This is a genomic window from Lentzea sp. NPDC059081 (genome assembly GCF_042738015.1).
GTDB lineage: Bacteria > Actinomycetota > Actinomycetes > Mycobacteriales > Pseudonocardiaceae > Lentzea.
In genome coordinates, this window is sequence record NZ_JBHYGW010000001.1 from 834,453 (window position 1) to 875,614 (window position 41,162).

7 protein-coding genes and 1 pseudogene are annotated in these 41,162 nt (G+C 70.1%); 4 read left to right on the forward strand and 4 right to left on the reverse strand.

What is annotated here, in order from left to right; translation table 11 throughout:
* Window positions 1-27,732, reverse strand: a 27,732-nt coding sequence (locus ACFWV3_RS03575; RefSeq protein WP_382407792.1) for a protein-glutamine glutaminase family protein, incomplete at its 3' end; no start/stop codon positions are given.
* Between the two features lie 1,288 nt (window positions 27,733-29,020).
* Between ACFWV3_RS03575 and ACFWV3_RS03580 the strand changes: the two genes are divergently transcribed.
* Window positions 29,021-29,422 carry a hypothetical protein gene (locus tag ACFWV3_RS03580; RefSeq protein ID WP_382407794.1) on the forward strand — a complete coding sequence of 134 codons (402 nt, stop codon included), beginning with the start codon at window positions 29,021-29,023 and terminating at the stop codon, window positions 29,420-29,422.
* Window positions 29,423-29,632: 210 nt separating this feature from the next.
* Here ACFWV3_RS03580 and ACFWV3_RS03585 read toward each other — a convergent pair whose 3' ends face one another.
* Together ACFWV3_RS03585 and ACFWV3_RS03590 are read right to left on the reverse strand one after the other, a co-directional pair.
* Window positions 29,633-30,082: a hypothetical protein gene (locus ACFWV3_RS03585; protein WP_382407797.1), complete on the reverse strand. Its 450-nt coding sequence runs from the start codon at window positions 30,080-30,082 to the stop codon at window positions 29,633-29,635.
* Window positions 30,083-30,087: 5 nt separating this feature from the next.
* Complete coding sequence (locus ACFWV3_RS03590; RefSeq protein ID WP_382407799.1) at window positions 30,088-30,501, reverse strand: YbaB/EbfC family nucleoid-associated protein; 414 nt, start codon at window positions 30,499-30,501, stop codon at window positions 30,088-30,090.
* Window positions 30,502-30,801: 300 nt separating this feature from the next.
* Between ACFWV3_RS03590 and ACFWV3_RS03595 the strand changes: the two genes are divergently transcribed.
* From ACFWV3_RS03595 to ACFWV3_RS03605, 3 genes and pseudogenes are all read left to right on the forward strand, one after another.
* A complete protein-coding gene (locus tag ACFWV3_RS03595; protein WP_382407801.1) occupies window positions 30,802-31,470 on the forward strand; it encodes a LuxR C-terminal-related transcriptional regulator in 669 nt (222 codons plus the stop codon).
* Window positions 31,471-31,807: 337 nt separating this feature from the next.
* A complete protein-coding gene (locus ACFWV3_RS03600) occupies window positions 31,808-33,409 on the forward strand; it encodes an Hsp70 family protein (RefSeq protein WP_382407803.1) in 1,602 nt (533 codons plus the stop codon).
* Window positions 33,410-33,430: 21 nt separating this feature from the next.
* Window positions 33,431-33,781: pseudogene (locus ACFWV3_RS03605) on the forward strand (putative glycoside hydrolase); the annotation flags it as partial.
* A 297-nt stretch (window positions 33,782-34,078) separates the two neighbouring features.
* On the opposite strand, the gene ACFWV3_RS03610 reads toward ACFWV3_RS03605, so the two are convergent.
* On the reverse strand, window positions 34,079-40,129 hold the full coding sequence (locus tag ACFWV3_RS03610; protein WP_382407805.1) for a hypothetical protein: 6,051 nt from the start codon (window positions 40,127-40,129) through the stop codon (window positions 34,079-34,081).
* Window positions 40,130-41,162: the final 1,033 nt, after the last annotated feature.

Sequence of the window (41,162 nt, forward strand, 5' to 3'; positions counted from 1 at the left end):
ACCCACCGCCCGCGGCACCACATCACCGAACCGGCCATCTCCCCCGCCCGGGTCCGGGGTCGTGTCGGCGGACCGGAGCCAGGTCGCCTCCTGTCCGTCGACCGGCTCGGAGCGCCTGGAACTCCCGCCCGCCGCGGTCACGTCCTCGGGTTCCACCGCGGCACTCTCGGGGAGCACCCGCGCCCACTCGACCACCCGCACGTCGCCGGCGAACGTCATCGCGGGCTTGCCCGGCACGCGCACCTCGAGGTCGAACCGCCGCCGCGTCCGGCGCGCTGGGCCGGTCCAGGTCGTCGTGGTCTCGACCTCGCCGGACCGGCCGATCGCCTGTTCGCGGCCGCGTTCCGCGCCGGCGCCGACGATGGGGCCCACGACCAGGCCGATGGCGCCCACGTCCGCGCCGGGGCCGATCATCGCCTTGCCGACCAGCCCGCGGCCGGCGACGCCGCTGTCCGCGAGGCTCGTGCCGAGGGTGCTGGTCTCGATGAACGTCGCGTTCGGCACGGTCTGCAGCACCTCGGGCTCGGTCCGTTCGACGAGCCGCATCTCGACGGCGCTCGGGGTGCTGAACCACGACAGGACCGGGTGTTCGCCGGTGAACAACGACTCCGAGCGCACCCAGCCGTGGCCGCGGGCAGCCTGCTCGGCCGTCACGGCGAGCTGGTGGTAGTGCTTGGTCACGGTCTCGCCGGTGAGAAACTCGCGCAGGGTCGCACGTCCTGTCCGGCCCGGCTTGACCAGCGACCGCGGCAGTGCGCCTGCGACCTTGTCGAACAACCGGTGGCTGCCGTCCGGTCCGGGGGGCAGCATCTTGCCGCGGTACCTGCCGGGAGAGCCGTCGCCGAACTCGACCGCCTCGACGTACGACGCCCCGGTCCGGACGGGGCTGGTGTCGCCGGTCTCGGTCAGCCCGGACGGCAGCAGCAGATCGGTGTCGCCGACGACGACCACGGGTTCGCCGACCGGACGCTGCCGGACGTCGCGCAGGCTCAGGTAGATCCGCACCGGAACCACGAGCTGCCGCGCGGGAACCACGACGTCCATCTGGCCGCTCTCGGCGGCCGTCGCGCCCGCAGACGAGTTGACGATGTTGCTCGCGTCCGTCGAGAACTGCACGTACCCGGTCGAGAATATGCCGGGAATGGCCGTCACCACGTACACCACCAACGCGGAGTTGGTGTCCTTGACGCCGACTGTCGCCGAGATGACGCCGCTGCCGCCAGGACCCGCCATCGTGGTGCCCAGGTCCGCCGTCTCGCCCGCGACCACGGTCTCCAGGCCGAAGCGCGCGACGCCGTGCAGCTCGTAGGGCCTCCCGCCGATCTTCACATCGGCGGTGTGCCCCTGGCCGAGGAACTTGTCGACGTGGTTCAGCAGGTCCTCGACGAAGCCGTCGACGCCGTCACGCGCACCCGGCGGCAGCAACAGGTCCAGCGGACCGCCGACATCCGCGCGCAGCGGCGCCGTCTGCCGGGCGACGCCCAGGCTCGTGCTCTCGCGCAGGTAGCGCGGGAGGTCGGCGACCGTGAACTCGGCCCCGGGCCCGTCGTCCGGCGCGACCGCCATGTCCACCGGCTCGCCGTCCGGCACGACCGGAACCGGCTCGACGTCCTCCACCACCTCCGCGGGCTCGGCGTCCGTCACCTCCGGCTCCGCCACCAGCTCATCGTCCAGTGTGGACATGCCGGAAACGGATCCGGACTCCCGCGGAGCGACCACCGGCTCGCCGGCAGGCCCCGCAACGATGTCACCGCCGCCGAACCAGTCGTCCTCGTCACCCCGCACCTGCGCCGGGACCGGCCCGCGGATCAGCCCCGCGACGTCGTCGCCGCCGAACCAGTCGTCCTCGTCGCCCTGCGGCGACACCGGCCTGCCGACCTGACCCGCCACCGTCTCACCGTCCAGTGTGGACTGTCCGGCGGCCGGCCTGTGCTCCAGGCCCAGCCTGGTCGACCGCGGGACCTCTGCCTTCCCCGCGTCCAGGCCCGCCGACGCGACGGGCGTCGGCTGCTCGCCCGGCAGCAGGACTTCCTCGATCCCCTCGGCGGCGTCGAGAGAGATGAAACCCTCGGGCATGGGAGTGGCGATACCGGTCGGGGCGAACATCGTGACCGGCCCGCGGGTGCGCACCCAGGCCTGCTTGATCAGCACGGCCTGTGTCATCCCGACGCTGTCCGGGATCGGCCTGCCCGCGAAGCACTGCACCAACAGGATCCGCTCGACACCGCTGGCTTGCAGGAAGGCGTCGGTGCTCTGAATGGCGTTCGAGGCGTCCTCGCCGACCAGCCACGCGACGTCTCCCCACACCAGGGGACGGCCGGTCGCCACCAGTGCCTCGGCGCCGTAGAGCTCGCCGTGCATGAGGTTGGTCCACAGCGGCCCGGACGCGTACGGCGCGATTCGCGCGACGTGCGAGACCTTGCCGTCCGGGCCCGTGGTCGACGCGGTGTAGAAGTTCCGCCGGTCGCCGACGTACCACCGGGCGAAGATGGACCAGGACGCCATGTCCAGCAGGCTCGAGGGGAAGATGCTGCCGGTCGGCACGCCGGCGGCGGTCGTGATCGGGAAACTGACGTAGTCCCGGGGCCCCGGTTTCGCGACAGCGCTCCGGAAACCGCCGGACACCATCATCTTCCCCCGGCGCAGCACGGCCGGGCCCGAGTTCGTGTACATCTGCCGCGCGTAACCACCGGAGACCATCGAATCGGCGAACGTCTGCACGTCCGCACCCGAGCGGTCCATGGTCAGCAGCAACAACGAGGGGCCGAACGGGCCGCTGCGGTGCCCCATGAGCGTGCGCAGATCGGTGTCGTCGCGCAGCACTCGGCCCAGGTCGGCCGCCGACACCCGCTCGGGGTTCCCATCGGGTCGCACCGAGCTGAACCCATCGGGGGTGAGCCTGGCGAAGACGATCACGGGCGCCTGCCCGGGATGCCACGGCGACCACTGGGGCTTCCGATCCGCGTCGAGGTAGGCGCTGATCCTGCTCTGACCGCTCTGCGCCAGCCAGACGCGCAGGGCGTCGACGTAGCGGTCGTCACCTTCCGACCGCACCACCAGCATCCGCACCTCGTCCTGAGGCTGCGACAGCACGGTGGTCCGCAGGTCGCCCGCCCGCCAGACCGACACCTCCACGAGCTCCGACCCGTCGGAGAGCACGAGCTCGCCGTCCACGAACTTCGCGCCGCCCGTCAGGCTGTGGACCGGGTTGAACAAACCGGCCGCCCGCAGCGCACCCGAGACGTCGAAGCCCAGCCCGCCGAAGTTGACCCGCGACCCGCCGCCGGACGACAACACCACCACCGGACGTCGCGGATCCGCCTTCAGCTGCCCGACGAACCCGGGGCGACCGAGCAGCTGGCTGCCGACCCCGGCTCCCTCGGTCGGCGAGAGCCGGCCGTTCGCCAACGCGATCCTGGCGTGCCGCCCAGTCCCCTCGACCACCACCACGACGGGCGCGATCGAGCCCAGCTGCTCGGGGAACAGCGTGCCCGGGTTCGGATGCTTGGCCGCGAACAACGCGATCTGGGCAGCGTGCACGTCGTCGACCGGGAACCCCACCACCGGACCGAACTCGACGTACCTGACGTCCGAGGGCTCGAGCGGCACATCGGTGCGCCGCCCGTCCGGCGAGATCCTCAGCAGGCCGTCCGGCCGGAGTTCGGCCCGCCCGTAGTACGTGAAGCCGTGCCACGGCACGGACTGCCGGTAGAGCTCGAGAAGCAGTTCGTGGGCCAGATCGGGACCATCGGTCGCACCGGTCGCGGTGATGTCGTCCACGATCACGGAGAGCTTCGGCAGCACCGAACCGCTCACCGCACGTCTGAAGGCGGTGGTCGCCAGCAGCATCCTGACGATCTCGGAACGACTGGCCGCCACGGACCGCCGCTGGGTGCTCAGCAGCACCACGAAGTGCCCGTTCGCCGCCCGCAGCACCGCGCGCCGCTCGCCTGCGCCGCCCGGTTCGAGGGCAGCCGCCAGCGGTGCCGCCTCCACCACGCCGCGCCGCGCGGGATCGCGGTCGTCGAAGTCCTTCTTCGTCTCGATCAGCCGGCGTCCTTCGACCGTCCCCAGCCGCGCGATGCGGGCGACATCGGCGAGAGAGCGAACGTCCGAGGGGAAGTAGGCGCCGTACTCCGAGTCCGAGTCGAACAGCGGCACCACAATCTCGTCACGCGGGTGCAGCGGCGACATCCGGCTGAACCCGCCCTCGAACGGCCGCCGGCCAGCGGGACGGTTCGCCACCGTCACATGCCGGTACTCACCGCTGCCCCGCAGCTCCGCCGCGAACGCCGCCAGCTCCGCCGCGACCTGTGCGACACCGGCCGGGCCGTCGAGCACCACCGACACCTCGGCCCCCGGCGACGCCGACAGCACGGACTTGACCGCGCCGTGCGCCAGCACCTGCCGGGCGAGCTCCGGACCGGTCACGGACGCGCCGCCGGCGAGGAACCTGTTCCCGTCCGCGACCACGAACACGTACAGCGGCTCGGGACCGTCGACCAGCTTGCGCGACGGCATCGCGCCGAGCACCGCGGCCCACCGCCGCAGCACCTCGTCGTCCGTGGTGAAGGCGACACCACCCGACGAGGTCGCGGTGGGTGCCATGACCGAACCCGCCTGCTGCGGCCGCTGCCTCTTCCGCGGCCGCCCGCCGGCGCCCTTGCTGGACGAGGGCGCCAACGGATCCGGCTGGACGGGTTGCGGCCTTCTGGCACCCGGCACCGCGGTCCGTCGAGCGCGTGGCAGCTGGATCTCCGCGAACTCACCGCCGTCCACCACGTAGATGCGGCCGTCGGAGAGGACGACGGCGTCCTCCGACGCGCCGAACATCCGCGCCGCGCCGTGGTCCTGCTCCCAGGCCTCCTTGAACCGCTCCGCGTGTGTGTCCCCGCCCAGGTCCGGAACAGGTTTGTTCACCACACACCGCAACAACAGGACCCGGCCGGAACCACCTGCCTCCTGGAAGGCCGCGGAGCCGTGCACGACGTTGGAGGCCGCCCTGCCGACAAGCCCCCTGATGTCGCCCCTGGCGTGCAGATGCCCCGTCTTCAAAGCGAAGATGAAACCACGCTCCACCTCGGCGTGGCCCAGGTCGAGCCACCCCGGTACGTCGCCCCAGGGAGCCTGCCGCACGACCGCGTAGACGTCGCCGGCCGCGTCCTCGAGCTCCTGGCGGTAGACCGCCTGCCGGTCGCCCGTGAAGTTCCGGCCGAACTGGACCTGAGCGCTCAGGTCCCAGCGCCTTGACGGGTAGATCGCGCCGCGCGGCACACCGTCGGCGGACACGATCGGGTAGCTGAGGTAGTCCTGGGGCCCCGGTTCGGTGAAAGCGCTCTGGAAACCACCCTCCGCCCTGATCGCACCTCCGGGGACGAACTCGAACTCACCCGCGTTCGTGTAGATCGTCCGCGCATAACCGCCGAGGACCATCGACTCGCTGAAGCCCTTCAGGTCTACGCGGGGCACGTCCCGCGCCACCAGGAGCAACGACACGTCCACATCACTGTTGTTGTCGCCCATGAGGTCGCGCAGGTTGGTGTCGTCACGCAACACCTGCCCCAGTTCGACCGCCGACACCTCCGCGGCCTGCCCGTCCGAACGCACTCCGCGGAAACCGTCTCCTGTGGACTGCGCCACGACGAGCGCCGCCGCGCCCTCCGCACCCAGCCCGAGGGCGGTTCTGATCGTCTGCTGATCTGCTCCTGACATCCAGTCGCGCAGCTGCGCGACGACAGCGTCGTCACCAGGTGCCCGCACGACCAGGATCCGCATCCCGTCCTCGGACCACCACACCGGCTCCACGCGCAGGTCACCCGTCCGCCAGGCCGACACCTCCGCGAACGAGGAACCCTCACCGAACGCGACCTCACCGTCCACGAACTCCACGTGGCCCGTCGGCCCCTGGACCGGGTTGAACAACCCGGCCGCCCGCAACGCACCCGAGACGTCGAAGCCCAGCCCGTCGAAGTTGATCCGTCGCGCGCTGTCCGACGACAGCACCACCAGCAGCCGCCGGGGATCCGCTCGCAACCGATCAGCGAACCCCGGAATCTGCAACAGGAGCGCGCCGATCCCGGCTCCCCCGGTCGGCGACTGCTGACCGTTCGCCAACCCGACCGTGCCGTGTCCCGTGGTGCCGTCGACCACCACGACGACGGGAAGCAGCGGACCCCACCGCCCGGGCGACGGCATGGGACCGGAGGTCAGGTACTTGGCGGCGAACAACCGGATCTGGGCGGCATGCATGTCGTTCAGCGGGAAGCCCACCACAGCACCGAAATCGAGGTACCTCACGTCTGAAAGCGACAGCGGCACCTCGGTGAACCGGGAGCCCGGCAGCACTCTCAGCGGACCGGTGTTGATCTCGATCCGTCCTTCGTAGGAGTAGACATGCCACGGGACGGACTGCGCGCGGAGCTCCTCCACCAGGCCGGGGTTCAGCTCCGGTGTGGCGGTGCCGTCCAGATCGTTGGTGCCGAGGATGAGCTTCGGCCGCACCTTCGCGCTCAGCGCCAGCTGGAACACCCGCTGCGCCAGCAACAGCCTGGCGGCCTCGATCCGACCGACCGGCACGGTTCGAATGAAGTCCGTCAGCAGTACCGCGTGTCGCCCGTTCACCTTCTCCGTCATACCCAGCATCGCCCCGGCGCCGTCCGGCTCGAGGTCGGACGCCCACTTCGCCAGCAACGCCATGCCGTGGTCGTCGGACTCGAGATCGTCGAAGTCCTCCTTCTCCTCGATCAGCCGGCGCATCTCGACGCTCGTCTCACCGGCCAGCTTCTCGACCATCGCCTCGACCAGCTCGGCAGAGCCACCGGGAAGAGACGAGGGGAGCATGACGCCGTACTCCCGCGTTCCGTCGAACAGCGGTATGGCCACCACGTCCTGGGGCCGCAACGGCGACACCCGCTCGAACCCGCCCTCGAAGGGTCGCTGGTGCAGCCGACGGACCGCCACCATCACATGCCGGTACTCACCACCGACGCGCAGCCCCACGGCGAACGCGACCAGCTCACGGCGGACGTCCGCGGTGCCGGACCTGTCGTCGAGCACCACCGACACCTCGACGCCCGGCGAGGTCGACACCACGTGCTTGAACGCGGCGTGTGCCAGCACCTGCTGGGCGAGCTCGGCGCCGCTCACCCTCGCGTTGTCGAAGGCGAGCCGCCCGCCCCGCACACTTACGACGACGTAGAAGGGCTCTGGCTCGCCCTCGTCTTCCTTGCGCGACGGCATCGCGCGCACGACACCGGTCCACTGCCTCAGCAGAGCGGTGTCGCTGGTGAAAGCGAGGCCGCCGGACGAGGTCGCGGTGAGGGGAAGAATGCGGGCCCTCCGCTGCTGACGCCGTCTCGGCGTCGGCAGCTCGGCATCCGCGTCCTCGTCCGCCTTCGGCTTTCCCCCGTCCTTGCGCGACGACAGGGCCGCCCTGTCCGGCTGAGCCGCGACCGCTGCCCGCTGTTCCGAGGCCGGGCGCGCGGATGGCCGCTCACCCCGCGACAGCACTTCCTCGAACTCGCCGCTGCCTTCCACGAGGAGGGCGCCGTCGACGGCCGTTTTGACGTCCCTCGTCGCGCCGAACATCCGGATCGGGCCGTGCTGCTGCTCCCAGGCCTCCCTGAGCAGCTGTGCCGCTGTGTCCCCGTTCGCTCCCGGCACGGGTTGGTTGTACGAACACGACAGCAGCAGAACGCGCTCGACATCGCCTGCCTGCTGGAAGGCGTCGCTGGCGTGGATGACACTGGAGGCGTCCACGCCCCCGAGCCGCACGATGTCGCCCGGAACGTGCGGACGTCCGGTCTTCCCGGCGAACTCCAGTCCTCTGTGCACCCGGAAGTGGCCGAACGCGAGCCATCCGGCCTCGCCCGCCCAGGGTGCGTGCCGCGGGACGTAGGTGATCTCGCCCGTCGACTCGTCGATCCGGTACTGGTGGTAGAAGTGCTGCCGGTCACCGGTGTAGTTGCGACCGAACCGGGCGTCGACCAGCAGATCGAAGGCCCTCGTGGGGAAGGATCCGCCGCGCACCACGCCGTCGGGCGTCGTGACCACGTAGCTGAGGAGGTCACCGGGCCCCAGCGTCGTGACAACGCTGCGGAATCCGCTCTCCACCTTGAGCACACCACCGGGGGCGAACTCGAGCGGACCTGCGTTCGTGTGCATCGTCCGCGCGTAGCCACCGGGGACCATCGCCTGGGCGAAGCCGCCGAGATCGGCACCGGGCCGTTCGCCGGGAACCGCCAGGAACAGCGGCACCTCGACGTCCGGATCGCTGTTGTCGCCCATGAGGTCGCGCAAGTCGGTGTCGTCGCGCAGCACCTGCCCCAGTTCGGCCGCCGACAGCACGTCCCTGCTGGTGCTGCCGGGCCGCATGCCGAGCAGACCGTCCTCTGTGGACCGGGCGACGACGATGACCGGTGCGGCCTTCGCGCGCCACGGCGTGTCGTGATCCTCGTCGCCGGAGCCGAGGAAGGTGCCGACGGTTTCCCGGCTGGCCTGCGCCACCCACTGACGCAGGTCGTTGACGAAGCCTTCGTCATCCGGTGACCGCAGCACCAGCAGCCGGACCTCGCCGTCGGGCGACGACAGGACCTCGGTGCGCAGATCGCCCGCCCGCCAGACCGACACCTCCACGAAGGAGGAGTCCGCACCGCGCACGACCTGACCGTCCACCGGTTCGGCACGGCCCGTCGGCCCGAAGACGGGGTTGAGGTGCCCGGCCGCCCGCAACACACCCGCGATGTCGAAGTCGAGCCCGCCGAAGTTGACCCGGGACGCGCCGTCCGACGACACCAGCACCACCGGACGCTTCGGATTGGCCCTCAACCGGTCGGCGAACCCGGGAATCTCCAGCAGCAGTGAGCCGACCCCGGCACCCTCGGTCGGCGACAGCTGGCCGTTCGCCAACCCGATCCTGGCGTGCCCCGCCGTGCTGTCCACGACCACCACGATCGGCTTCAACCTGCCCCACGGCCCGGACAGCGCACGGCGGGAGCCGGAATGCCTGTCCGCCAGCAACTCGATCTGGGCGGCGTGCCCGGCGCTGGACGGGAACCCCACCACCGAACCGAAGTCGACGTACCGCACGTCCGGGAGCGCGAGCGGCACCTCGGTGAACCGCGCGCCGGGCGGCACCCTCAGCGGACCGAGCTCGGTGGTCCTGGCCGGCCCGTCGTAGTGGAAGCCGTGCCAGCGACCGGACCGCTCGGACAGCTCGTTCCACACGCGGCGAGTCAGCGCCGCGCTGCCGGATCCGGTGTGGTTCTTGGTGACCAGGAGGAGCTTCGGCCGCACATCCGCGTTCTGCGCCTGCTGGAACTCCTCGGTGGCGACCATCAGCCCGGTGAGTTCCGCGGGGTCGACCGGCGTGGTTCGCCGGTGGTCCGCCAGCAGCATCTCGTGCTGCTCGTTCCTGCTCTCCAGCAGCGCCAGCAGGTCGCCGGCCCCGCCCTCCTCGAGGGTGGACACCCACTTCGCCGGCACCTCCGCACCGCGCTCGTCGGACTCCAGGTCCTCCTTCTCCTCGATCACCCTGCGCGCCTCGGGAGTCGCCATCGCTGCCGCCAGCTCCGCGAAGGACTTCTCGGTGCCGGGACTGCCGGGGAACCAGAACCCGAACTTCCGCCCGCCGTGGGACAGCGGCACCCGCACGACGTCCTCGAGCTTCAACGGCGACACCCGCGTGAACCCGCCCTCGAACGCCTGCTGGTCGGCACGACGGCCCGCCACCGTCACGTGCCGGTACCCACCGCCGTTCCGCAGGCCCACCGCGAACGCCGACAGCTCGGCGGCGACGTCCGCGGCACCGGACGGGTCGTCGAGCACCACCGTGACCTCGACGTCCGGCGACGCGGCCTGGAACGAGGGATGCTCCCGCACCCGCCTGGCGAGCTCCAGACCGCTCACCGGAGTGCCGTCGAAGGCGAAACCGCTCCCCCGCGCGCCCACGAACACGTACAACGGCTCGGGCCCGCGTTCCAGCTTGCGCGACGGCATCGCGTCGAGCACCGCGGACCACCGGTCCAGCAGCTCCTCGTCGGCGGTGAAAGCGATGCCGCCCGACGAGGTCGGGGCAGGTCCGAGCAGCAGGCCCTCCAACGGATCGGGCCGCGGGGCCTTCGTGGCCACGGCGGGACCGCTGTCGAGCCTGGCCGACTCGCGGTTCGCCGTGCCGGGCTCGACGACCTGCGACGACTCCGGGTGCGTGGAGGAGTCGGCCGTGCGTTCACCCGGCAGCAGGACCTCCGTGATGCTGACGCCGGTGTCCTCGGTGAGGATGCGACCTGTGTCGGTCGTGGTGACGACACCCGTCGGGCCGTACATCCCGATCGGCCCGTACTTGCGCTCCCAGGCCTGCTTGACCGGTTGTGCCTGCGTGTACCCGTTCCCAGGGGGAACGGGCGTGTTCGCCTCGCAGAACAACAGCACGAGCTGGGCGAAACCACCGGCGCGCAGGAAGAAGTCGCCGCCGTGCAGGACGTCGGCGGCGTCCTCGCCGAACAGTCGCACGACGTCGCCCCGGACGTGCGGGCGCCCGGTCACCGCCGCGAAGTTGAACCCTCCGAGCGCGGAGGCGTGTCCGAGGGCGAGCCAGAAGGACTCCTCCAGCCAGGGCACCTGACGCGTGATGTAGGAGACGAGGCGTTTCGCGTCCTTGACCTTCTGGCGGTAGGACCTCTGCCGGTCGCCCGTGTGGTTCAGGCCGAACAGCACGTCGTCGGGCAGCTCGAAGGCGCGCGACGGGTAGGACCGGGCGCGCACCTCTCCGTCGGCAAGCGAGATCGGGTAGCTGGCGTATCCCTGGGCCCCCGGCCTGATGACGACGCTCGAGAAGCCGCCCCCGACGGTGATGGAACCCCAGGAGCCGAACGTGAACGAGCCCAGGTGCGTGTAGATCGTCCGCGCGTAGCCGCCGGCGACCATCGACTGGCCGAAGCCGTCGAGGTCGATGACGAGCCCGTCTCCCAAACTGACGAGGAGCAGGGGCACGTCGACGTCCGGATCACTGTTGTCGCCCATGAGCCGGCGCAAGCCGAGGTCGTCTCGCAGCACCTGCCCCAGCTCGGCCGCCGACACCACCTCACCGCTGCCGGGGCGACCGCCGGCGCGCACCGAACCGAACCCGTCCCCGGTGGACCGGGCGACGACGATCACCGGCGGGACGTCCTCGGGCCACGGTGCGGGCCGGCGCTTCCAGCGCACGTCGACGAAGGTGCTGATGCTCTCCGCGTCGGCCTGCGACAGCCAGTCGCGCAGCTGTGCGACGAGGAGGTCGTCACCCGGCGACCGCACCACCAGCAGCTCGATCTCGGCGTCGGGCGCCGACAGGACCTCGGTGCGCAGATCGCCCGCCCGCCAGACCGACACCGGCACGAAGGAGGAGGCCTCGCCGAGGACGATCTCACCGTCCACCGGTTCCGCGCTGCCGGTCGGCCCGTGCACCGGGTTGAAGAACCCGGCCGCCCGCAACGCGCCCGAGATGTCGAAGTCCAGCCCGCCGAAGTTGATCCGGGACGCGCCGTCCGATGTCACCAGCACCAGCGGACGCCGCGAATCCGTCCCCAGCCGCTCGGTGAAACCGGGCATCTCCAGCAGGAGCGAGCCGATTCCGGCTCCCTCGGTCGGCGACAGCTGGCCGTTCGCCAGCCTGATCCTGCCGTGCCCGGCCGTGCTGTCGACCACCACCACGAGGGGCTCGACCGGACCCCATTGCCCAGGCAGGACCGCCTGGCCGAAAGTGGAGTACCTGGCTGCGAACGACTCGATCTGGGCAGCGTGCTCGGCACTGGACGGGAACCCCACCACCGAACCGAAGTCGACGTACCCCACGTCCCGGAGCGCGAGGGGCACCTCGGTGAACCGAGAACTCCGCAGCACCCGCAGGTAACCGCTTCGCTTGAGCTCGACCCTGCCGTGGAATCGGAAACCCTGCCACTGGACGGACTGGGCGACGACCTCGTTCCACAGGTCACCCGCGAGGTCCGGGCCACCGGTAGTGGTGGTGGCGTCGTCGACGAAGAGGGAGAGCTTCGGCCGCACCGGACCGTTCAACGCGCGCTGGAACACGCTGGTCACCAACAGCTGCCTGGCGACCTCGGCCCGGCCGGCCCGCACGGGCCGCCGATGACCGCCCACCAGCAGGACGTAGTGCCCGTTCTTCGCCCGCGCCATCCCGAGCAGCTGACCGGCTCCGCCCGGTTCGAGGGCGCCCGCCCACGGGGCCACCACCTCCGTGCCGTCCTGCTTGGACTCGCGGTCGTCGAAGCTCTCTTTCTCTTCGACGAGCCGGCGTCCTTCGACGACCGCGTTCGCCGCAATGCTCTTGGCGGAGCTGTGCGAAGCGACGTCCGACGGGAGGAAGACGCCGTACTCCCGCCCCCTGTCGAGCAGCGGCACCGCCGCCGCGTCGCCCGGTTCCAACGGCGACACCCGCTCGAAGTCATCGTCGACCGGCTGCCGGTCGACAGTCCGCTCCGCCACTGTCACGTGCACGTACTCGCCGTTGTCCCGCAAGCCCTCGACGAATGCCGAGAGCTCGGCGGCGACGTCTGCCGCACCGGGCGGGCGGTCGAGCACCACCGACACCTCGACGCCCGTCGGCGTCGACCAGAACGTGGTGTCCCCCTGGACGTGCGAGGCGAGCTCCGCACCGGTCACCGGTGCCCCGCCGACGACGAACCCGTGGTCGCGCCAGCCCACGAAGACGTAATACGGCTCCGGACCGTCGCCTTCCCGGCGCGACGGCATCGCGTCGAGCACCGCGGCCCACCGCCGCAGCACCTCGTCGTCGGTGGTGAAGGCGACGCCACCGGACGAGGTCGCGGTGGGGGCCAACGAGCGGCCCTGTCGCGGCAGCCGCCGCTTCTTCACCGGCCGCTCGGGGCGCGAGGTGTCGCCGCCCTTGCGCGAGGACGGAACCGACGGGTCCGGCCGCGTCGGCGACATCCGCTCGGGCCCGCCCTCGGACGGCTGCCGACCGGCAGGACGGTCCGCCACCGTCACCTGCGGATTCCCGCCGTCCCGCAGGCCAGCCGTGAACGCCGACAGCTCGACGGCGACCTCCGCGGCCCCGGCCGGGCCGTCGAGCACCACGGACACCTCGACGCCCGGCGGCGCCGACCGGAACAACGGGTGCGCCAGAACCTGCTGGGCGAGCTCCGCGCCGCTCACCGGCATACCGTCGAAGACCAACCCGGTCCCCTGCGCACCGACGAACACGTACAGCGGCTCGGGCCCGCCGCGTTGCTTCCGCGACGGCATCGCCCCGAGTACCTCGGCCCACCGGGCCAGCAGCTCCTCGTCGCGGGTGAAAGCGATACCACCCGACGAGGTCGCGGTGGGCGCCAGCGACCGGCCCTCCCGCGGAACAGGCCGTCCGACGTCCGAACCGCTCTCGTAACCCGAGTCCGAGGTGAGGGCTCGCTTCAGTGCGGGCGGGGCGGGCTCAGCCTCCTCCAGGCCGGCCTGCCAGCCGGAACCACTGGCAGGCTCGGCGATCTGCGCGACGGTGACCTTCAGCGGCTGGAGTGAGACCGGCGGCGCGGACGGCTGCTCTCCCGCCAGCAGCACCTCTTCGAACGTGCCGCCCCCCGCCAGCAGGAGGTTGCCATCGTTGAAGAAGTGGACGGCGTCCGCCGTGGCGAACATCCCGATCGGCCCGTGGTCCCGGATCCGTGCCTCTTTGACGCGCTTCGCCTGTGTGTCACCGCTCCAACCCGGCACAGGCGCGTTCGCGTAGCACTGCAGCAACAGAACCTGGTCGACACCGAACGCCTGCAGGAAGGCTTCTGTGCCGAACAGGGCGTTCGAGGCGTCCGCGCCGGTGAGCGTCACGATGTCACCTGGAACATGCGGATGACCGGTCGCCACAGCGAATGCGAAGCCGTCCTGCGCGCTGGCGTGACCGAGCTTGAGCCACACCGGCTTGCGCGGCCACGGTGCGTTCAGCCTGAAATAGGTCTCCGAGTCCTTGGCCTTCTGATCGTAGTAGTTCTGTCGTTCGCCGGTGAAGTTCCGGGCGAACGGGATGTTCTTCGCCACGTCGAAGGCCTTGACGGGGAAGACGTCGCCGTGCGGCACCCCGATCGGGGTCTTGACGGGGTAGCTGAGGTAGTCCCCCGGTCGCGGCTTCGTGACGGTGCTCCGGAACCCGCCGTCCACCTTGATCAAGCCGCCGGTCGCGGCGAACGTGAACGTGCCGACGTTCGTGTGCATCGTCCGCACGTACCCACCGAGGACCATCGACCTGCCGAACGCCTTCAGGTCGATGTCGTTCTGCGGCCCCAGGGTGATCAGGAGCAGCTGGGCCTGTGCCGGGACGACCCCCATGAGCCGGCGCAGTCCGGGATCGTCGCGCAGCGCCTGCCCCAGTTCGACCTCGGACAGCATCTCGACCGCACCGTCGGCACGCTCGCCGCGGAAACGGCCGCCCGCGGCCTGTGCCACGACCAGCACGGGCGGGACGTCCCACGGTGACCTCTGGCGTTTCTTGTTCGCGTCGACGTAGGTGCTGATCGCCGCCGGGCTGCTCTGCGACAGCCACTTGCGCAGTCCGCTGGCGAACTTGTCGTCCCCCGGCGACCGCAGCGCCAGCATCCGCAGCCCCTGCCCCGGCTCGGACAGGACCTCGGTGCGCAGGTCTCCTGCCCGCCAGACCGACACCTTCACGAACCTCGACCCGTCGCCGAGCAGCACGGGCTCGCCGTTCAAGACCTCCGCGCGGCCGGTCACCCCGTAGACGGGGTTGAAGAACTTGGCAGTTCGCAGCACACCACTGGCGTCGAAGCCCACGCCGCCGAAGTTGATCCGCGTCCCGCTGTCCGACGACAAGAACACCAACGGGCGTCGCGGATCGGTCTTCAACCGCTCGGCGACCGCGGGGATCTGCAGCAGCATGGAGCCGATCCCGGCGCCCTCGGTCGGCGACAGCTGACCGTTCGCCAGCTCGACCAACGCGTGACGCTGGGTGCCGTCGAGCACGACCACAACAGGCTTGTGCGGACCCCACGGCCCTGGCAGGAACTGACCGGGACCCGCATACCTGGCGGCGAACGCCCGGATCTCGGCAGCGTGCCCCGGGGTGGTCGGAAACCCCACCACCGACCCGAGATCGATGTACCTCACGTTCGAGAGTGCGAGCGGCGCTTCGGTGAACCGTGAACCCGGCAGCACCCTCAGCGGGCCGAGCCCGGTGAGCTTGACCTGTCCCTGGAACGAGAAGCTGTGCCACGGGCCCGACCGCGCGGCGAGCTCGTCCACCAGTCCGGGAGCCGAAGGCGGTTCGCTGTGCGGGGTGAGGTCCTGGACGGCGACGATGAGTCTCGGCCGTACGCGCCCGTTCTGCGCCTGCGCGAACGCATCGGTCGCCAGCAGCACTTTCGACGTCTCCGAACGGGTGGGCGCCACCGATCGGCCGTGGTCCCGGATCAGAGCTGTGAGACGCCCGTTCCTCGTCTGCGCGTGCGCTTGCAGATCCCCCGCCCCGGTCGGTTCGAGAACGGAGGCCCACTGCGCCACCGCCTCCGTGCCGAGCACCTCGTGCCTGGGATCGTCGAAATCCTCCTTCTCCTCGATGGACCGACGCGCGTCGACGGACATCATCCAAGCCGGGATTTCTTCGACCGCGCGGCGGGAAGTGTCGTCGGCGGGGAGGAAAACGCCGAAGGTCCGCCGTTCGTCGGACAGCGGCACCACCACCAGGTCACCCGGCTCCAGCGGTGACACCCGGTCGAAATCACCCTGGGACGGTTGCTGGTGAGCGCGGCGAACCGCCACCGTCACGTGCAGGTACTCACCGGCGCCGCGCAACCCCACCGCGAACGCGAGCAACTCCTCGGAGACGTCCGCGATCCCGGTCGGGTCGTCGAGCACCACCGCCACCTCGGTGCTCCGGGGCAGCGACTGGAACGGGCCATGCGCGAGAACCTGCTGTGCGAGCTCCGCACCCCTCATGGGCACGTTGTCGAAGTACAGGACGTTGTTGCGCGCTGCCACGAACGCGTAGAACGGCTCGGGCCCGACCCCCTCCCTGCGCGACGGCATCGCTCCCATGACGTCCGCCCACCGCTTCGCCACCTCGGTGCCGGCGGTGAAGGCGATGCCTCCCGAGCTCGTCGCGGTGCTCGGAAGGGAGTGGGCCGACGGCACGAAAGCCGGTGTCGCCGGCCCGATCGCGTAGCTCCCCGGCCGCACGACAAGGGGGTCACCCGAGGCCCAGAGGGGCGCCAGCTCGGGGAAGGCCTTCTCCATCTCCTGGAGGGTTTCGCGGCTGGGGATCTCGTTGCCCTGGAACAGGCTCTGGCCGAGCTCGTGCGGTGGCAACCAGACGTCGACCGTCACCGCCGCGGAGAGCTGGGGAGCCGCCTCCACGCCGGCGGAGCGGACCACGACGTCGTCGGGCCGGATGTCGAGGCCGAACCTGCCGAGACGCACCGACTCCTCGGTGAGCTCGCGCGCGAAGATCGCCGCCACCTCGTCCGCGGACTGCAGGCCCTGCTGCGAACCGGTGTCCCCGAGGACTCCGTAGCCGGTGATCAGCACCTCGGGTCCGCCGGCCTGCTTGACCCTCCGCCACGCCGCCGCACGGGCGACCTGCTGCGCTACCTCCGCGATCCGCTCGAGCTGCGATGCGTCCACCGCCTGGGCGCGGGGGTCCAGCTGGAGCAGCAGCGGGTCGATCCGCTGCGCCATGAGCTGGGACAGGGGTACGTCCCGCAACCGCCGGCCGCTGTCGAGACCGGCCAGGGTGAGCGAACCCGAGCTGTCGTAGAACGACAAGGCCCCGGAGTCGTCCTCGACATACAGGGTGTCGGTGGCTCCGAACGCCTCGACCCGCCTGACCACACGCCCCCAATGCACCCCGAAGTGCTCCGCGCTCGTCGGCTCGCCCTGCGGCTGCGGCCTGTTCACCAGGCACTGGAGCAGCACGACCGGCGCGGCCGGATCAAAGCCCGCCTGCCGGAAGATCGTGGTGCCCGCGACGATCTCTGCAGCCAGCTCACCCGGCGAGTTCGTGGTGTCACCCCAGACTCCCGGCAGATCGGTCATGAGCTTCGTCTCGAAGCCTTCGGGCTCGCCGTGCCCGCCGACGAACACCGGCCGCACCGGGCTGCGTGACCACGGCGCCAGATAGACCTCAAGCCGGCCGTCCTTCTGGCGGAGGAAGTACTGCAGGCGCATCGGTGTGCGTTGGGCCGCGCTCCGTTCGTTGACCCGGTCCGAGATCTGGCTCGGAAAGTAGATCCCGTAGGTGCCCATGCTGTCGCTGGTCATGGCCCTGGCGATGACGTTCTCCGGGCCCGGCAGAGGAGCCCGATAGGTCGTGACCGACGAGTGCTCCAGCGTGATCCGCCCGTCGGCGGACAACGTCATCCGGGTCGCCACCGCGTGCAGCCTGCGGGAGTAGCCGCCATCGAGCAGGGCCTGGTTGAACTCCTCCGGGTCACCCGCCAGATCACCGGTCAGGGAGCCGAGCACGATGTCCGGGAGGGCGGCCGAGTTCTCCCCTTCGCCGAGCACGTCGCGCAGGGCGGGATCCGCCCGCAGCACGACGGCGAGCTCGTCGAGCGGGACGTCGAGCGGCGCACCGTCGGCGCGTACCCCCAGCGCTCCCACCACGCCGCTGCTCACCAGGACGAAGCCCGCTCGCAGCGACCACGGCGACTTCACCCGGCGCCCACCGTCGACGGTGTACTCGCGCACCCCGTATCGGGTCGCGTTGCGCGCCCATTTCCGCGCCTGTGCGTACAGGTCGGCGTCGTCGGGGCTGCGCACCATCAGCGCCACGGGCCGGCCGCTGACGCTGTACAGCGTCGTGACGCGCAGATCGCCGGCGCGCAGCGTCGACATCTGCGTGACCGCGCCCAGCCGCAGTGCCCCGTCCGGGCCTGCCGCCAGCCCGCCGTTCGACGCCCAGACCTCGTTGTACAACCGTTCCGATCGCAGGGCGCCGGCGAAGTCGAACCCGAGCCCACCGAAGTTGGCCCGCACACCGACGCCCCTGCCGACCAGGATCACGTCGCGCCCCGCGTCGAGCAACCTGCGGAACTCCGGGTCCGCGAGCAGCTCCCCGGCCACCTGCCGGCCGTCGATCTCCTCCACCCGCCAGGAGCCCGGCGAGGCTTTCGCGTACCTGCCGTCCGTCGAGTCGACCACGACGAAGACCCAGTTCCCCAGTGCCGGGTTCTGCGCGACCACGTCGGCCAGGTCCTGCAACGTGAAAGCCTCGAGGCCGCCCCGCACGGGGAACCCGAACACGGGGCCCGCGTTCACGTGCGTGAAACCGCCGTGCTCCGGCACTCTCCTGGAGCCGGTGTCGTCTTGCTGGCCCGTCCGCGGTTCGGTTTCAGTGGGCCGCACTCCACCGGGCCGCACTCCATTGGGCCGCACTCCATTGGGCCGGTAGCCGGGGTTCGGGTGGAAGTCACCGATGCTGCCGTCGGCGTTGATCTCGTGGGCGCCGGCGTGGAACTCGGACCGGATGCCTCCCGCGAACCCGACGATCTCCTCGTAGTCGCGGACCCCCGAGTGCGTCAGGTAGCTGTCGTTGGTGATGACACCGCCAGGCACGTCGAACAGGTGCCGGTACCGGGGTTTGACAGCGCCGAACACTCTCGGGTCGAGGTGCAGATCGGCCTCGCGGGTCGTCGCCACGTAGACGCTCGACTCGGTCCCCCTGATGTCGGTGATCGGGGTGTGGTCGGTGGCGTCCGGCTCGGACCGGAAGTCCTTGCCGAAGATCTCCTTCAACGGCTTGCTGTCGAACAGGTACAGCGGTTCGCGGGTCCTCCGCCAGGCGACCGTGAGGCTCTCGATCTTGTTCGCGTTGACCGAGACGGGCGACACCCGGTACAGCTCGTCCCTGTTGACCCAGTGCACGCCCGGACGTACCGGCCCCCGGGCGATGAACGGTGGCGGTACGTCGTCGCCGGGCGCGGGAACACCGGGTACGGGGACAGCGGGTTCCTCGGCACCGACGGGCCCCATCATGATGTCGAACGTCGCCCACTTCTGGAGCTGTTCGCCGGTCAGCAGCGCGGGCCGCGGCTTCTTCTGGTCGTGCAGCAGGAAGACCCGCTGACCGTCCACGGTGGCCGCTTCGAGCAGGAACGCCTGGCGGCTGGTGCTGAGACCGCGCGCGCCCCGGTCGGTGAGCCACTGCCAGAGCTCCGCGCGGTCCGCGGCGGTGCCCAGGTGGTGGGCGAGCCAGACGGGTCCGCTGATCAGGTCGAACACGTCGTCGGTGCCGAACGGCCGGCCGTCCGGCTCCGGTGCCAGCACGGTCTGAAGGTTCTTCAGGTAGGACCCGCCGTCGACGCCGGTCAGGCGTCGCTCGATGCGGTCCAACGCGAGCGGGGACATCAGCGCGGCGCTCGCCGTCCAGTGGTTGCTGATCACCTTGCGGCTCAGCACCGGCACGGCGCTGTTGCCGACGATGGTGGCCGAGAGCTTCTGCATGACCCGGCCCCAGCGTCCGGTCAGCTCGCCCCACCTCGCCGCGGCGCGCTCGCCGGTCACACCCGACTCGGCGAGCTCGACGCCGCGCTCTGCGAGGACCTCGAACTCGTTGCGGGCCTCCGCGATCCGCTTGCGGGTCAGATCCTCCAGCGTGCGCCCGAACGGCCGGTCACGCCGTCCCTTGAGCTCCGCGGGCATGGTCCTGAGCCCCCGTTCGATCGCGCCCGCCGTCCCCGTGCCGAGGTGGAGCAACGCTGCGAGGGAGGGCAGGCGGCCGCGCAACTGCGTGTCGATGGCCGCAGTGGCCCAAGTGTTGAGGAAGAACTGCTCCTCCATCCCGGCCGAGGCGAACATCGAATCGGTGAGCGCCGCCGGGTGCCGGCGCAGGGCGACGGCCAACCGCGAGCCCGACACCTCATCGCGGTGCACCGGCGACAGGTTCGCCAGGCTGAGCGTCGCGAGTCGCACCGGCAGTGCGGCATCGGGGTCGACCGCCAGGCCCTGCAACGGAGAGCCCGCGACGAACGGGTCCCGGCCTGCGGTGACCGCGTCCTGGGCATCCTGGAGCAGTTGCAGCAGGCGGGCGGGCGAGATCGGCTGGATCGCCCGGCGACCTGTCTCGACGCCCGTCGCGGAGGCCCGCGCCGGGCGGGCCTCCCCTCTGGTGGGCACCAGGCTCGCGGCCAGCGCCGCCTCGGTGACGAACGCCCGGACGCGATCCCGCACCGCCTGGTCGGGAGTCGCGGCGAGCGCCTGGTCCAACGCGGCGAACTGGACTCGCGTCTGCTGAGGGAGCGCGCGGTGTTCGAGCGTGCCGCCCGCGGCGAGCGTCAGGTAGTCGGCGATCTTCGCCTGCACCGCGGGGCCGGGCATTTCCAGCTGCGGCAGTCCGTGTGCGACCGCGGTGTAGCCGGCCAGGGCCTGCCGGGCCTCGTCCCCTCCTCGTTCGTCGATCTCGACTTCGATCGTCGTGAAGTCGCCGTTCAGGCCTTCGGCGTTCCGGGTGCGGACCTCGATGCCGCCTTTCACGAACCTTCCGGACGGCCCCTGCGCGGCGACCAGCGCGGCGACCAACTCCGCCTCGAACACCTGCCGCACGCGGTCCGCACGCCTCTGCGCGGTCCTCGTTGCGCTGAAGGGCTTGCGCCAGGTGCTGGTGGCGCTGCCGGCGATCGAGACCTGGACGCCGCCCAGCCCCAGCCCGGCCCGCGTCACAGCGGTCAGCGCGACCTTCCGCGCCACCGACCGGACGTCGCGCAGCGCCACGTCGGTCAGGTCGTTCCCGTCGGGGAAGTGGACGTTGACGGGAGAGGGCGCGCTCGCGATCCGGCCTGCCACCACCGCGACCAATGGGGCGGTGCGCGAGGCGTGCCGGTCGAAGAACGTCCTGCCCTGCTCACGCCCGTACATCTGCAGGTGCCACCACTGAGGGCCGAGCACGGCCTGCATGGCACGCCCCGCGGCGACCGATGCCGGATCGGCCTCGAGCTCACGCGCGAGATCCTGGAGCTGCGCGAGCCTGGCCAGCTTCTGCGCGTCGTTCGCCGCACGTGCCTCGCCGACGCGCACGGCCAGGTCCGCCAGGACGCGGTCTAGGCTGGGGCCGTGCCGCGTGACGGTGCTGTCGATCATCTCCCGCACGACGGCGTCGAGCTCGGTGGCGGGCGCGAAGGTCTCCAGCGTCAGCTGTGCGCTGCCGTCCTCGCTCTGTGCGATCACCGTGGCGAAGTGGTAGCCCCGCGCACCCTCCGCGCCGGGCACGGAAGCCTGCACGTACACCTGGCCGGGCTCCGCCCACGCGAACTGGTTGAGCCCGGCCACGGAGGCGATCCCGTCCAGGTGAGCCCTCGTCGCGGGGTCGTCCAGCGCGGCCTGGTAGTCGGCGCCGGGCAGTGGCCGGTCGCCGGTGCCGCCCTTCTCCCGCCGGTCCCGCCGCACCAGCTCCACGACCTGGTCCACGTCGGCCTGCTCGCCGGCGCGCACGATCTCGCCCAGGCCCTCCGCGAGGTGGGCCACCCCGGTCAGCTCGGACCTGCTGCCCGTCCCGATGCCCGCGACCTTGCCGCCGGGGAACACCAGCGCGTCGGGCACCTGGCCGTGCACGAGAGCGACGAACTCGCGTTCGTCCGCCGGCAACGACTCGGGCAGGCGCGGCGCCACGCGGAACACCTGGACGCCTGCCGCCGTGACCTGGGTGCCCAGCCTCTCCAGCACGAGGGGGCTGCCGACGCGCCGCAACGCCGCGTCCGCCTGCGTGAGCACCTCCGGCGTGGCCAGGAACTCGTGGGCGTTCCCGCTCACGACGAGAGTGCCGTCCGCCGACGCCAGCGGCTCCCTCACCCCGAACGACGCGACCGCGCCAGGCACCGGTCCCGGGGTCGTGCTCGGTGCGGCGACGCCCGCGAGGTCCACTCCGGGCGGCTGGGTGTCCTCGTCCGGCAGCGGAATGTCACCGATGAGGCGCCCCAGCACGTCGGCGTACCGGTCGTTCGGGGGCAGCGGCCGGCCGCTCGCACCGACGGTCAGGTGACGTCCCGTGACGGAGCCGCTGGAGTCGAGCCCGCCCGGCTCGTCGGAGGACTCCGGGACCAGACCGATCAGCTGACCGAACCGCCGGGCGAACTCCACCGCGTCCTGGTCGGGCCGCCAGTGGGCCTGGTCGATCGCCCGCGAGGGATCGGACGACAGCTCGACGCTGTGGTGCACCGGGGAGTCCGGCGTCTTCGGCATGATCCGGAAGCGCAGCAGGTCCTGGTCGACCGAGCCGAGAAACGCCCGGTTGAAGTAGAAGTCGACGGCGAGCTGGGCCTTGGTCATCGTCTCCACCGCGACGTCGCCCATGTCGCCGTTCGGGTCGAGGTCGACGTGCACGGTGACCTCGGTGACGGCGATCCGTTCACCGAGGTAGGCCTGCCAGGCCCGGCGCACCTCGAACGCCGGCCGCACCGGCGGTTTGCCCGGCACCGCGTGAGTCACACCGCGCTGATGCGGCACGGCACGAGCCAGTTCCTCGCGCTCGTAACCGTGTGGCTCCGGGTAGGTGGCGGGAACCGTCCTCTCGTCGTCCTCGTCGGAGTCCGAATCCTCCTGGGCGAACTGGGAGTCGCCGGACGAGCCGACGGACCCCAGCTCGTCGGGGTCGCCGGCCCTGGCGGACTGCAGGGTGAGATCGCCGAACAACGCGTCCCAGTCGACGTCCGGGGCCTGCTCGGTGGAGACCGACCCGGCCGGGAAAGCCCGTTCCAGCTCGTTCTCGATCTGTTGGTACTGCCCGGGAACCAGCTGCCTCAGCAGCGCGGCGGTCGTGGGGTTGCGGCCGAGCACCCCGCGCGCGCCCCGCGGTTCCCGCTCCGCCAGGGCAGCCGCGGCGGCGACCACCTCGTCGACGTCCACCTCGCCGGACGCGGAGCTGTGGATCTTCGCGTGCGCGACGACGTCCGCGAGACCCCGGTTCGCGCGGTGGCGGTCGTCCGTCTGGCCGGACGTCTCGCTCCTGTTGCCGAAGAGCCAGGGAACGTCGTAGGCCCACGCGTCGGTGATGGCCACGACCGGGAACTCGGTCGGCAGGCCCTCGGCGTCCCAGCTCGACGGGGTGGCCGCGCGCGCCCTGGCCAGCCCCCGGTGCACGTGCTGCGTCGTCCCCTCGAACCGGACCGACTCGTCCAGGGCGACGCCGAGTTCGGCGAGCCACTCCTGCGCGCTCAGCGGGCGGTCGGAGGACATCGTCGGGTCCAGCACCCCCCACCAGGGACCGTCGGCACCCTCGACCTGGACGGCGACGGCGACGCGGGCGTTCTCGCCGACCAGCTCGATGCCGGCGTTCGCCCGCACCACGAAGATCTTGTGGGGTTCCGCCCCGAGCTGCCGCAGTGCGACCGCCATCAGGTGCGCCCGGTTCTCAGAGCCCTCGTCCGGGTGGCCGAACGTCAGCGCGTTCATCTGGCCCGCCAACGCCCGCGCCTGGTCCAGCGTCACCGGCTGCTGGGCCGACTCCTCCAGCAGATGCGTGACATAGGGCGCCTCCTCCGGACGCAGCCCGGTCAGGTCGGCCGGCATGCTGCCGCCGAACATCTCCCGGTAGGCGGTCGTGACCGCGCTCACCGCGCGCGGATCCCGGTTCATCCCACCGACCAGCGTCAGTGCCCCGTCGAAGTCGGCGGCGTCCACCCGGTCGCCGACCGCTTGCGCCAGAGCCCGCACGGACACCAGATCGGCGGTCCTGTCGGGCAGCCGGCCCACACTGCGGACCACGCTGCGTTCATCAGCCGGGTCCGCCACGAAGGTGTCGCCCCGCCCCAGCACCTCGAATGCGCGATCGAGGTGCTGGGGCGCCAACCGGCCCTCGTCCACCGCGGCGACCAGAGCTCCGGCCACCTCGTCCGACAGCAGCTCGGAACCCGGCATGCCCATCGCCAGGTGCAGCTGCCCGAACAGCCGGCCCGCGTCCACTTCGGACACCGCCAGCGTGTCCGTGATGGCGTCCACCGCACGGTTCTGGCCGGTCCCGCCGGAAGTCCAGCTGACAGCACCGGGAAACGCCGGCGCGACGGGCGTCGGCCCACCGGGCGGGTCCTCGCGCGTGGCCCGTGACGGGACGCCGATGAGGTCGGCTCTGGGCAGCTGGGCGCCCTCCGCGAGCCCCTGGGTGACCACGACGTCGGACGGCGAGGCCGCCGTCATCGGGACGTCGCCGATGAACTGCGCCAGCAACTGGGCGTACCGGGAAGGCGTGCGGATGTCCGCCATCGGCTGCCGCGTGCCGTCCGGAAGCGTCTCCAGATGACGGCCCATCACCGTGCCGATGATGTCGAGCTGGCCCTCCTCGGTGGAGTACTCCTCGACCAGGCCGATCATGTGGCCGAACTCGTGCGCGGACTGCACCGGGAACTGGTTGGTCCTCCAGTGGTTCTGGTCGATCGTGCCCGACGTGGCCGACGCCAGCTCCACGCTGTGGTGCACCACGGAGCCGGCCGTCTTCGGCATGATCCGGAAGCGCAACAGGTCCCCGTCGGGCGTCTGCAGGTTCGGTGCGTTGAAGTAGTGGTCGACGCCCAGCTGAGCCCTCGTCAGCATCGGCCCCGCGGCCGCGGCCATGTCGCCGTTCGGATCGAGATCGACGTACGTGGTGACCTCGGTGACCGGCCGCAGCCGGCCGTCGACGTACTCCTCCGCCCGCCGCACCTCGAACGCCGACCGCACCACCTCGTCCCGGCCCGGCACTGCGCGGATCCGGCCGCGCTGATGCACCTCGGCGCGAGCCAGGTTCGCCCGCTCGTATCCGTGCGGCGTCGGGAAGGTCGCGGGAACCTCGCTGTTGTCGGAGGCGAGCCCGCCCACCGACGTTGCCGGCGTACCGACACGCGTGTCACCGTCCCACGAAAGCGTGGAGATGTCGTTCGACACGACCCCGCTCGAACTGTCACCGGCATCGGGTCCGGCGGTGCCGCCGGGCCCCTCGGCGAGCGGCAAGCCGAGCTCGCCCAGCAGCGCGTCCCAGTCGATCTGCGGATCGGTACCGAGGATCTGCGGATCCGTGCCGAGGGAGAGCACAGCGGGGTCGATGGTGTCGAGGGTCGCCAGGCTGTCGCCGATGTCGACGGCGAACCTGTTCAGCTCGCTCTCAATACGCCCGTAGTGGTCGGGCACCACCTCCCGCAGCATCGTGGCGGTCACGGGATTGCGCTCCAACACCCCGGGGGTGCTGAACGGCAGTTCGTTCACCAGAGCGACGGCTTCGGCCACCACCTCGTCGCCATCGACCGAACCGAGCTGCAGCAACTGGGCCATCGACCGCGCGAGAATGTCCGCGAGGCCCCGGTCCGCTCGCCGCTCGCCGACGATCGCGTTCTGGGTCTGGAGTTTGCCGACATCCCCCTGGCGGTAGTGCTGATCCGACTGGCTGAAGGTGTCGACCGTATCGGTGTAGAGGGTCGGCTTGGCGTAGACCCAGGGGTCCGTGATGGCCACGACCGGGAACGCGTTCGGCATGCCCTTGGCATCCCAGCCGGCGGGATCGGCGGCTCGCCGTCTGTCGATCTCCCGCCGGATGTGCGGCGCCGTGCCCTCCAGTCGCACCGCCTTGCTCATGTCGAGGTTGAGCTCACCGAGCCACTCCCTGACGCTCAGCAGACGATCGGGAGCGACGGAGGGATCCAGCACCGCCCACCAGGGGCCGTGTGCGCCTTCGACCGGAATGACGACAGTGATGTGGTAGTCCCACCGCACCGGCATCTTGCCGACCTCAGCCGCACCCTTCGCATTCGCGCTGTACAGCTCGATGCCAGGATTTGTCCGCGCCACGAGGATCTTCTGCGGCCGCACACCGAGCTGCTGCAACGCCATCGCCATCAGGTGGGCGCGGATGTAGCAGCCGTCATCGGGGTGTTCGAACGGCACCGGCAGCTCGAAGCCGTCGGGGTCGGCGAAGTACAGCTGTGACATCCGCCGGAACAGCATCTGCGCCTGGTCGTACGTCACCGGCTGCTGGATCGAGTCACCCAGCAGATGCGTGACGTAGGGCGCTTCCCGCGGACGCAGACCGGTCAGATCGGCGATCATGCTGCCGCCGGACATCTCCGAGTAGGCGGTCGTCACCGCGGCCACCGTCCGCGGCTCCCGGTTCATTCCCCCGGCCAGCGCCACCGCACCATCGAAGTCGCCTGCCGCCACCCGGTCCCTGACCGCCTGCGCCAGAGCACGCACCGACGGCAGGTCGGCCGGCCTGCCGTCGCGGACCATGGTCTGCCCCGCATCACGCTCCGCGGCGGGATCCGCCATGAACGTGCTGACCCGTCCCACCACCTGAAGTGCACGCTCGAAGTGCTGCGGCGCCAACCTGCCCGCGTCCACCGCAGCCACCAGCGCCGCGGCCACCTCCTCCGCCAGGGACTCGGACTCCGGCATGCCCATCGCCCGGTGCAACTGCCCGAACAACACGTCGGCGTCCACCTCGGACGCTGCCAGCGTCGCGCCGATCGCACCCATCACGTCGCTCGACCCAGGACCACCGAAGGTCCAGTCGGTGGTGCCGGGAACCGCGGCTTCGGTGGCGACTTCGGCAGCAGCCCGGTCGATCTCGGCCAGGCCGAGATCGGGCACGTCGACGTCGGCGAGGCCGAAGTCGGCGAGGTCGAGGTCTGCCGCTTCGAAGTCCACCAGGTCGCTGGTCAGGCCGAAGTCATCCAGGCCGAAGCCCGTCATCTCCACGTCGGCCATGCCGATGTCCGCCATGTCGACGTCGGCCGGGTCGAAATCGGACAGGCTGATGTCGGCCATGTCGACATCAGCCATGTCGACGTCGGCCCACCCGAAGCCGGCCAGGTCGGGGTTCGCCGTGTCGAAGTCGGCGAGATCGAGGTCCGGCAGGTCGAAGCCGGGCGCTTCGAATCCGGTCTGCTCCACTCCGGCTGTCCCGAAGTCGGCCATCTCGAACACGTCGACTTCGGACACGTCGTCGTCGAACTCTTCAACCTCGCCCGTGTCGTGGGCATCCAGGTCCACCACGGCGTCGAGAACGGGATCGGCCATGAACGTGCCGGTCCGTCCCAGCACGGCGAGAGCACGCTCGAAATGCGGCCGCGCCAACCGGCGCTCGTCCACCGCGGCCACCAGCGCCCCGGCCACCTGATCCGCCAGCGACTGCGCACCCGGCATGCTCATCGCCTGGTGCAGTTGACCCAGCAACAGGTCGGCGTCCACATTGGACATCGCCAAGGTCGCCACGATCGCACCCACCGCGTTGCTCTGCCCAAGCGCTTCGGGAGGCGCTCCAGCAGTGAAACCGGCGGTGGGGTCGAGCTGCCCGAAGTCCAAGTCAGGCGCGCCGATGACGGCCGCCAGGGCGAAGCCGGCCGGATCGAGGTCGGAAACGGAGAAGTCGGACCCGCTGCCGGGAACCTGTGCACCGAACCACGAGCCGTCCGGCCCCGCAGCCGGTTCGGGGCCCGCTCGTCGATCACGTCCGGCGTCAGGCGCGGTGCCCGGCGAGGTGCCAGGCGCGGTACCAGGTGCCGTGCCCGGCGCGACGTCCTGCGACAGGTCGCTCTGGCCCGCCTGCTGGAAGGAGGCCGAGTCGCCCGCCAGGTCCGGCGAGTCCACGTCCATCAGCTCGAAGCCGGACCACCCCGGCACGGGCGAGTCCAGCCGGAAGTACGGGGAGAAGCCCGCGTCGTCCCCGATCGCCTGGCCGTCCCTGGCAGGGCTGCCCGGCACCTGGCCGGGCTGCGGTTGCACCTGTCCCTGTTGCGCCGCAACGGACTGGCCCGGTCCCACCGCCACGTGCCCCTGCTGGCCGCCGGGCTGGGCCCCCGCGACCGGGGCAGCACCCGGCACGGACGTCCCGCCGAGATCCTGCGACCCACCATCGGACGGACCGGCCTGCGAAGAGTCCGCAGCCGACGAAGCGGCTCCCCCACTCGACTCGGAACCCACGACCCCGTTGGCGGCCGTCGGCCCGGCAGAGGCGAGCGGTGCCTGGCCAGACTGCGGTTGTGCCTGACCCTGTTGCGCCGCAACGGACTGGCCCGGTCCCGCCACCACCTGCCCCGGCTCGCCGCCGGGCTGGGCCCCCGCGACCGGGGCAGCACCCGGCACGGACGTCCCGCGGACATCCTGCGACCCACCGTCAGACGGGCCGACCTGCGAAGAGTCCGCAGCCGACGAAGCGGCTCCCCCACTCGACTCGGAACCCACGACCCCGCTGGTGTCCGCCGGCCCGGCAGAGGCGAGCGGCGCCTGGGGCAGGGTGGAACCGGGCAGCAACGGCGGCGTGACAACGGTGTCGGGCTTGGGATAGCCCGCTCTCGAGGCGTCCGTGGTACCGACGACGTCAGGCCTGTTCGCCCCAGGCGCGCCTTCGAGCGAACGGATACCCGACACCCCGGGGTCGCCGCCTGCACCCCTTCCCCCACCCGAACCACCATTGCCCGGACCAGGCCCGACACCCGGACCCCTGACCGGTGCAGCGCCCCCACCAGGCCCACCACCTCCCCCTGGGAAACCAGGCCCACCGCCCCCAGGGAAACCAGGCCCACCCTTCTCCCCCGATCCACCGCCCTGACCACCCGGAAGCTCTGGGCCATCCGGGCCGCCGATACCGAGGCCCTTCCCGGCCGCCAACGCCGCGATACCAGCCGCCACCGCCGCGATCTTCGGACCCGCATCATGCGCACCCCGCTCAGCAGCACTGCTGAACGCACCATTCACCGCACCCGCCCACAAATCATCAAAACTCCCACCCAGAATCCCCGCAGCCCCCGCACCCACCACCGTCTCCGCCGCAGCCTCGTTCAACGCCCCGAACACCACCGACTTCGCAAACCCCGGCGCCACCCTCGACATCCCCAACGCCGCACCCGCAATCAACCCACCCGCCGCCGCACCCGCCGTGAACTCGATCAACGAACTCACCTTGTCCCAATAAACCCGCGTCCCCTCCGCAATCTGCGCCAACTGCGCCAACGCCCCCTGCACAACCTCATCCACCCCCTCCCGCACCGCCGCCACCAACAACCGCACAGCCCAGTTCAACCGATCCACCACCTGCGCCACCGCCACCCGCGCCGCCGTGATGAACGCCGGCACCAACGGCGCCGTAAAAGGATTCGACAACGCCCACACAACCGAATTCGCGAAATACACGATCTCGATCAACATCGAATACACCGACTGCTCGACATTCAACGCCAAACTCAACAACGCATCCGACTGCTGCCCCGCCAACCCCGCCAACCCCGGAACAACCGCCCCCAACTCCCTCACATGCAACCGGAACACCAAACCCAAACGACCCCCCAACGCATCCTCCACCTGCCCCGCCAACACATCCATCGTCGCCGCCATCTGCTCCAACGACACACCACTGTCCCGCCACTGCCGCGCCAACTCCCGCGCCGCCGCCACATCCACCCGCGGCGCCAACTGCCCCGCAAGCAACACCCACAACCAATCCAAATCCGGATCAAAATGAATCTCCACGACTCAACCCCGAACCGCACCGCACCACACCGGTGGCGACGAGTCGCCGACCGGGTAGGTGACGGTGCTGCTCATGGACGGTCCCCAAGTTGGTGTCGGGTCGAATGCTCCGAGTCAGACCGCGCGGCAGTCCTGGTGAAAGCCGTGAACCCGCGGGACATGTCCCTGCGGGTTCATCCGGTGACGCTGGTTTCCGCGCGGACTATTGGTCGGGCTCGAACGCTTCCTTCGCGTAGGCGGTCGCCTTCACCTCGGTCCCGTCGGCGTAGTCCGCGAGTCCGAAGAGTTCGTCGGTCGCTCCGCGGAGGCGTTGACCGATGCTGCGCACCCCCCAGCTGATGGTGTCGCTGGCGTTGACGTAGTCGCCCTGCATCGCGTTCCAGCTCTCATCGCTCTCGCCGTGATTGCCGCCGACCAGCGGTCGGGCCACCCGCAACGACTCGAGCCCCGAAGCGAAGTTCTCGAACATGTCGGCCACCGAGGAGAACGAGTAGGCGGCGCGGCGGATCAAGCCGGTGTCGATGTCGACCTGCCCGCTGAGCGCGCCGTAGTCGAGGTGCCCGCTGCCGGGTACCGACTGGCCCTGCGTCTCGTGGCCGGAGCCGGCTCCCGAGTCGGATCCGGGGGTGATGTTGGACGAGGTCGTGACCATGGTCGCTACTCCCTGATGTCCATCACGTCGCGCGTGACGTCCTGCAGTTCCGGTTCAGGCTTGAGCAAGCTGTGGATGTCGACTTCGCCGGAGAAGAGCTTCTGGGCGTCCATGCCCGGCGGCAGGGTCGGCGCGACGACCTCCGCGGCCGCCTGACGGGCGAGCTGCTGGGCCTCGGTGATCGTCTTGAGCAGGACGCTCGCCAGCTCGGCCGGCGCCATGCGCTTGTAGGCCCCGGACGGGAACTTGATGTCCGAGACCGCACCGCCGTGCGTCACCGTCACGGTGAGGGCCCGCCTGGGCGCGGTCGCCGTGCAGGAGATCTCCCGCAGCTTGCGCTGCGTCTCCTTCACCTCGGCCATCTGCCGCTGGTACTGGCTCATCAACTGTTCGAGTTGCTCCGAATGGGGCGTCGACATGCGTCCCAGTAGAACGACACCGGTTTCACCGATCAACAAGACTGGGCACGGGTGAGGTGTCCGTGTACGCAACGTTGCCCGAACGCACCAAGTCGGGGCATCTGCCGAGTACCGGCTGCAAGTCTGTGGCCACGGAGCGCACCGCCACCGCGTCGTGGCCGGTAGACGCCCGTGATCTACGCGAACCGGACATTCGGCAAGGCGGCAGGCGATGCGGCTGGACCGGCAGGTTTGACGATTCGTAAAGCTGCCGCCCCGGCAGTCTGGTGACCCAGGGCACAAGGCTGTTCCCTTGTGTTCATGACAGCGAATGTGGCCCGGCAGGACAGCCAGCGAAGGGCCCTTTTCAATGGGCAGGCACGCCGGACGAGCATCCGGGTCGCCATCAACACCTCGGACTCCCTCGTGGCGTCCGGACTGCACGCGATGCTCCGCGCCACGCCGGGCATCGAGGTGGTGTCCATCGAAGAGCAACCCGAGGTCACGATCGCCGTGGCCGACGACTCCAGTTTGCCCGAGTTGCTCAGCGCCCCCGTGACCTCGCGGCTGGTGCTGATCGCGGACGAACTGCGCCAGGCCGAACTGTGGACCGCTATCGAACACGGTCTCGTCGTGCTGGTGCCACGGGAGGAAGCGGCGACGCGCTCGCGGCTGCTCCAGGCCATCTCCGACGCGCGCGAAGGCCGCGGAGACCTTCCGCCCGAACAGCTCGGCACCGTGTTGCGCGGTCTCAAGCAGCTGCAGGAGACCACGCTTCGGCCCCGCGAACTCACGCTGAGCGGGTTGTCCCTGCGCGAGACCGAGGTCATCCGCCTGCTGGCCGACGGCCTCGACACCGCGGAGATCGCCGAACGGCTGATCTACTCGGAGCGCACCGTGAAGAACGTGCTGCACAGCCTCCTGAACCGGCTCAACCTGCGCAACCGCGCGCACGCGGTCGCCTACGCACTGCGGCACGGCCTGATCTGAGCGGCACCGGCGGCCGCCGGCCCTCTCTTCCCCGGCAGGCCGCCGAGGCCGGGTGGTGCATCGGCGCCACCCGGTGCACCACCACGGTGCACCCGTGGATCCAGTCGCGCCGAACCCTTGTCGGAGCGGGCCCGTGACGCCGATGTCCGAAGTGGACACTGAACCGGCCACGTCGTCGCTTTCGTTCGCACTGCAGGTTACGTCGACGGACCACCTGCGGGGCAAGGTCCCAACACGCACGCTTCCTTGCCTCTTCAAACTCGGGCGCCGTTCGCCTCAGCCGAACAACGCTTAAATCAAGTGCTTCGCGGTACCGGCGGCAACTCGGAGATGCGATATGACTTACGGCCTTGGGATCGATCTGGGCACCACCTACACCGCGGCCGCGGTGTCGGACGGTTCCGGCACCAGAGTCGTCCGGCTCGGCCGCGAGGCGACCGTGTCGTCCGTCGTGTTCGTCGCCGAGGACGGCAAGCTGATCACCGGTGACGCCGCCGAACGAGCGGCGTACATCCAGCCCCTGCGGTCGTCCCGGGCCCACAAGCGCAGGCTCGCCGATCCGACCCCGTTGGAGATCGCGGGATCCGTGCGCTCCCCGTCCACGTTGATGGCCGCCCAGCTGAGAGACGTCGTCGAGACGGTGTCGGAAGCACAGGGCCGCCCGCCCGGTGTCGTCGTGCTGACCTGCCCCGCCGTCTGGGGACCGTACCGCCGCGAGCACTTCGTCGAGGTACCGCGACTCGCAGGCCTGCGGAACGTGCGGGTGGTGACCGAACCCGAAGCCGCCGCGATGCACTACTCGGTCGAACGCAGGCTCGGCGACGGCGAGATCGTGGGCGTCTACGACCTCGGCGGTGGCACGTTCGACGCCACAGTCCTGCGCGCGCGCCCCAACGGCATGGAGATCCTCGGCACGCCCGAAGGCGTGGAACGCCTGGGTGGCATGGACTTCGACGACGCACTGTTCACCTACGTCGACGAGCAGCTCGGCGGCGCGCTCAGCGCGATGGACCCGACGGTGCCTGAGCACGCGCGACTGCGCCTCTTGGCGCGCGAAGCTTGCCGACAGGCCAAAGAGGACCTCTCCGCCGCCGCGAAGACCGTCGTTCACCTCGTGCTGCCCGACCAGACCAAGCACGAGGTGGAGATCAGCCGCACGACGTTCAACAACCTCATCAAGTCCCACCTCGAGCTGACCACCGACTCGCTGCGGCGCACCATCGGATCGGCGGGACTGGTCCCGGACGACCTCGCGGGCGTTCTGCTGGCGGGCGGCTCCTCCCGCATCCCGTTCGTCGAGCAGACCGTCTCCGACACGTTCGGCAAGCCGGTGCGGGTCGGCCTGCATCCCAAGCTCACCGTGGCGATGGGAGCGGCCGCGATCGCCCGCCTCGAAGCGGGCCGCCCCGCCACTCCCAAGCCGGTGGCCGCTCCCGCTCCCCCACCGCCGCCGCTCGTGTCGATGGCGGCCACGCGTCCCGTCACGTCGTCCCAGGCCCGGACGGCGGTCGCCAGCGTGCCGGCGCCACCGTCGTTCCCCTCGCCAGCCATGCCCGAACGCGGCCGTGGTCCGGCCAAACGCACCATCCCCAGCCCGGCGTACGCCCCGTCGGTCCGGTACGCGCGCAAGAGGAAGAACATGGTGCTGGCGGCGGCGGTGGCGGCCGGCGTGCTGCTGATCGTCAGCGTGATCATCGCGGTGATGGCGCTGAACGGAGGCGCGGCCGAAAGCCAGCCGGCGGGGAACACGCTGGTGAGCAGGACATCCGCGGAAATCCATACCGCGGACTTCCTGCACGGCAATGCCGACGTCGCACCGTTCCACAGCAAGATCGGGTCGGACGCCGGCTGGACGGGGACCTCGCTCTCCGCGGCCGGCACCGCGGGTCATCCCGCAGTCAAGGTGGACACCGGTCCCGCTGGACGACACGTCGTCTGAAACGGTGTCGGCCAGTACTACCTCCAGCAGGACGGCACGAGCGACGCACGCGAGTTCGTGCAGGCGGGCGTCATCGCGTTCGACGTCACGGTGGCCAAACCGCCTGCCGACAGGGTGATGCTCGCGATGCACTGCCGGTACCCGTGCGCCGGCCAGGTCAACGTCGGTCCCCTGCTGGGAAAGCTCCCCGCCGGGAAGGAGTCCGCCGTGCGGATCCCGATGTTCTGCTTCACGTCCGCGGGGCTGGACCCGGCCGGCGTCGACGTGCCGTTCCTGATCCACGCCGCCGGAGCCTTCGAGGCGACGTTCGCGAACGTGCTCTGGGAGCGTTCGGGCGCGGCGGAGGCCACCCCGTGCAGGGACGTGGCGTGACCGGACGGCACGTGCGGCTCGGAGGAGCGCCTCTCGGGGTCCAGCGCGGCGTCAGCCCACACCAAGGCGGACCCGCGCGGTCCCACACGTCTTTCGGGCAGATCCTCAGGTAACGGGAGAACAGTCGCCGGAAGCCTGTCGCGCGTTCCTGACCCACTTCCAGGATCACTTTTCGGGCCCCCAAAACCCGCCGAAGCCAGCACGCGACAACAGCCGCAAGACTGCGGGAACGCGGCGCTCTTGCGAGAGTTGCACTTTCCGAATGGATTGACACGTAAGCCGATGTGTCTGCCGGACTCAGTTCCCCGTGTGCGTGGCCAGCAACGACCTGGGTACGGTCACCCCCCTGCTCCGCACCCAGTCGACGAACTCGGCCATCGAGACCGTGTACTGGACCGGCCGGCCGGGATCGCCCACTACGACCAGGTTGACGCCGCCCACCCTCATGGCGCGGACGAACACGCCGCCGTCCGGGCTGCCCAGGAGATGTCCCGACTGGGCAGCGAGCCACGACCAGAAGGCGCTCTGGGCTTCAGGCGTCACCAGCGAGTCGCCCAGCCCTACCGGCGGGTCCTGCGGGCTCACGAGAATCCCGGCGGCGAATCGCCTGCCTGCCAGTTCCGCTTCCGGTGCCAGCGCCCTTTCGAGCGCGGTCAGGTAGGTGGTCTGCGGCCGGTCGCCCGAGGGCGTGCCGCGTTGCGGTCGCTCCGGGTCGGCCTCCCGCAGAAGCACCGGTAGCCGGTCGCCGGTGAGGTCGAGCGACGCCAGGGCCTGCATCGCGTCCGACCATCGAAGGACCAGTGCCTTCCAGGCCGCCGGGTCCTGCTCGTCAGCCGTGCTGAGTTGCCCTACACGCTCGCGGACGCGCACGAACTCCTGCGCCGCCATGCCGGCCCGGTCGAGCACCTGCTGCGTCTGCGTGCGTCCCAGCAGCGGGTCCACGTGAGCGCGGAACGCGGCGGAGGTGCCGCCCAGTTGTTCCACGACAGCCGACGCGACCGCCAGCCCGAGGTGGAGCATCGGCACGATCATCGGAACGCGGTCGCGCAGCGCCGCGTCGACCGCGGCCGAGGTACCGGCCGCCTGGAACCGTCGCGGTTCGTGACCGGCCCCGGCGAAGAGCGCCTCGACCGCGGCCGCGGGATTCGCGACAACCGCGTAGAACAACCCATCGCTGAGCACGTTCTGCCTGATGGCATCGTTCAGGTTCAACGTCGTGAGCATCGCCAGCCGGGTCGCCAGCGGGCGACCGACCGGATAGAGGGCGTAACGCACGAGGGAACCGGCTGTGCGGAAGGGGTCCAGTCCTCGTTCGATGTGCTCGGCGAGGTCGCGCAGCACCTGGACGAGCCGGCGCGGGCTGATCGGCCGGACCACTCGCGCCGCCTCGCCGACGCCGCCGGTGCGCGCAGGCGCAACGGCGGTGATGAGCACGGCGTCGTTCACCAGTGCGCGGACCTGCTGGCGAAGGACGGGATCCAGGATCGTCGGCAGCACCCTGTCGACTCGTGCCAGCAGGGCGGGCGTGGCGCCCAGGAGGTCGTTGTGCACCAAAGCGCTCGACGACATCGCTCCGGCCTCACGGACCCAGGACTCCACCTCCTCCTGCGTCAGCTCCAGGTGGGTGAGTCCATGTACGGCCGCGGCGTAGGCCGGTACCGGGTGCACGTCCCGGGTGCCGAGGTAGTGGTCACCGGCAAGCCCGCGACGCAGCAGCACGACGGGTGTCGCGTCGTCCAGTCCGAAGTCGACAGTCGGCCCGTTCAGGCCGGCCTCGCCAACGATCGTCAGCTTGATCCCGGCGGCCTTCGCGATCGCCATGGGCACCAGACCGTCGTCGTCGCGCGGGAAGCTCTTGGGCTGACGAAGGTGCGCGACCTCGGCCGCGTAGTCGTCACCCGTGTAGAACCGGGAGAACTCGTCGGCGTGGTCCTGCATCGCGTCCGCCGCGGCGGCACGCAGATGCCTGGCCGTGGGGAACCGTTGACGAAGAACGGGATGCGACCGCAGCGTCGCCTCGAAGATGTTGTCCCCGCCCGGGCTCATCTCGATCGCGAACTTCCCCATCTCGTCGAGCACTGCCCGCTGCTGCTGCGTGGACCGCTGCCCTTCGTCCCAGGTGAGCAACACCACCTCGACGAGGTTCGCGAAATTGGCTTCCGGGAACCTGACCCCCCGGCGGCGGAGCGCACGGCCGAGACCGGCGCTGGTGGTGACGCTCGGATGATTGGCGATCTCCTGGCCGATCAGCGCCATGATCTCGTCATTGGACAGAACCGGCTCGTACTCGGCGTCCCTGACCTCGTGGATCAGAATCCTGATCCTTCTCCTGTTGACACCGAGACCTCGGGCGAGGAGCGCGGTCTCGATCCTGGTGAAGCGACCGAAGTCCTCAGGACGCTCGTCGAGGTGTTCGCGAACTGCTTCCCTGACCCTTTCCTCACGGGCTTCCGCCTCGTGACGGGCTTGGTCACCGTCACCCGGACTCGGCGCGCTCAGCGCTTCGGCGCCGGGACCTTCTCCGGTGGCGAGATAATGACCACCCGAGAACTCCCGGCGCAGCAACACCAGGAAACGCCGGCTTCCGGTCTCGTAGGTGACTTCTCCCTCTCCTGCGGTGTCATCGCCGACGATCGTCAGATCGACTCCGGCAACCTTGGCGAGCGCGCGGTGAACAAGACCGTCCGAATCGCGCGTGTAGGTTCCGGGCTGCCGAATGTGATCGACCTCCGCCCAGTAGTCGGCACCCGTGTAGAACCTGGAGTACTCCTCGAAGTTGTCCCGCAACTCGTCCGCCGCGGCGGCGCGCAGGTTGTACACCGCGGCAAACCGCTCGCGAAGAGCGGGCAACGACTGCAACACCGCCTCGTAGAGGTTGTCCGCACCTGGAGGGATCTCGATCGCGTGCATCCCGGCCGCTCGAAGCGCCTCCTGCTGTCGCGCCGTCGGCTTCTGCTTCTCGACCCAGCCGGTCTTCACTCGCCGGATCAGCCGCAGGAGTGCCCGGCGTCGACGACCGGCGCCCATCCTGTTCAGCCCGTTGGCGACGTTCTCGACGCGGATACCGGGCCTGTCCGCGAAGTAGCGGCCGGCGTGCATCTCGACTTCGACGTTGGCCATCGGCGCGCCACGCCTGATGACGTGGGCCTCCCTGGCCTCGACGATCAAGGTCCGGAACCTCGCGTCATTGAGTTCGAACCTCGGGCGGAGCGTGTTGGCGATCCTGAGCAGGCTGTGCCGGTCCCCCGGGTGTTGGTCGAGGTGCTCGTGAACCGCTTCCTTGATCGCCAGTTCGAGGGCCAGCTGCCCCGCACCGTCCTCGTCCGGTTCGTCGACGACGGAGATTTCATGGCTACCGTGGTAGTGGCCGTCCATCCCGGGACGCTGCAACAACATCACGGGATGCTCGCCGCCGTTCCCGTGGACGACTTCCCCCTCCACACCGCTCTTGATCGACAGGGTGATGCCGGCCGCCTTCGCGAGCGCGCGGTAAGCGATCCCGTCCGAGTCACGAACGAAGTTCCCGGGAAGCCGCAGGTGATCGACCTCGGCCCAGTAGTCGGCACCCGTGTAGAACCTCGAGAACTCCTCGAAGCCGTCCACCATCGCATCCACCGTGGCAGCGCGAAGATCCCCCGCGGTGGGGAACCGCTCACGCAGAACAGGCAACGACCGCAACACCGCCTCGAAAAGAGCATCCCCACCAGGAGCGACCGCGACATGCTGCAAACCCGCCGCCTTGAGCACGTCCCGCTGCCGTATGGTCGGTTCCAGGTTCATCCGCACCTTGCTCACCGCGTGGCCGAGCGTGCTGTCCCCGATGGAGACGCCCCTGCGGCGCAAGTCGATCCGGACCTGGTCTCCCATCTCCTCGGCGTTGTCGAGGAGATACCCACCCACGATTTCGACGAGATCCTGCTCGTCGACCGCGATCTGGCTGTCGGGCAGCGAGTTCCCCACCCGCAGGATCAAATCGTCGAACTCCTTCTTGCTCCGCCGGAAGCCGCTCCAGTAGAGGGCGGACCTGATCTCCCCCATCTCCACCCTCGCCTGCTGCCCGATCTCCCTCCGGATCGCTTCGACGATCACGTCATCGGTGGCGTCCCAGTTCGACAACATGGCTGGTTCTTCAGCAGCTGCTTCAACGGGTTCACCTCGTTCCTCGCCGACGGCCACAGCGCGGGTGGCGAGATGGTGACCACCGAACACCTCACGCCGCAGCAGCAGCACAGCAGTCTCGCTACCGGTTTCACCAACGGCGGCGCCCTGCCCTCCGACACCGAAATCGTCCATCACCGTCAGATCGATCGCGGCGGCTCTCGCGAGTGCACGCGGAACAAGACCATCGCCGTCACGCGGAGGGTTGCCGGGCTGCGCGATGTACTCGACCTCAGCCCAGAAGTCATCACCCGTGTAGAACTCGGAGTACTCCTCGAAGTTGACCCGCAACTCATTCGCTGTGGCAGCGCGCAGATCCGTCGCCGTGGCAAACCGCTGACGAAGAAAAGTCCCCGACTGCAACACCGCCTCGAAAAGAGCATCCCCGCCCACGGCGATCGGAACGTGCCGCGCGCCAATCCGTTCGAGCAGAGCCCGCTGCGCCTCCGTCGGCTGCCGGGCTGTCACGACCTGCTCGACCAGGCCCGCGGCCCGTTGCCTGCTCACGTAACGAGCCCGGCGGACGACGTAGGCGACCACGTCGTCGACGGTCCCGTCCGGGAACCTGCCGAGGTACTCCTCGGCCGACGCGATGACTTCGGCATCGGAGCTGGGTCCGCGGACCTGCAACTGCTCCGCACGGTCGATCAGCCCGTTCAACTCGACGTCCAGACCTCTGGCACCCAGCTTGCGGACCTCATGCCTGAGCCACCTGCGCGTATAGCTCGGCCGACTCCGGATCAACCTGTCCATCGCCTTGACGACCTCGCCCACCGCGAGCCGCCGCCGGGGAGCGCGTGGGCCGCGTTGTGGTGCCGAAGCGTCGTCGTTGCCCGGAATTTCCTGGGTACCGTAGTAGTGACCGCTCATCGAAGGACGTTGCAACAGCATCAGGGAATGCTCGCCGCCGGTCCCGAAAACGACCCCCTCCTCCGTACCGCTCCTGATCGTCAGAGTGAGCCCGGCCGCCTTCGCGAGCGCGCGGTAGACGATCCCGTCCGAATCACGCACGAAACTGCCGGGAAGCCGCATGTGATCGACCTCCGCCCAGTAATCGGCACCCGTGTACAACCCGGAGAACTCCTCGAAACCGTCCACCATCGCATCCACCGTGGCAGCACGCAGATCCCCCGCGACAGGAAACCGCTCACGCAAACCAGGCAACGACCGCAACACCGCCTCGAAAAGAGCATCCCCACCAGGAGCGACCACGACATGCCGCAAACCCGCCGCCTTGAGCATGTCCCGCTGCCGTCTCGTCGGTTCCAAGCTCATCCGCACCTTGCTCACCGTGTGGCCGAGCACGCTGTTCGCAACGGAGACGCCCCTGCGGTGCAGATCTACCCCGACCTGCTCCGACGACTCCTCGGCGTTGCCGAAGAGATACCCACCCACGATTTCGACGAGATCCTGCTCGTCGACCGCGATCTGGCTGTCGGGCAGCGAGTTCCCCACCCGCAGGATCAAATCGTCGAACTCCTTCTTGCTCCGCCGGAAACCACTCCAGTAAAGACCGGACCTGATCTCCCCCATTTCCACCCTCGCCTGCTGCCCGATCTCCCTCCGGATCGCTTCGACGATCACGTCATCGGTGGCCTCCCAGTTCGACAACACGACCCGTTCGCCAGCGACCGCTCCAGCGGGTTCACCCGGTTCTTCACTGCTGAGATCACGGGTAGCGAGGTAGTGCCCACCGAGAACCCCGCTCTGCAGCACCAGCACGGGACGTCCGCTGCCGGTTGCGTGAACGGCGGTGCCCTGCCCTCCGACGCCGAAGTCACCCAGGACGGCCAGATCGATCGCGGCAGCTTTTGCGAGTGCACGCGGAACAAGACCATCGCCGTCACGCGGAGGGTTGCCGGGCTGCGCGATGTACTCGACCTCAGCCCAGAAGTCATCACCCGTGTAGTACCCGGAGTACTCCTCGAAGTTGACCCGCAACTCATTCGCTGTGGCAGCGCGCAGATCCGTCGCCGTGGCAAACCGCTGACGAAGAAAAGTCCCCGACTGCAACACCGCCTCGAAAAGAGCATCCCCGCCGGGCAGGATCCTGACGTGCCGCGCGCCGACATCGTCGAGCAGAGCCTGCTGCGGTTCTGTCGGCCGAGGGGCGTTCACGACCTGCTCGACCAGGCCCGCGGACCGTTGCCTGCTCACGTAACGAGCCCGGCGGACGACGTAGGCGACCACGTCGTCGACGGTCCCGTCCGGGAACCTGCCGAGGTACTCCTCGGCCGACGCGATGACTTCGGCATCGGAGCTGGGTCCGCGGACCTGCAACTGCTCCGCACGGTCGATCAGCCCGTTCAACTCGACGTCCAGACCTCTGGCACCCAGCTTGCGGACCTCATGCCTGAGCCACCTGCGCGTATAGCTCGGCCGACTCCGGATCAACCTGTCCATCGCCTTGACGACCTCGCCCACCGCGAGCCGCCGCCGGGGAGCGCGTGGGCCGCGTGGGCCGCGTGGGCCGCGTTGTGATGCCGAAGCCGTGACGCGCCCCGGTTCTGGGCGCTCGTCCACAACTCCTCCGGCGAGGTCGACTTCCTCGCCCAGGTCGTCGTTGCCCAGGTCGGCGTTCCCGGGTAACGGGGAACCCCCACCCTGCACCTCACCCACCGGCTCGACCTCACCCGGCTCCGAGACCCCGAGGGGCAGGGCACCTCGCTCGTCCCGCGCAGCCGAGATGTCGATCCTCTGCAGCATCTCGGCGTCCTCGCCCCAGAAGTCGATCCCGTCGCCCCCGCCCAGCTCCACCAGCCCAGCCGACACCTCGTCGCCGACCCCGATCTCGCCCAGTCCCGAAAGCTGATCGGCACGACCCGTCTCATCGGCCGCGAAACCCAGAGCGTCCTCCTCCGCCGAGAAGCCGAGCGCGTCCAACATCTCGGTGTCTTCATCCCGGTAGCCGCGCTGACCGTCCGCACCCAGATCGACAGGAACAGCCGGCGAAGACGGCACCGCGGCCCCAAGACCGACCTCACCCGGCTCCCCACCACCGTCCACCACCTGAACGTCCACCGGCTGCGCATCAGACAGGAAACTCGGCCCCCCACCGTCCAAAACCGAGAAGTCGATCCCCGCCCACCGCTCGGTCTCCTCCTCCACGTAGCCGTACTGACCATCCCCACCCAGATCGACAGGAACAGCCGGCGAAGACGGCACCGCGGCCCCAAGACCGACCTCACCCGGCTCCCCACCACCGTCCACCACCTGAACGTCC

Coding starts and splice junctions, on each gene's coding strand:
- ACFWV3_RS03585 (WP_382407797.1), bottom strand. CDS start 30,082: ATGGTCACGACCTCGTCCAACATCACCCCCGGATCCGACTCGGGAGCC.
- ACFWV3_RS03590 (WP_382407799.1), bottom strand. CDS start 30,501: ATGTCGACGCCCCATTCGGAGCAACTCGAACAGTTGATGAGCCAGTAC.
- ACFWV3_RS03595 (WP_382407801.1), top strand. CDS start 30,802: ATGACAGCGAATGTGGCCCGGCAGGACAGCCAGCGAAGGGCCCTTTTC.
- ACFWV3_RS03600 (WP_382407803.1), top strand. CDS start 31,808: ATGACTTACGGCCTTGGGATCGATCTGGGCACCACCTACACCGCGGCC.